Source organism: Limnohabitans sp. Rim28, assembly GCF_000293865.2.
In the GTDB taxonomy this organism is placed as follows: domain Bacteria; phylum Pseudomonadota; class Gammaproteobacteria; order Burkholderiales; family Burkholderiaceae_C; genus Limnohabitans_A.
Window position 1 is genome coordinate 1 of sequence record NZ_ALKN02000005.1, and the last position, 56,200, is coordinate 56,200.

The following is a 56,200-nucleotide window of genomic DNA, read 5'->3' on the forward strand; positions in this document are numbered from 1 at the left end:
GTCGGCGGGTTCCTCATACGGCGGGGGTACGCCCAAATCGTCACCCGCCGACACCGCAGCCTCGCTGGCGAAGGTTCGAGGCGGGGAAGGTGCCACCTCACTGGCTCCGGTCGCTCGGCGCGCCCCTGTGCTCAACAACAACATCCAGATCGTCAACGCCAAAGAGCACAACCTCAAAAATCTGAGCGTCAACATCCCGCGCGGCAAGTTCAACGTGGTCACAGGCGTCAGCGGCTCCGGTAAATCCACCTTGGCGTTTGACATCCTGTTCAACGAAGGCCAGCGTCGTTATCTGGAAAGCCTGAACGCTTATGCCCGAAGCATCGTTCAGCCCGCAGGTCGCCCCGAGGTCGATGCGGTCTATGGCATCCCGCCCACCGTGGCGATTGAGCAGCGCTTGTCGCGCGGCGGTCGCAAATCTACGGTGGGCACCACCACCGAGGTTTGGCATTTCTTGCGCTTGCTGTACGTCAAGCTGGGCATTCAGCATTGCGTGCACGACGGCACACCCGTGCAGCCGCAAACGCCAGACAGCATCATCGCCCAGCTGATGACCCAGTTTCGTGGCCAGCACATTGGCCTGTTGGCGCCGCTGGTCACCAACCGCAAAGGCGTCTACACCGAGCTGGCCGATTGGGCGCGGCCGCGTGGCTACACCCACCTGCGCGTCGATGGTGAATTTTTGCCCACTCAAGGCTTTCCGCGCATTGACCGCTTCAAGGAACACAACATCGAGTTGCCTGTGACCAGTTTGGATGTGCTGCCCACTCAGGAGGCAGCGCTGCGCCAGGCCCTGGCCAAAACCTTGGAGCATGGCAAAGGCGTGGTGCATGTGTTGAGCGATCTGGACGGCTTGCGCGAAGCCATGTTCAGTGGTGACTCCACCGCCCGCATTGGTCAGCACCGGGTGTTTTCGACCTTGCGGGCTTGCCCGGCCTGCGCCACTTCTTATGCCGAACTCGACCCGCGCTTGTTCTCTTACAACAGCAAACACGGCTGGTGCCCCGATTGCGTGGGCACGGGTGTTCAACTCAGCAAAGACGAACGCTCGGTGTTTGACGATTCGGTGCAGGACGACAAAAACAAGGGCCGCGAGCAAACCTTTGCCGAGCCCGAAATCGAAGACTTGGCCAACGTGGCCTGCCCCAGTTGCGAAGGCACCCGCTTGAATGCCACGGCCCGTGCCGTGCGCTTGGGCTCGGCCCCTGGCCAAGGCTGGCGCATCACCGACATCGCGAGTTTGTCCGTCACCGATGTGCGGCATTGGGTGGACAAGCTGCAGCTGACTGGCCGCGACGCCGACATCGCCCGCGATCTGGTGCCTGAAATCAAGAGCCGCCTGGAGTTTCTGGAAGAAGTGGGTTTGGGCTACCTCACGCTGGACCGGGGCGCCCCCACGCTGTCCGGCGGCGAGGCGCAACGCATCCGATTGGCCGCGCAACTGGGCAGCAACTTGCAGGGGGTTTGTTACGTGCTGGACGAGCCCACCATCGGTCTGCACGCCCGCGACAACCAGATTTTGCTGAACGCCCTGCACAAGTTGGGCGACAAAGGCAACACGCTGGTGGTGGTGGAGCACGACGAAGACACCATCCGCCGTGCTGACCACATCATCGACATCGGCCCGAGTGCGGGCAAGCGTGGTGGCCGCTTGGTGGCCGAAGGTTCGGTGGCGGACATCACGGCGTCTGCCGATTCGCAGACTGGGCGGTATTTGTTGCATGCGATGAAGCATCCGATGCAGTTGCGTAGATCGGTGTCGGTCTCGTCACGGGGCGATGGGCTGGACTCCTCATATGGCGGGGGTACGCCGAAATCGTCGCCCAGCCCATCACCCCATGCCGAGACATTGGCGTCGCCGATGCAATGGCTCACGCTCACAGGAGCCAACCTGCACAACCTGCGCCAGGTCGATGTGCAGGTCCCACTCAAACGCTTGGTAGCCGTCACGGGCGTCAGCGGTTCGGGCAAATCCACCCTGGCCCGCGATGTGTTGCTGGCCAATGTGCAGGCGCTGGTCAGCCAGCGATCCACCTTTGCTGGGCGCACCGCACAAGACGCTGGCCAGCGCGTGGCTTTGACGGCGTGCAGCGACGTGCAAGGCTTTGAAACGATTGACCGCGTGCTGGAAGTGGACCAAACGCCAATTGGCAAAACACCGCGTTCGTGCCCGGCCACTTACATCGGCTTTTGGGACACGATCCGCAAACTGTTTGCCGAAACGCTGGAGGCCAAAGCGCGGGGTTATGCCGCCGGGCGCTTCAGCTTCAACACCGGCGAAGGCCGTTGCCCCAGTTGCGAAGGCCAGGGCATGCGCACCATCGAGATGAGCTTTTTGCCCGACGTGAAAGTGCCTTGCGAAACCTGCCGAGGCGCGCGTTTCAACCCAGAAACTTTGGCGGTGACCTGGCGGGGCAAGAGCATTGGCGATGTGCTGCAGATGGAAGTGGACGAGGCGGTGGATTTTTTCGCCAGCATGCCCAGCATCGCGCACCCTTTGCAACTGCTCAAGGATGTGGGGCTGGGTTATCTCACGCTCGGCCAACCTTCGCCCACATTGAGTGGTGGCGAGGCCCAACGCATCAAGCTGGTGACCGAGCTGACCAAGGTGCGCGACGAGGTGGGCAAACGGGGCAACAAGGCACCGCACACCCTCTATGTGCTGGATGAGCCCACGGTGGGCCTGCACATGGCCGATGTGGACAAGCTCATCAGCGTGCTGCACCGATTGGTGAATGCGGGCCACAGCGTGATCGTGATCGAGCACGATCTGGATGTGATCGCCGAGGCCGACTGGGTGATTGACCTGGGGCCGGAAGGTGGCAACGCCGGTGGCCGGATTGTGGCGGCCATGACGCCCGAGGCGCTGGTGATCTTGGGTACCCACACCGGTGTGGCGCTGGGACCGGTGTTGGCGCGGGTGTGACCGGGGCTGGATGGCGCTTTCAATAGAATCAAGCCATGCCCCATCGCACCGAAACCCTTATCGTCCTGGAACCTGAATACATCGAGGGTTTTCGTCAGATCTACGAAGAAAAAATCGTCTTCAACAAAACGCTTGGATTGAAGCTCGTCAAGGTCACCCCCGAGGGTGTTGAGGCCCGCATCAACATGCGGCCCGAATTGGTGGGGCACTTTGCCTACAACCGCATCCACGGCGGCGTCATCAGCGCGGTACTCGACGCCATCGGCAGCGCGGCCGTGATGGCGGCGTTGGCCGCCAAGCACATGGACGAGCTGCCCGCCAAACGCCTGGAGCGCTTTGCCAAGTTGGGCACGATCGATTTGCGGGTGGACTACCTGCGACCCGGCATTGGCGAGCACTTCACCATCACGGCCAACGCTTTGCGCGTGGGCTCGCGTGTGGGGTCTTCGCGCATGGAGTTTTGTGGCCCGGATGGGACCTTGATGTCGACAGGCGCTGCGGCTTACATCGTCTCTTGAGCGCCTAACCGCCAAAACATCTGCCCCATCACTCGGCAGGCACGGGCCTGGGTTTGCCTTGGTCGTCCACCGCCACATAGGTCAGGTTCGCTTCGGTCACCTTGATGTACTGGCCCTGCAATTGAAAGCGTTCGGCAAACACCTCGACCTTGACGGTGACCGAGGTGCGCCCCACGCGCACGATGCGCGAGAAAAACGACAAGATGTCGCCCACCTTGACGGCCTGTTTGAAGATGAACTCGTTCACCGCCACCGTCACCATGCGTCCGCGCACACGGCGTGCGGGTAAGACGGCGCCGGCCAAGTCGACTTGGGCCATGACCCAGCCACCAAAAATGTCGCCACTGGCATTGCAGTCCGCAGGCATGGGGATGACTTTGAGCACCAACTCTTGGTCAGTGGGCAAAGACACAGTGTCGGGGCGTTGAGGTTCAGACATGGGCACAATCGGTGTTCGTTAATGGTTGACGTTGAACTGGATTGTGTCTTATGCGCCCACACGGCGAAACCTCTGCCCCTGCTGTCTCCTCTGGCCCTCACCCCAATTCGCCATCGGGCACCCAGTCCCCAACGGTGGCCACGAGCGATTGGAAAACGCTGTCGCGTCTGTGGCCCTATTTGTGGCAGTACAAATGGCGCGTCGTGGTGGCGCTTGGCCTCATGGTGTGCGCCAAGTTGGCCAACGTGAGCGTGCCCCTGTTGCTCAAGGAATTGGTCGACGCCATGAGCATCAAGCCCAGCGATCCGGGCGCGGTGCTGGTGGTGCCGATGGCACTCTTGTTGGGTTACGGCGCTTTGCGTTTGCTGACATCGGCTTTCACCGAGTTGCGCGAGTTGGTCTTTGCCAAAGCCACGCAAGGGGCTTCGCGCAGCATTGCGTTGCAAACCTTCGAGCACCTGCATGCCTTGAGTTTGCGCTTTCATCTGGCGCGGCAGACGGGCGGCATGACCAGGGACATTGAGCGCGGTGTGCGTGGCATTGAGTCGCTGATTTCCTATTCGCTGTACAGCGTCATCCCCACCTTGTTGGAGGTGGCTTTGGTGTTGACGATTTTGGCGGTGAAGTTCGACGCTTGGTTTGCAGGCATCACTTTTGCAGCTTTGGTTTTCTACATCGTCTTCACGGTTTATGTCACCGAATGGCGCACACAGTTTCGTAAGCAAGCCAATGAATTTGATTCGGCTGCCCACACCCGTGCCATCGACTCGCTGTTGAACTATGAGACCGTCAAGTACTTTGGCAACGAGCGCTTTGAGGCTGGCCGTTATGACGAAAGTCTGGAGCGTTTGCGTGTGGCACGGCTCAAGTCGCAGACCACCTTGTCGTTGCTCAACACGGGTCAGCAGCTCATCATTGCCGCTGCTTTGGTGACCATGCTGTGGCGGGCTACCGAGGGCGTGGTGGCTGGGCGCATGACCTTGGGTGATTTGGTCATGGTGAACGCATTCATGATCCAACTCTACATTCCGCTTAACTTTTTGGGTGTGCTGTACCGCGAAATCAAGCAAAGCCTGACCGATCTGGACAAAATGTTTGTGCTGATGGACCGCGAGCGCGAAGTGGCCGATGCGCCGGGTGCCTCAGCGCTGTCTTTGCACGGTGCGCCCGATGTGGTGTTTGACCGCGTGTCTTTTGCTTACGAGAGCGACCGCCCGATTCTCAAAGACATCAGCTTCACGATTCCTGCGGGTAAAACGGTGGCGGTGGTCGGGCCTTCGGGGTCGGGCAAGTCAACGCTGGCGCGTTTGATGTTCCGTTTTTATGACGTGCAGCAGGGCTTTATTCGGATTGCAGGGCAAGATATCCGACAAGTCACGCAGTCCAGTGTGCGTGGCGCTTTGGGCATCGTGCCGCAGGACACGGTGCTGTTCAATGACAGCGTGGCCTACAACATCGCCTATGGTCGTCCTGGCGCCAGTCAGGACGAGATCGAGGGCGCTGCGCGTTCTGCCCGCATCCACGACTTCATCGCCTCCACGCCCAAGGGCTACCAGACCTCGGTGGGTGAGCGTGGCTTGAAGCTTTCAGGCGGTGAAAAGCAGCGCGTGGCCATTGCCCGCACCTTGCTCAAAGACCCACCCATTTTGGTGTTCGACGAAGCCACCTCGGCGCTGGATTCGGCCAACGAACGCGCGATTCAATCTGAATTGGCCAATGTGGCGCAAAACAAAACCACCTTGGTGATTGCACACCGTCTGTCTACGGTGGTCGATGCGCATGAAATTTTGGTGATGGAGGCCGGGCAGATCATCGAGCGCGGCAGCCATGCCGAGCTGTTGGCCGTTCAAGGCCGATACGCCAGCATGTGGGCGATGCAGCAGTCTGGCGAGTGAACAGGCGTTTTTTCAGCGCTCGTCGAAACTGATGACCACGCGCTCGCTGGTGGGGCGGGCTTGGCAGGACAGGATGAAGCCTTGTTCGACTTCGGGCTTCTCGAGGGTGAAGTTTTTCTCCATCTCGGTCGTGCCTTCCATGACCTTGCAACGGCAGGTGCAGCACACCCCGGCTTTGCACGAATACGGCAAATCCAGACCCAGCGACAAAGCGATGTCCAGGATCTTCTCGTTGCGGTTCATGGGCATGTTGTAAGGCTTGCCGTCCAGCACCACGGTGAGCTGCACTTCGCCTTGTGCGCGCGTGGCCGGGTGGCCCAGCACGGCTTTGGCGCGAACTTCGGGCGCCAGTGCGTCCAGCGTGGGCGAACTGAAACGCTCGGTGCGGATGCGTTCGGCTTTCACGCCAGCCGTCAGCAGGGCTTGCTCGGTGGCTTCGATCATGGCTTCGGGCCCGCACACAAACACTTCGTCCATGCTGCCCACGGGCAAGAAGGCGTCGATGATGGCCTGCACCTTGGCGCCGTCGATGCGGCCTTCGAGCAGGGGCACTTCTTGCGCTTGTCGAGAGAGTACGTGGATCAGCGTCAGGCGCGAGGGGTAGCGGTCTTTCAGGTCTTGCAGCGCTTCGTTGAACATCACGCTGTCCATGCGGCGGTTGCCATAGACCAGCGTGAATTTGCTGTCGGGTTGTTCTTCAAGGGTGCTCGACAAGATGGACAAAATGGGGGTGATGCCAGAGCCTGCTGCAAAGCCCACACGGTGGATGGCACGGGGGCGTTGCACCACAAAACGGCCATCCGGTGGCATCACGCGCAGGCTGTCGCCAGATTTGAGTTCGGTGGCGGCCCAGTTGGAAAACACACCGCCTTCTACAGGGCGAATACCCACTTCGAGCACGCCTTGCTTGTGCAGCTGGCTGCGGGCTGAACTGATGGAATAGCTGCGGCGCACATCCGAGCCGCCAATCACGGCGCGCAGCGTCAAAAACTGACCGGGCTGGAAGTCGAAGTTGCTGCGCAGGTCGTGGGGCACGCTCAGCGTGATGGCCACGGCGCCTGCCGCTTCGGGGTTGATGCGGGCAATCTGGAGGTCATGAAATCGGGCTGCGGACATGGCTTGGCGCTGAGGGGCTTGTGGCGGCTCAGTAGGGTTTGAAGTAGTCGAAGGGCTCCATGCAGGCGAGGCACCGGTAAAGGGCCTTGCAGGCGGTCGAGCCGAAATGGGAGGTTTCAGTGGTGTTGGCCGAGCCGCATTGCGGGCAGTTGACCACTTCGAGCTTGGCGCTGCGAGAGGCAAACTGCACCACGTTGACCGCGCCCGAGGGTGTGTTGACGCAGGCGTGCGGCGGCGCAATGCCATAGGCGCGCAGTTTGTCTTTGGCCGTGTCGGTCATCCAGTCGGTGGTCCAGGCGGGGGCCAATTGCGTGACCACCTGGCCTTGCAAGCCGTGGGCCTGCAGCAAGGCTTTCACGTCGTCCTCGATCTGGCCCATGGCCGGGCAGCCGCTGTAGGTGGGTGTGATGACCACTTCCAAACCCTGGGTCCCTTGACGCACCTCGCGCAAGATGCCCAGCTCACGCAATGACACGACCGGAATTTCCGGGTCGGTCAGTTGCTCCAGCAGAGCCCAGGCGCGGTCTTCATCGACAGTGCGGGTCATGGGTGTTGGTTACCAAGTGGCTTGCGGATGCGCGCGGGCCAGACTTTGCATTTCGGCCAATACAAATCCGAGATGCTCAGAGTGCAGGCCTTGTTTGCCCGTGGAGACAAAACCGCCATCGGTGGGGCGCTTCAGGGTGGCTTCTTGGAGCGCGGTGTCCACGATCGCGTTCCAGTCGGACTGCAAGGCGGCCATGTCGGTGCCGGTGCCGTTGGTCAGCGCCGCAGATTCGTGCTCGCTGGCGGTCCAGAACTCCTGGGTGTAGGACATCAATTGGTCCAGCGCGGCTTGTGCTTTGGTGTGTGACCCGTCGGTGCCATCACCCAAACGCACCAGCCAGTCGCGCGAGTGGCGCAGGTGGTAACGCACCTCTTTGAGCGACTTGGCGGCAATCGCTGCCAGCTGCGTGTCTTGCGAGCTTTGCAGCTGGTCCCACACCAGCACCATCAGGCTGCTGTACAAAAAGTTGCGCACGATGGTGGTGGCAAAGTCGCGGTCGCCCGCAGACGTGGCCGCCATCAAAGGCGTGTGTGGCAATTCGCACAGGGTGTAGTTTTTGAAGTCGGGCACATCGCGGAAATACGCCAGCGTGTCTTCGGTGGTGCCTTCGCCATGCAAGGCTGCCGCATGCTGGTAGAGCATGCGGGCTTGGCCGATCAGGTCGAGGCTGTTGTTGGACAGCGCGATGTCTTCTTCCAATATCGGGCCATGGCCACACCATTCGGCATTGCGCTGACCGAGGATCAGCGCGTTGTCGGCCAGGTGCAGGAGGTATTCAATGGGCGCATTCATCTGCACGTTCACATGTGTCCGACTTCGTCGGGGATTTGGTAAAAAGTGGGGTGTCGGTACACCTTGTCACTGGCCGGATCGAAGAACTCGGACTTGTCGTTGGGCTCGCTGGCCGAAATGCTGGCCGAAGGCACCACCCAGATGCTCACGCCTTCTTGGCGGCGGGTGTAGACGTCGCGTGCCATTTGCAAGGCGTGCTCTGAATCAGACGCATGCAAGCTGCCGCAGTGCTTGTGCTCCAAGCCTTGTTTGCTGCGCACAAAAACTTCCCACAGGGGCCATTCTTTCAATGTAGCGGTGCTCATGCGGCCTCCTTGAGTTGGCGAGCTTGCTGTTTACGGGCATGGGCGAGTGCGGCTTCGCGCACCCAGGCGCCGTCGTTCCAGGCCTTGACGCGGGCGCCCAGGCGCTCTTTGTTACAAGGGCCGTTGCCGTTCACGGTGTCCCAGAACTCGTCCCAGTCGATGGCACCAAAATCGTGGGCTTGGCGTGCATCGTTCCACTTCAAATCGGGGTCAGGCAGGGTCACGCCCAGTACCTTGGCTTGTGGCACGGTGGCGTCCACAAACTTTTGACGCAGGTCGTCGTTGCTGATGCGCTTGATGCCCCAGCGCATGCCCTGCGCGCTGTTGGGGCTGTCGGCGTCGGGGGGGCCAAACATGGCCAAGCATTTCCACCACCAGCGGTTCACGGCGTCTTGCACCATGGCTTTTTGCTCGGCGGTGCCTTGCATCATGACCAGCAAGGCTTCGTAGCCTTGGCGTTGGTGGAAAGACTCTTCCTTGCACACACGCACCATGGCACGGGCATAGGGACCGTAAGAGCAACGGCACAGGGGCACCTGGTTCATGATGGCCGCGCCATCGACCAGCCAGCCGACCACGCCCACATCGGCCCAGTTGAGCGTGGGGTAATTGAAGATGGAGCTGTATTTGGCTTTGCCGGTGTGCAGGGCGTCCAGCATTTGGTCGCGGCTGGTGCCCAAGGTTTCGGCGGCGCTGTACAGGTACAGGCCGTGACCGCCTTCGTCTTGCACTTTGGCGATCAGGATGGTTTTGCGCTTCAGGCTGGGCGCGCGGCTGATCCAGTTGGCCTCAGGCAACATGCCCACGATTTCGCTGTTGGCGTGTTGGCTGATTTGGCGAACCAAGGTTTTGCGGTAGGCCTCAGGCATCCACTCGCGGGGTTCGATGCGGCCGTCGGCGTCGATGCGGGCGTCAAAGGCTGCTTGAAGTTCGGCGTCTTGCGTGCTCAGGGCTTTGGGCACGGCTTTCAGGCCGGCCGATTTGACGTCCTCGGACGAGTCCGGAACGCTGAAAGATTGGGTGTACATGGCGTATCTCCTGCGCCAAACAGGATGGGATGATCACGGCGCGGGTGCCAGTATACCCATTAACCGACCGATCGGTCGGTTAATTTGATTTCACCGTGGTCAGGTATTTCCCTGATTCTGCGTTTTCAGGCTCAAGCCCCATGCAAGCTGGCATAGCAGCGGGCTGGATGTCGCTCAAGACGACTCAACAGCCCAGTGTTTGCCAGACCCACGCGCCAAGGCAGGGCCCACCATGTCCAGCGCTTTGCGGATCTGGTCTTTGAGCGTGAAGGGAGGGTTGATGACAAACATGCCACTGGCCACCAAGCCGCCTTCGTCGCCAGGACCTCGGCCAATGGCGAGCGTGGCATTGAGCCAAGGCTTTTGCGCTTGGTTGGACAAGGTGCGCAGGCGTTTGGGCAGGTCGTGCGCCTCGGGGCGCGGGATGATCGGGTACCAGACCAAATAGGTGCCCGTCGAAAAGCGCTTGAGGTATTCCTGGATGACGCTGGCGACCTTGCTGTAATCGGACTTGATCTCGTAGCTGGGGTCGATCAACACCATGGCACGCTTGGAGCCCGTGGCCGATGGCGGTGGTGGCAAGAGCTTTTTGAGTGCCTCAAAGCCATCTTCGCGGCTGACGCTGATGGTGCGACCTGCCTCGAGTTGCGCGACGTTGGAGGTCAGGGACTTGCTGTCGGTGGGGTGCAACTCAAACAAACGAAGGCGGTCACGCGAGGCGTGGCGCATCAATTTGTGCATCAAGAACGGCGAGCCGGGGTAGATCTTGGCTTGTCCGTTGGGGTTGAAGCTGGCGATTTGTTCCAAATAATCTTGCACAGGTTCGGGCAAGGCATCGATTTTTTCGGCAGCGGCCAATAATTTGAACAAGCCATCTTCGGCTTCGCCCCCTTTTTGGGCGTAATCACCATCCAAACGGTACAAGCCCGCCCCAGCATGGGTGTCAATCAAGGTGATGCCGGCCTCTTTTTGCATGAGGTGGCGCAGGGTGGCGAGCAAGGTGATGTGTTTGAGCACATCGGCATGGTTGCCCGCGTGGAAAGCGTGTCGATAACTGAACATCGCTTGATGGTAACCAAAAACTTCCGCAAGGCCTTGATTATTCGTATAATGGCGGGCTTCGCAGCGATTTTGTGGCCCCGCGGCGAAGGCGCTAAGACCCTCAGGGTTTCAGCAATCTCCCACCTAAGAGGTTCCCAGCAGAGGAACACCGACCGTGGAAAAGGGCCCGACAAACCTTTCCTCAAAGAGAAAACTCATGACAACTACTTTCAGCGCCAAACCCGCTGAGGTCGTGCACGAGTGGTTTGTGATTGACGCGACCGACAAGGTCCTCGGACGAGTAGCCAGCGAAGTTGCTCTCCGTTTGCGCGGCAAACACAAGGCCATTTACACGCCTCACGTTGACACCGGTGACTACATCGTCATCATCAATGCTGCCCAGCTCAAAGTGACTGGCACCAAGACGATCGACAAGATCTATTACCGCCATTCCGGCTACCCAGGCGGCATCACTGCCACCAACTTCCGCGACATGCAAGCCAAGCACCCTGGCCGCGCACTCGAGAAGGCTGTCAAGGGCATGTTGCCCAAAGGCCCACTCGGTTACGCCATGATCAAGAAACTCAAGGTGTATGGCGGCGCAGAGCACCCACACACCGCCCAACAGCCTAAAGTGCTGGACATCTAAGGAGCCTTGAGATGATTGGTGAATGGAACAATGGCACAGGCCGTCGCAAATCCAGCGTCGCCCGCGTGTTTCTGAAAAAAGGCACTGGTAAGATCACAGTCAATGGCAAGGACATCCAAGCCTACTTTGGCCGTGAGACTTCGATCATGATCGCCAAGCAACCCCTCATGTTGACCAACCATGCCGAAACTTTCGACATCATGATCAACGTGCACGGCGGTGGCGAATCCGGTCAAGCCGGCGCATCGCGCCACGGCATCACCCGCGCCCTGATTGACTACGATGCTTCGCTCAAGCCTGTGCTGAGCCAAGCTGGTTTCGTCACCCGCGACGCCCGTGAAGTCGAACGTAAAAAGGTGGGCTTGCACTCCGCTCGCCGCCGCAAGCAGTTCTCCAAGCGTTAATTCGCTTTTTCTGCTTCATCAAAAAGCCGCACCGGTTCGCCGTGGCGGCTTTTTGTTTGGGCGCGTGTTGGGTGAAAAGCCCATGAGGCCAGTAGCGTTACTGCTTGGCACACTCGGTAATTCCCGACCAGCGCGCTATACTATTTGCACTGAACCGGAGAAACACCATGAGCGCTGTTGCTGAAAATATCCAAACTGTCATGCCCGATCCGATTGTCTTCACCGACAGCGCTGCCGCCAAAGTGGCCGACCTGATCGCCGAAGAAGGCAACCCAGATTTGAAATTGCGCGTCTTTGTGCAAGGCGGCGGTTGTTCGGGTTTTTCGTATGGTTTCACTTTCGATGAAATCACCAACGAAGACGACACCACCATGAGCAAAAACGGTGTGTCCCTGTTGATCGATGCGATGAGCTACCAGTACCTGACCGGTGCCGAGATCGACTACAAAGAAGACCTGCAAGGTGCACAGTTCGTGATCAAAAACCCGAACGCCACATCGACCTGCGGCTGCGGCTCGTCTTTCTCAGCTTGATCCTTCCAGCCTGCGAGCCTGGCTCGCTGCCATTCAACGGGGGTAAATAGCCCCCAAGACACGGGCGCCTCGGGCGCCCGTGACGCTTTGGAGGCTGGCCGTTTCGCGGTGGAGGTTTTTAAAGGCCAACCAAGCAAAAGCCGCTGCTTCGACTTGCAGCGGCGGTAAGCCCCGATCAGCGCTGCTGACGACCGCAAGCCCGGGCACATGATGCGCCAGTCGCGCCATCAAATGGTCGTTCAGGGCGCCCCCACCACACACCACCAGCGACGTGGCATCAGCGGCATGGCGTTTGACATCCGCAGCGCAAGTGAGCGCAGTGAACTCCGTCAAAGTGGCTTGAACGTCTTGAGGCGCCCATTCATGGGAAGCCGAAAGCGCACCCATGTGCTGCTCAAGCCAAGCGGGGTTGAATAAATCTCGCCCTGTGCTTTTGGGGGGCAAACGCTGTAAAAATTCTTCGGTCATCAATTGCTGCAGCAAAGCCTGGTTGACCAGGCCTTGTGCCGCCCAAGCCCCTGCACGGTCAAAAGCCTGGCCGGTGTGCCGTGCACACCAAAAATCCATGAGTGCATTGCCGGGGCCGCAGTCCCAACCCTGAACCTGACCATCGGCGTGGAGCACGCTGAGGTTGGAGATGCCGCCCATGTTCAGCACGGCGACACAGGCGGCGGATTGGCCAAACACGCCTTGGTGAAAGGCCGGCACCAGGGGCGCGCCTTGGCCGCCTGCAGCCAGATCGCGGCTGCGAAAGTCAGCCACCACGTCGATGCCCGTCAACTCGGCCAGCAGCGCAGGGTTGATCAGTTGCAGCGTGTAGCCCACGGCGGCCTGATGGCGAGCAGCATCGCCATCGAACTCCAGGGGGCGGTGACGCACGGTTTGGCCATGCGCGCCAATGGCCATCACCTCTTCAGGCTTCATGCCAGCGGCATGCAGAAGATTTTGGACCACCTGTGCGTAATGCCGGGCAATCGCATTGCCCGCCAAAGCGCTGCGGTGCAGTTCGTCCGGCCCGCTCTGGTTGAGTTGCAGCAACTCGGTGCGGAATGGCGCTTCAAAAGGAACGAAGGCGTGGTGGGTGACCTGCAATCGACCTGACGGGTCGATCTGAGTCATGACGCCATCGACGCCATCCAGAGAAGTGCCAGACATCAGGCCAATGAAAAGAGCTGGAGCCATGAAAAACCAGTGCCGGGATCGTGAGCAGAGGGGTCGCCGTGCATTAAAAAAGGGCCTTGCGGCCCTTGTTCATCACTGACTGCTGCTTTCTCGCATTTGCGCAGCCGCCAAAAGTTGGGTTTTGGCCTGCGCTACTTGCGCATTGAAACGGGGCATGGCGCCGGGTGCAATGGGCAAAGCTTGGGCTTGCTGAATGACCTTTTGGGGATCTGTGTGTACCCCGTTGACGCGAAATTCAAAGTGCAAATGGGGTCCGGTGGACCAGCCTGTGGAGCCGACTGCGCCAATGGTTTGGCCTTTTTGGACAGTCTGTCCTTTGCGCACGTTGATTTTGCTCAGGTGCGCATACAAAGTGGAATGACCGGTGCCGTGGCGGACTTCAACCACGTTGCCGTAACCTCCCTGAACACCTGCAAAAGTGACCACGCCATCACCCACAGATTGGGCAGGCGTGCCCGTAGGCGCTGCATAGTCCACGCCTCGGTGGGCTTGCTGGGTTTTGAAGATGGGATGCAGGCGCATGGCAAAACCACTGGTCTTGCGAGAGAAAGGAACGGGGGATGCCAAATAAGCGCGGCTCAGGCTTTTGCCTTCCAGGCTGTAGTAATTGCCTTTTTGGCCCGGCTCTTGGAACCAGACGGCTGCATAGGTGTTGCTGCCGTTGTCGATCTCAGCGGTCAAAACGCGGCCTGTGCGGACGGGTTCACCGTCGGCCTCGAGGACTTCATAAACCACCGAAAAGCGGGCACCTTTGCGCAAAGTGCGGTGGAAGTCGATTTGGTTGGAAAAAATCTGGGTGATCTGGTTGATCACCGTGTCGGGCAAGCGGGCCTCGTCGGCCGCATCGTAGAGAGACCGTGTGACCGTGCCACCCGTCATGCGGATGCTGGTATTCATCGGCGAGGTCTCTAGCGCGGCTTGCCATCCTTTGTCGCTGCGCTGGATGGCCAAACGCTGGAAGAACGTGTCGGACTCTTTGTTGAGCCAGCGCACATGCAAAGCCACCAGACGCTGCTGGCTGTCTGCTTCGGCAGTGACGGCTCGGCCTGCCTGACGCAAAGCCTGTTTGGCCAATGGGTTGTTGCGCAAGAAAACGGCAGCTTCTGCATCTGCCAATCCCAAGCGGCGGAGCAGGCTCTCGGGGGTGTCAGCAGAACGTGTGGTGTCGCTGCGCGTCAAATTGAGGTTGACCAGGTCGAGCGATTGCACCTGTTCTTCAAGTTGGGCAATGGCCACAGGCACTGTGATGGTGACCACGGGTTGATCAGAAATGTCCGGCCCCAGATTGGCAATGGCGAAAGCACCGCCTCCGCCCGCCAGAAGCAAAGAGGCCAAGCTGGCGCTGATGGCTTTGGGGTGGCGCGACAACCAGCGGGCACATCGCTTGGTGCCGGCGGTGAGCACGGGATGTTGTCCATCCAGCCAGCCCAACAAGCGCTGCACGCCGACCAGCATGGCGCCGAGCAATGCGGTGCTCAGGAACAAAATACCGATCAACAGGGAGGCCAGTCGAGACTGGAGGACAGCAAAAAAAGACATTTATTCAGTGGTTGTCGTGGACCGTTTTGGCAAAGCCAAACCGGTGCGCGAGGGTCAAAATCTGGTCGTCCTAAAATGGAGCAACACAAGACAACGGGCTATTGTACCGGTCTAAACCCATTTGACTTCAGAAAAAACCCTTATGAATCAAGCGCTTGTTACAAAATTTCCGGTCACTGACAAGACGCAAAATGCGCTGGAAGTCACCTTGCGTGGTTGTGAAGAACTGATTCCCAAGGAGGATTGGCTCCAAAAGCTGGCCAAATCTGAGGCCACAGGCGTGCCTTTGCGCATCAAATTGGGTTTGGATCCGACCGCACCCGACATCCACATTGGCCACACCGTGGTGCTGAACAAAATGCGCCAACTGCAGGACTTGGGCCACCAAGTCATCTTTTTGATTGGCGATTTCACCAGCCTGATCGGCGACCCGTCCGGGCGCAACAGCACCCGCCCGCCGCTCACGCCAGAGCAAATCAAGCTCAATGCCGAGACCTATTACAAACAGGCCAGCTTGGTGCTGGACCCCAGTAAAACTGAGATTCGCTACAACAGTGAGTGGTCGCTACCATTGGGCTCCATGGGCATGATCCAGCTGGCCGCCAAGTACACCGTGGCGCGCATGATGGAGCGCAACGACTTCCATGACCGATTCAAGGCGGGTACCCCCATCAGCGTGCACGAGTTCCTCTACCCGCTCATGCAGGGCTACGACTCGGTGGCGCTCAAGAGCGATTTGGAGCTGGGCGGTACAGACCAGAAGTTCAACCTGCTGATGGGCCGCCACCTGCAGGCCGAGTACAGCCAAGAGCCGCAGTGCATCTTGACTATGCCTTTGCTGGAGGGCCTGGATGGCGTGGACAAGATGTCCAAGTCCAAAAACAACTACATTGGCATCGCCGAAGCGCCCAATGACATGTTTGCCAAGGTGTTGAGCATCTCAGACACCCTGATGTGGCGCTGGTACACCTTGCTGTCGTTCCAATCGATGGCCGAGATCGAGGTGCTCAAAAAAGAGGTGGAAGGCGGGCGTAACCCCAAAGACGCCAAGGTCATGCTGGCCAAAGAGATCACCGCCCGTTTTCACAGCGCCGCAGCGGCCGATGCGGCCGAGCAAGACTTCATCAACCGCAGCAAAGGTGGCGTGCCTGACGACATCGCCGAGGTCAGTCTGTCGGGCGCACCCCTGGGGATTGGGGCTTTGCTCAAGTCGGCGGGCTTGGCCCCGTCCACGACCGAAGCGGGCCGCCTGATCGATGGGGGCGGTGTGCGGGTCGACTCCAGCGTGGTGAGCGACAAGGGGCTCAAGCTCGAAGCGGGCACTTACGTGGTGCAAGTGGGCAAGCGCAAGTTTGCCAAGGTGACGTTGTCCTGATGGCGGTCTGGCGCACGGCAAACGGGTGGTGCCGCGTTATCCTCGTCGCATGAAAAAAATCGACAGTTGGATGACCCCCACGCGCATGCTGTGGGCATCGGTGGTGGTGGCTTTGATCACCATCGCCCTCAAAACCGGCGCTTGGTGGCTCACCGACTCGGTGGGCTTGCTGTCGGACGCCATGGAGTCACTGGTCAATCTGGCCAGTGCGGTGTTCGGCTTGATGATGGTCACGGTTGCGGCCCGCCCCGCGGACGACGATCACCCCTATGGCCACCACAAAGCCGAGTACTTTTCTTCTGGCTTCGAGGGCATCCTCATCATCGTGGCCGCCCTGGGCATCATCTGGGTGGCGGTTCATCGCTTGTTTGATCCTCAACCCATCGCGCAAGTCGGCTGGGGCCTGGCCTTGTCGGTGGGCAGCTCGGCCTTGAACGGCTTGCTGGCTTGGTTGATGTTTCGGGCCGCCCGCCAACACCGCTCAATGGCGCTGGAGGCGGACGCCCGGCATCTGGTGACCGATGTTTGGACTTCCGCCGGTGTGGTGTTGGGCATTGCCCTGGTCACCGTCAGTGGCTGGCTGTGGCTGGATGCGGTGGTGGCCATTGGCGTGGCCCTGAACATCTTGAAAGAAGGCTGGTACCTGATTTGGCGATCGTCGCAAGGCCTCATGGACGAGGCGCTGGAGCCCGAAGTTTTGACCCAAGTCAACACGGTGCTGGGCAGCTTTGCGCACCAGCGCGGCGAGACCGAGATCATCCGCTTTGACCACCTGAACACCCGCAAAGCGGGCCAGCGGCGATTTGTGGACGTGCACATGCACATGCCCTCGGCTTGGACCTTGGGCCGCGCTGCCGCTTTGCGCGGCAGCGTTGAGCAGGCTTTGATGAGCGCCGTGCCTGGTTTGCGGGCCACCATCCAGCTGTTGCCCAGCGATGTGGAGGCGCATTTTGACGATGCGAGGGACTTGAAATGATGGCCTTGTTGCAAAGGGTGAGCGAAGCCAGTGTGCGCGTAGATGGCGAGGTGATCGGACAGATCGGCCATGGTTTGTTGGTGTTGTTGTGCGCCGAAAAGGGCGACACCGAAGCCGTGGCCGACAAGCTGCTGAGCAAACTCTTGAAGCTGCGCATCTTCGGTGACGAGTCCGGAAAAATGAACCGCAGCGTGCAAGATGTGGCTGGCGGTTTGCTGCTGGTGAGCCAGTTCACCTTGGCCGCAGACGTGGCCGGCGGCAACCGGCCCAGCTTCACCCAAGCGGCCGCGCCTGAGGATGGCCGGCGCCTGTATGAACACTTTGTGGCGCAAGCGCAAAAGGACCACCCAGTGGTACAAACCGGCCGCTTTGCAGCCGACATGAAAGTGGCGCTGGTCAACGATGGGCCGGTGACCATTCCGATGCGCATGACGGCGTAACCCAAGCGACCCCCACTGCAGACTTGCGGGCCTAAGATGTGGGCGTGATGCACACCTTCCCCTGGGTTTGGGCTTGAAACGGCGCAAACCCACTTACCCCAGACGCCAGTGGACCTTGGCCCACCGACGCGGTTTGCGCACATTTGCCAATTGGCCTGTGGCGGTGCGTGGCATGGTCTGGATGGTGCTGGGCGGCTTCTTGTTTTCCTTGCTCAACACCATTGCCCGCGACCTGACGCTGCATTTGGACGTTTACCAATCGCAGTTCTTGCGTTACCTGTTTGGCTTGCTGGTGATCCTGCCCTGGGTTTGGCGCGAGGGTTGGCGGGCTTACATGCCCGTGAACCTGGCGGGGCAGTTTTGGCGTGGTGGCGTGCACACACTGGGCTTGGTTTTGTGGTTCACAGCCTTGCCCAAAATATCCTTGGCCGACATGACCGCGATTGGTTTCACCGGGCCGATTTTCATCATGCTGGGTGCCGCTTGGTTTTTGGGTGAACCCATGCGCAAAGACCGTTGGATTGCAGCCATCATCGGTTTCAGCGGGGTGCTGGTGGTGGTGTTGCCCAAAATGTCGGGCGATGGCGGTTGGTACAACCTGGTCATGCTGGCTTCGGCGCCGGTGTTTGCCGCGTCTTTTCTCATCACCAAAGCGCTGACCCGCTATGAAAAACCCGGTGTCATCGTGCTCTGGCAAGCCCTCACGGTGACGGTGCTCAGTTTGCCCATGGCGATCCCCAACTGGCAAATGCCGACCCCCATGCAGTGGTTGGCTTTTGCAGCCACAGGCGTGCTGGGCACGCTGGCCCACTACTGCCTGACCCGGGCCTTTGCGCTGGCCGACATTTCAGCCACCCAGTCGCTGCGCTTTTTAGATTTGGTGTGGGCTTCGGTGCTGGGCTGGTTGGTGTTTGGTGACATACCCAGTCAATCGACATGGCTGGGCGCTTTTGTCATTTTGTGGGCCACGGTGTGGATTGCCCGCAGGGAAGGTCGGAGAAAAACCGCCTGAAATCCCTGAGCGGGTATATTGGCCCGGACTCAACAAAAGGGGAGTTTCGTGATCGACATCGAACCCATGCGCTTTGCCTGGACACGTGGGGGGCCTGACACTTTGGTGCTGGGCCGTTTGCACTTGGCGCAGGGCCAGACTGTGTTTTTGCATGGCCCCAGTGGTTGCGGCAAGAGCAGCTTGTTGGGTTTGCTGGCGGGTGTTTTGTTGCCGCAGCAGGGCCGCGTGTCATTGCTCGGGCAAGACTGGGCGACTTTGCCTTCTGGCCGGCGCGACGCTTTTCGCGCCGACCATGTGGGCGTGATGTTTCAGCAATTCAACCTCTTGCCCTATTTGAGTGTGCTCGACAACGTGACCTTGCCCTGCCGCTTTTCTCAGCGCCGACACGCGCGTTGCCTCTGCGCAGGGGGCCCTGAGGTCTCGGCCCAAAACTGGTTGGAGCGCATGGGCTTGCCTGCCGAGCTGTGGACGCGCCGTGCCGATGCCTTGTCGGTGGGCCAGCAGCAACGCGTGGCTGCGGCCCGCGCCCTGATGGGTCAACCTGAATTGATCTTGGCCGACGAACCGACCTCGGCACTCGATGCCGCCTTGCGCCAGGATTTCATGGACGTGATCATGCAAGCCGCGCGGGACGCGGGCAGCACCTTGGTCTGCGTCAGCCATGACCCGCAACAAGCGGCGCGTTTTGACCTGCAGTGGTCCTTGCCCGACTTGAAAACAGCGGGGGCCAAGGCATGAACAGTTTGCTGAGCATCGCCCGGCACAGTGCCTGGAACCGCCGAAGCACCTTGGTCTGGGTGGTGGTGTCGCTGGCGCTGGCCACGGCCTTGCTCTGGACCTTGGAGCGTTTGCGGCACGACATTCGCAGCAGTTTTTCGCAATCCGTCAGCGGGGTTGACCTGATCGTGGGCGCCCGCAGCAGCCCTGTGCAGCTGATGCTGTTTTCGGTGTTTCACATCGGCAGCGTGCCACAAAGCATGTCCATGGACAGTGTTCGGGCGTTGACGCAGCACCGCTCGGTCTCGTGGGTCGTGCCCTTGAGTTTGGGCGACTCGCACCGGGGCTATCCGGTGCTGGGCACCACGCCTGCGTACTTCCAGCACTTTGCTTATGGCGACAAACAACCCCTGAACTTGCAGCAAGGCGCGGTGTTTGCGGGCACGCTCGATGGTTTGTACGAGGCGGTGATCGGGTCCGAGGTGGCGCGCAAAATGGGCTATGCCTTGGGTCAAAGCATCACGCTCGGTCACGGCATGGACGACCATGGTCATTCACATGGCCACAGCCATGCGCCCGCCAGCCCTGCATCCCCCAGCCATGACGACAAGCCCTTCAAGGTGGTCGGCATCTTGGCGCCGACGGGTACGCCGGTCGACCGCACAGTCCATGTCAGCCTGCAGGCGCTCGAGGCCTTGCACCTCGAATGGGTGGCGGGCGCACCCCTGCCCGGCGGTCAGATTCCCGCTGACCAAGCGCGCAAATTCAACTTGGAACCCCAAGCTGTGACGGCCGCTTTGGTGGGCCTCAAAACCCGAGCGGCCGTGTTCAACGTGCAGCGCTTTGTGAATGCTTACGAAGTCGAAGCCCTGATGGGCGTGATGCCCGGCGTGGCGCTGGGTGAGTTGTGGGCTGTGCTGGGCATGGGGGAGAACGCCTTGTTGGCCGTGTCTGCCTTGGTGGCCTTGGTCAGCGTGGTCTCGCTGATGGCGGTGGTGCTGGCGGGCCTGAATGAGCGACGCCGAGAACTCGCGGTGCTGCGTGCCGTGGGTGCGGGGCCGCGCCATGTGCTGGGCTTGCTCACCCTGGAAGGGGCTTGGGTCACCTGTGCGGGGGTCTTGCTGGGCGTTTTATTGGCACAAGTGGGCATGGCGCTGGCCACGCCCTGGATGCAGCAAGAGCTGGGCATTCGCTTGCAAATGTCGGCGCCCTTGCACACGCAGTGGGCTTTGCTGGTGGCGGTGTTTTTGGCGGGCTTGTTGGCCAGTTTGGGGCCGGCTTGGCGGGCCTACCGATTGTCCTTGGCCGATGGTTTGTCACCGCATGTTTGAGATGAAAGCAAATTTCAGCATGAACGACCGCCGCACAGCTGCCAAGATCTTGGGCGCAGGTCTTTTGAGCTTGCTGCCCGGCTGGGTTCAAGCCCAAAGCGTGCGCGAAACCGCCCGTGAATTGGTGCCGCAAATACAACCTGCCTTGTCGGCCGAAGCCCCGCCCACGGGCGCCAGCCTGCCAGGTCAGGCGCGCACCATTGGCTGGGAGCAGCTGATACCGCCCGGTTGGGACCCTTTCAAAGACCTCAAGGCCTTGAACCTGGATGCGCTCAAAGACAACGACCCCAAGGCCGAAGAGGCGCTGCAAAAAATGCGCAAGATGTGGGACAACGCGCCCATCAACCCGCTGGTGCTGGGCCAAAACCTGCGCTTGCCGGGTTATGTGGTGCCCTTGGAAGACCTGCCCGAGGGGATGAAAGAGTTTTTGCTGGTGCCTTACTTTGGGGCCTGCATCCATTCACCCCCGCCCCCGGCCAACCAGATCGTGCATGTGGTGCTCAACAAACCCGCCAAGCGGCTGCGCCTGATGGATGTGGTGTGGGTCACCGGCCCTATGAGTGCCACCAAAACCGACTCCCACATGGGGGTGGCCGGTTACCGAATTGAAGCCCGGCAAGTGTCACCTTACACCGAGAAAAAACGCTGATCAGTCGGGGTTGGAAACCCCCGACACGACGTGCCCCGAAGGCACGTGCCGGGCCGCCGATTCGATGTGCCCCGTCTGGTCGTCAAAGAAAAAGTCAGGCTCGAATTCGCGTAAAAATTCGCCCTTGGCCAAGCCACCCAAAAACATGGCCTCGTCCACTTCAATGTTCCAGTCCATCAGCGTGCGGATGGCGCGTTCGTGCGCCGGGGCACTGCGGGCGGTGACCAGGGCGGTGCGCACACGCATGGCCGGTGTGCCCTCTTGCTGCAAACGGTGCAAGGCGGCCAGCAATGGCTTGAAAGGCCCCGCCAAAAGGGGTTGCCCTGCCTTGTCCCGCTCATGGGCCTGAAAAGCCGACAGCCCTTGGGCCTGAAACACCCGCTCGGCCTCGTCAGAGAACAGCACCGCATCACCGTCAAAGGCGATGCGCACCTCGTTCGGATGCGCCTCAGACGCCAAGGCCGAGTGCGGGTACACCTGCGCAGCCGGCACGCCTGCGCCCAAAGCCGCGCGCACGTCCGACAAATGGGTGGACAAAAACAAGTTGGCATTGAGTGGCTTGAGGTACCGCCACGGCGGCTGCCCGCGGGTGAAGCTGCCGCGCTGAATGGGCAGACCGTAATGCTGCGCCGAGCGAAATACCCGCATGCCGGAGACCGGGTCGTTGCGTGACAGGATCACCACCTCGACCCGTTGCGCTTCGGCATCGTTGAAGGCCAGCAGTTTGCGCACCAATGAAAAGGCCACGCCGGGTTTGGCGGGTGCCTCTAGGCGATCCAGTTGCAGCTTCATGTAAGCCCGGTCGTCGCCTTGTTCAAACAGCCTGTTCTCTTCTTCAAAGTCAAACAAGGCGCGGGAAGAAATGGCGACGACGAGTTGGCCTTCAAGGCTTGCGGGCATGGTTCACTCCGGGATCAGACAGGTCGACATCATCGCTCACTTGACCCACTGGTTCAGCTGCATGATGGGCATGAGCACCGCCAGCACGATCAGCATGACCATGCCGCCCATGGCCACGATCAACAGGGGCTCGAGCACGGTGGCCAGCGCCATGGCGCGGCGCTGCACTTCGCTGGACAGTTGCTGTGCGGCCCGCTGCAGCATCACGGGCAGTTGTCCGGTTTGCTCGCCCAAGCGTGCAAACATCGACAGCAAGCCTGGAAAGCGTGCGTTTTGCGCCAGCGCTGTGCCCAGAGGCGCGCCTTCGCGCACCCGCACCAGCGCTTCCAGGGCATCTGCCCGCAGGGCTTGGTTGGACAGCGTGTCGGCCGCCGACTGCAAGGCCTTGAGGATGGGCACGCCTGCAGCCGTCAGCATGGCCAGCGTCGAGGCGAACCGGGCGCTGTTGTAACCCCGGGCCAAGCGGCCAATCACCGGCAAGCGCAGCCAGGCCGCGTCAAAACGCAAACGCAGGGCTTGCTGGCGCAGGGCCACGCGACATGCAAACACACCCGCTGCCAGCAACAACAGCATGAGCCAACCCCAAGTGCGCACCAAGTCGCTGATGGCCAGCATGGCCACCGTCAGGCCAGGCAGTTGGCGTTTGGTGCCGGCAAACACCCCGGCCACTTGCGGCACCACCGAGGTGACCAAAAAAATCACAATCGCCAGTGCCACCAAGCTCACGATGGCCGGGTAGAGCGAGGCCGATAACAGCTTGGAGCGCAGCAGTTGCTGGTCTTCCAGGTCGTTGGCCAGTTGGTTGAGTACATCGCCCAAATGACCGCTTTGCTCCCCGGCGGCGATCACGGCGCGGTCAATTGCAGGAAATTCTTGCGGGTATTGCGCCAAAGCACGGCCCAAAGTGCTGCCTGCATTGACTTCGGCGCGGATGGCCGCCATCAGGTGGCGCTGTTTGTCGTCTTCACCCTCTTCGGTCAGGGCGGCCAAAGCGCGTTCAACGGGCAGGCCACTGCTCACCAGGCCGGCCAGTTGGCGTGTCCACACCGCGCGTTGGCTGGTGCTGAAGGCGCGGCCACCGCCAATGGGGCGTTGCCACCAGGGCAGGGCATGGCTGGCCTCGGTTGCAGCGCCCGATGCAATCGCCTCGACCAACAGCGGCACCAGCGACTGTGCGCGCAATTGGCTGCGCGCGGTTTTCAGGCTGTCGGCCTCCAGCGTGCCTTTGCGCAGGGCACCATCGGCTTGCAGGGCTTCAAAACGGTAGGCGGGCATGGGACAAATCTCAACGGCTGAAGTAAAGCAAGCCCATCTGGCCCTGCCAGTTGAGATTGTGGGGGTTGATGGTTTGCACCTGCCCCAATGGGCGGGATGTGCCCAGCGTACCAAACCAAGCCCATTGGGGTGTCAGGGCGTAGCGGTAACTCATGCCGACGCCCAGCGAGCCGAGTCCGGCTTGCCACGGCTCTGTGGGTGTGGGGGCATTGCGCCACTGGGTGGCCCAATGGTCAGCGGTGGCCCAATTCAAGCCCGCACTCAGGCTGAGCGTGCTGCGATCGTTCAAAGGCAAGCCATAAGAAGCGCCCACCGACACGGTGGTGCCATCGCCTCGGTTCATCAGGTCTTGCGTGAGGTCGCTGCCCAGCGACCAGCGCGGGTTCAGCCTGTAGTTCACGCTCAGACGACCGCGCAAAGTATTTTGGCCCGATGAAAACCCATCAAAAGAGCTGTTGTCCTGGAGGTTCTGCACCCGCAAAGACAACCCGACCTTCAGCCGGTCATCGTCGCGCAGTTGGTAGGCCAGATTGGACTCTTTGCGGTAGCCGCTGAAATTCAGCCATTCGGTGCCCGTGGGGTGACCGAGGCGCCAACGCCCGTAACGCAAACCCAGTATGGGTCGCAAAACCGCGGAGGTGCCGGTACCCGCCACATCATGGCTTTGAACTTTGACGCCCAGGGTGTACAGCCAAGGGGATGTTGGCGTGTCTGTGGGCGCAGATTCGACCGCATTGGGTTTGGCGCCCACGCGGGTGGGGACCATCCCAACCAGCAGGCATCCAACACCCAAAATCCACAAAAATGGGGGCATTCGAAAAGCGCGAACACCAGGCATGGCGCGTCAGTCGCGCGTGACGCGCAACAGTTCTTCTGCGCTGGTCACGCCTGCATCGACCAGGCGTTGACCGTCTTCACGCATCAACACCATGCCTTGCGATAGCGCTGTGGTGCGCAACTCGGCTTCGGCCGACCGGTTGTGAATTTGCGCGCGGATTTCTTCGCTGGCCACCAGCAACTCGAACACGCCTGTGCGGCCGGCATAGCCGGTTTGACCGCACGCATCGCAGCCAGCGCCCTCGCAAGCTTGACAGCGTTTTCGCACCAAGCGCTGGGCCAGCACGCCCAAGAGCGATGAGCTGAGCAAAAACGGCTCCACGCCCATGTCGATCAAGCGGTTCACCGCGCTGGCGGCATCGTTGGTGTGCAGTGTGGCCAGCACCAGGTGACCCGTGAGCGAAGCCTGGATCGCGATTTGCGCGGTCTCGTGGTCGCGGATCTCACCGATCATGATCACATCCGGGTCTTGCCGCAAGATGGCCCGCAGCGCTTTGGCAAAGCTCAGGTCGATTTTGTTGTTGACCTGCGTTTGACCCACACCGGGCAGCTCATACTCGATCGGGTCTTCCACGGTCATGATGTTGTTGCGCGTGGCGTCCAGCCGCTGCAGTGCCGCATACAGGCTGGTGGTTTTGCCCGAACCGGTGGGGCCCGTGACCAGCAAGATGCCGTGCGGCTGGGCAATCAGTTGGTCAATTTGCGCCAGCACACGCCCTTGCATGCCCACCGCCTCCAGGGTCAAACGCGCCTCGCTCTTGTCCAGCAAGCGCAGGACCGCGCGTTCGCCGTGGGCGCTGGGCAGGGTTGAGACGCGCACATCCACCGCCCTTGAACCCAGGCGAAGGCTGATGCGACCGTCTTGCGGTAAACGTTTTTCTGCGATGTCGAGTTCGGCCATGATTTTCAGGCGCGAAATCAATGCGGCATGCAGCGCCCTGTTCGGTTGTACAACTTCACGCAACGTGCCGTCTATGCGAAAGCGCACACTCGAGTGGCGTTCGTAGGGTTCGATGTGGATGTCGCTGGCGCCATCGCGGGCCGCTTGGGTCAACAAGGCGTTGAGCATGCGGACGATGGGCGCGTCGTCGCTGGCCTCCAGCAGGTCCTCTACGGCCGGCAACTCTTGCATCATGCGCGACAGGTCGGCCTCGGCTTCGACTTCATTGACCACGGCTGCCGCCATGGACGCCCCGTGGGCTTGCCCCCCCGAATAGGCTTGGTGAATGCGCTGTGTCAATTCGGCAGGCGTGCAAGCTTGCACTTTCAAGCCTTGGCCCGCAAACTTGCGCGTCACTTCCGACAAGGCCGAGCGGTCACTGGCGTCGGACAGGCTCAGGCACAGCCTTTGGCCGTCATCCTCCAGCAGGAGCTGGTGGGTTCGCGCAAACGAATAGGGCAAAGGGTAAGTCATGGCGCAGTTGGGCACTCAAGGCCGTGAAGCGGACGGGGCCGATGGCGGCGTCGCTGGCTGTGATTCAGGGTTCAGGGCGGGCAGCACCGCAGAGCCGCTGATGGGCAGCGTGCTGGTGGCCTCAGGTTGAAAGCCTTGTTGGTTGATGCGCATTTGCTCGTAACGCCCTCTGGACAAAGCCTCTGTGGCTGCGCCATCGCGCACCACCACCGGTCGCAAAAACACCATCAGGTTGGTTTTATTGCGGCGCCTGGCTTCGGATTTGAAGAGGTTGCCAAAAAACGGCATGTTGCCCAGCCCGGGCACTCGTTCTTGGTTGTTGCTGGTGTCGTCTTGCAGCAAGCCACCCAGCACCACGATGGCGCCATCTTCGACTAGCACATGCGACTCGATGGACCGTTTGTTGGTGATCAAGCCCGTTGGCGAGTTGGTGGAGTTTTGATCGACACTGCTGACCTCTTGGTAGATCTGCATTTTCACGGTGCCGTTTTCGCTGATTTGAGGTTTCACCCGCAGCGTCAGACCGACATCTCTGCGCTCCACGGTCGTGAACGGGTTGGTTGAGCCGGGTGCGGCACTGGCAAAAGAACCGGTGATGAAAGGCACGTTTTGGCCGATCACAATTTTGGCCTCTTCGTTGTCCAAGGTCAGCAAATTGGGTGTCGATAACACATTGCTGTTGCCGTCGGTCTGCAAGAAACGCGCGACAGCGCCCAGGGCCAAGACGCCATTGCGTTGTTGACCGACCGCCAAATTAAGTCCAGTGGGTGCAACCAGCGTTCCTGCGGCTGCACCTGCGGCGATGTTCAGCAGGTTCGTGTTGCCTGTTCCAAAGTTGGTGCCCAAAAGACCGACGGTGTTGCTGCCGGTTCCCGTGCCACTCATCCATTGCACCCCAAATTGGGCCGCTTTGTCAGCGCTGACCTCGGCAATCAAACTCTCGACAAACACCTGCGCACGGCGCTGGTCCAGCATGTCAATCACGGCACGCAATTGGCGGTACTGTGGCTCTGGTGCGGTGATGATCAGCGAGTTGGTGGCCGGGTCGGCCTGGATCTGGCCACCGGTTGAAGCCTGCGGGGTTGCGTTGCTTTGGCCCAGCGTGCTGCTTGAAGGCGCAGGCGAGGTGATCGGCAAGCTGCTGTTGGTGTTACCGGGCAAAGCCGTGTTGCCTTGTGCGGTGACGGCTGCCCTCAATGTCGCTGCCAGTTTGGTGGCATCGGCGTTCTTGAGGTACACCACATGGATGTTGCCACTGGCTGCACGCGCGCCGGTGGCGCTCGGTTGATCCAGTTGCACCACCAAGCTGCGCACCAGCGACAAGCGGGCAGGGTTGGCGGCGCGGATGATCAGCGAGTTGGTGCGCACCTCGGGCAACACCGTGGTTCTGAAAGCCGTGTCGGTTTGGCCTTGGGCTGCAGGTGCCCCTGCACCGGCGGCGGCGCCCGAATCGATCAGGCGCTGCACCATGGGCGCCAACTCAGCTGCGATGCCGTGCTGAAGGCGGATCACCTCGACCCCTGTCGCGTTGGCCACGTCGAGCGCCGCGATGATGCGGCCCAGTCTTTGCAAGTTGTCGCCGTAATCGGTGATCACCAAGGCGTTGGTGCCTGGGTTCACGTTGATGGTGTTGTTGGGGCTGATCAGGGGGCGCAGCACAGGCACCAGGTTGTTGGCGTTTTCGTGGTTAAGCTGAAAAATTTGCGTCACGACCTGCCCGCTTTTGACAGGTACAGCCCCAGCAGTCACGGTGCTGCTTTGCAGCTTGGCTTCGGCTTCGGGCAGCACGGTGTAAAGCCCTGCGGATTCAACCAGTGCAAAACCCTGAGTGCGCAGTTGCGCCGCAAACAAACGCAAAGCTTGGGCGGGTGGCACCGGCACGGTGCTGGACAGCGACATCGTGCCTTTGACCCGCGGGTCCACCACCACATTGGCACCCGACAAGGTCGCCAGCGTGCGGGCCACCGCCTCGATTTCTGCGTTGACAAAGTTGAGGGTCACAGGCTCTTTGCGAGAGACTTGTGCCAGGACCGTTGGTGCGCTCAAAGCCATGGCCGTCATGCAGGCCAAGACCACCACCGAGTGCCTCCAGTGCACCAGCTTTGACAAAAATAGAGGGCATTGAATGGAAGGCATGGGAGGATGGGGGGTCGTGGTGTGCATGGCTTGGCGCATGGTTTTTGGATGAAACTGTTTCATCCCAAAGAAAGCAGGCTGCGCACGCCTTGACGGCGGCCCAGAATGTTCAACAGGTTATCGAAAGCGGACTCATGGCCCTCTTGTGCGCTGGCTTCGCCGGTAAAGCGCAGGCGTTGGCCCACCCATTGGCCTTGGCCCGACAGCATCAAGGGCCCTTGCAAGGTACTCAGCTGCACGCTGGGGGTGGCCGTGCCCTCGGGTGTGCCCGACAGTTGGATGCGGTAACTGCCCATGGGTTTGATGGGGCTCAGGCGCGAAGACATGTTTTGCAGGTTCAATTCCAATTGACCTTGCATTTGCATGCGGCCTTGCGCCCAAAGCAGCTGCACTGAGCGGGTGTTCAGCTGCAACTGGCCTTCGGTTTGCAGGGTGTTCCAAGGCGCGCCCAATCCGGTCAGCAAGGCCGCAGGCCACACCGAGGCGTGGTCGCTGACGCGCAACTGTTGCGTGCCCCAACCCAGGCTCAATTGCACGTTGGCCGCTTGGGCCATGCAGCAATCGGCTTGCCAGCCCCAACGCACACCATTCAGGGTGGGGGCCAGCGTCCAATGGAAACGGCCTGTCAAGGCCTGTGGGTCACGGCTACCCTCGCCCCCACTCAGGCGCAATTGGGCCGAGCCTTGCCAGACCGTGCCATGGGGATTGAGCCATTGCACTTGACCTTGACTGATCTCGTACACCCCCCAGGCCAACCAGCGTGCAGGCGCCCAAACCACCATGGCCATGCTTGTGCCCAGCAGCGCTCCCCATACCGCATGGCGCCAAGCAGGTCGCACACCCATGGCCGCGGGGTGGCTTGAGCCGCGTGGGGGCGAAGGGCGCAGGTGGCTGGGCATCGTGCTCACGGCAATCTCAGCACCAAAGTGCCTTGCCACAGCACTTCGCTGGGGGAAGGGTTGGTGACTTGTTGCATGTGTGCCTGTAGAGGCAATGTTTGGGCGTGGTCACGCGCCAGGCTCAACCAGCGGGCCATGGCCAGGGCTGGAGCCGCTTCAACGCGCAGGGTGACGTTGTCACCCGATAGGCTGAGTTTGGCATGGGGCCCCAGCTCGGACAGGTTTTTCTCTAACCATTGGGTGGCTTCCGTGCGCGAGACCGCCGAAGGTTTTTGCAAACCTTGCACCTGCGCTTGCCACTGCAGCATGCGTTGGGTCTGGCTGTCGAGTGCGGCTTGGCGGGCAGGTGCTTCTTGCCAAGTGCGCCAAGCGGGCGCCAAAGCCCATTGCCACAAAACGGCCAGTGCCAGCACCAGAAAACATGTGCGAAGCAGTGTTTGTTCGCGCGGACTGCGAGCGTCCCAAGCTTGGCGCCAAGCATTTGAGGCACTTTCCTGTGCCGCTTGCCATGGTTTGAGCGCGCTCACGGTTTGACCTCCGCTGCCGTGTTCACACGCATCAGCCAGTCATCGCCATCGGCACGCCACAGGTAGCCTTGAGCGCTCAGGTTTTGAACCAGGCCTTGCTGCTGGGCTGCTGAAGGTTTGAAGTCTTGCAAGCGCAATTGACCCGTTTGGTAAGTCCATTGCCGAGGCGCTGCCAGGTCGGTGGGCAATGCGCCGCCTAAGGCATTCAGCATGGATTCCAAGTCTGCCGCACCCAGTTGGCCTACGCCTTGACGCAGACGTTCGACTTGCTGGGCCATTTGCAAAGGCGCATCGACCACCACTTGGGTGTCTGGAAACGTTTCGCGCAAGATTTGGCCCCAGCGCTGTTGTTGGTCTTGCCAGTCGGCACGTGTTTTCCAGGCCCAAGCATTGAGCCCAATCAACTGGGCGCTCAGAAGACAGACCAAACCCCAACGTACCGGACGCCAAGAGGGGCTGCGCCACAGGTTGTCCAGACTGCGTTGCAGCTTTTTGAATCGCCGGGTCTGCGCGTTGGCGCGCAGTTCAAACTGGGCCAAATCCCAATCCGAGCCGATGGCATCCAGCCAATGTTGACCCGGGGCCATGAGTCGAGCAGAGGTTTTCGTCCATTCGCTGGCCACCTGCACCACGCCAGGTTCGGCCTGAACAAAGGCCAGTTGACACGCTTCGTCGCTCAGACCCAGAGCCGGCAGATGGGCCGTGCCTGCATTGAAAGCTTGCCCCCAGACGCCGCGTTCGGCATGGCTCACCCAAAGCCATCCACTGTCGGCATCGCCCAAAGCGGTGATGCGTGCAGGCGCTGTTTCTGCAGGAGGGTTCAATTCGGGCACGATGCGATGCACCTGAATACCCGCTTGTTCCAGCGCTTGTAAGTGGGCGCTCAGCCATGTGCGATCGCACACCGCCACCCAAGGGCGTGCGGTGTTGTGCCAATCGGGTTGCAAGGCCAAGTGCAAATGGCTGGGGTCATCCAGCAAGCGTTCTTCCAGCACGCCCTGGAGGGCAGCTTGCCAGCGTGCGGGCTGTTTGTGCAAACCCGTGGGCAACTCAACCCGATGCCAAGACAGTGCTGTTGCCGGCACCATGGCCACGGTTTCTGCGGGTGCAGCGGGTTGGGGCAACAAGGCGCAGGCGGCCCATTGCAGTGTCAGCGGCTGCACCATGGGCTCGGCCCCCACCATGGCATAGGGGTAAGCCAATGCAGGGTGCGGCAAGTCGGTGGGCAGTTGGACGATCAGGGTGCGCATGTCCGAATCATTGTAGAGGGGCGCTGTGACGCTTCATGGGACTTTGGATGCGCCAGAGCATTCGCACTTGGTTGCCCTCGCGCCGCACCAAGGCGAGTTCTTGGTGCACCACGTTGTCAATGCGCATGCGGCCGTGCACCTCAAAATAGCGGCTGCGCACGCTGTGCTGCTGTTCGTCCAGCAGGCGAGCGGATGGCCCCAGGGCCTGCTGAACGGCCGTCAGGCTCGTCCAGTGAGCGCGCTGGCGTTGTTGCACCATTTGGCGCGCCGATGCCAAATCGAGCCCGGCTATGGCAGCCGACAGTACTTCGGCCGAAGCTGTATTCAGGTTCACGGGTGTGGCCTCGGGCAGCACCGTGATATGGGGCTGCAAGGCCGCTAGGCTGGTGGGGCTCAAGCCCAGCCAAACCAGTTGGGCGGTTTGCTGCGGCATCAATGGCCCTGCCCAAGTGACGGGAGCGGAGACAGTTGCTGAAACAGAAACGCCGGTCGCTGCATTGCCTGCTGAATTGGACGAGATGCTTTGTTGGCTGCGTTGAAGTTGTTGCGCCAAGGTTTGCAGCTCGGCCAAGGGCAGGTTCAAGCGCTCAAACAGTGCGGCAAATCGTGCAAATGCCTTGGGTGAGACGTGGCCGTTGTCCAGCAGGTTCATCACATTCATGCGCGATTGGGCGTCGGTGATCTGCCCCGATAAAAACACTTCGGCATCGCCGTCGCGCCATTGTTGGTCTTGCGACAAAAAGCTTGAAAGCTTGGACTCCTGTACGGGCAATGCCCAGGGTTCACCCAAATGGTCGGCTTGCGCGCCTTGGGCCGATACCGCGTCTTCGCGCAAAATCAGTCGGGTCCAATCCAAGGCCCCGGTCATCATCAGGCTGGTTTGACTGCGCCCGCGCTCGGCGGTCTCGATCTCAACTTGCCGCCACTGTTGCCACAAGGCCGCACTGGCCAAAGTGGTCACCAGTGCCACGGCCAGCATGGCGGTCAACAAGGCTGCGCCGCCTTGCGCTGCAGGGCGGCTCATGAAGCCGCTCCAGACAGGGTGGGTCGTACCCAGTCCATGCTGAGCGTGCCCGTGCCAGCCGGGCCTGGTGGCAAGCTGAGCACCAGCCTCACCCCGTCAGGTGTGTTGGGGTCCGGTATCTTGCCTGCAAGCGGAGCGCCAGCTTGTGTGGGGTTGGTGCTGACCACATCGCTGGACAAAGGGTTGGCCCAGCTGCCACCGCGGTGCACAAAGAGCTGCCATCCCGACAAGGGGTGAATCTGCACCTGACCTGCCCGCATGTCGTCATTGGGCGTCTGGCCCCATTGCTGGGCCAGGTTCCAGGCGCTTTGCCAGTCTTGCCGTTGGCTCAAGGGGTCGGATTGCCAGCGCAGCCAATCGCCGCCGCCCGGACGACCCGGGTCGGTGCGCCAAGTCCAGGCCACCACCCGAATGCTGGCCCCGGGCGCGTTGATGTGGTTGGTCGCGGGTTGTTCGGCACTGCGACGCGTCAGGCGCAACACACGGCCATCCCAGTCCCAGCTGGGGGTGCCGGGCAACTCAGCCAATTGGTCATGATCGGTTTGCCACTGGGCCAGGCCAGCCTGCAATGTGCGCACTTCGTCGGCTCTGGTTTGCAGGCTGCTTTGTGTGCGCAGCATGCCGTCCAGGCCGCGCCACACCATCAGGCTCATCAAAGCCATCACGCTGATCGCCACCAAGACCTCAATCAGGGTGAAACCTTGAACCATGTGCTTGGCGCTGTTTTTGATCATTGCCGCCCCATCACGGTGGACAGTTGCAACACATAGCTGCCTTGCTCCAATACACGCGCATCGACCCGCCTGAAATTCGGATTGGGGGTGGGTCGAACCGATACTTCAACCTGCAACAAACGCCCGGCTTGGTTGCAGTCCACGCTTTGGTTGCCCGTGTCGGGCAATTGGCGGCGCAAGCGCAGGGCAATCAATTCATTCTCAGCGCAAATCTGCCCCAGCATGCTCACAATTTGCCGTTCCGCGTTCCGGCTGAGTGAACCCGTTGCCTGTAAGCCGGCCATCAGCGCCACCGCCGTGATGCCCAAAGCAACCAGCACCTCGATCAAGGTGAAGCCACGCAAGGATGGGGCCGATCGAGGCGCTCTCATGGCCTGGAGCCCGTCCCATCGGGTGAACTTTGCACCCTGAACGGCCGCAAGCCATCGGTCACCACCCACAGGTTTTTACCCGGTGCGTTGGTGCTTGATAAGGCCAAAGCCTGCGGCTCGATCAAGGGTTCTGGCCCCAAAATGACCCGCATACCGGACACGGCGCGTGTGGTGGTGTTCAACCATGTGCGGGGCAAGCCCGGTGGCGGCAAGCCAGCAAATTCGAAATCGATGCCCGCATTGGAGGTGAGCCAAACCACGGGAACGCCTTGGGCGCGGGCTTGGGCGCGGCCAGTTTCCAGCAAGGCGGCCAACCTTTCTGCATCTCGCTCTAAACCACTTTCGGCGCTGTCGCGCAGCGACAGGCTGACCCCTGCCGTGGCCACCGCGATCAAGGCCACCACCACCAACAGCTCCATCAGGGTGAAGCCCCGGGCTGGGGCGGGGTGGTGTTTACTGCCAGCTGCCAATGTCCGCATTGTTGCCTTCGCCGCCGGCCTGACCGTCAGCGCCAAAGGACAAGATCTCGACCTCGCTGCGGATGCCAGGGTTCATGTATTGGTAAGGCCGGCCCCAAGGGTCGTTGGGCAGTTTGTCCAAATAGGGTTTCCAGTTGGTGGGCACGGGCGCTGTGGTGGGCCGCAAGACCAAGGCCCGCAAGCCTTGTTCGGGCGTCGGAAAGCGTTGGTTGTCTAATTTGTAGAGTTTGAGCGCTTGCATCAAATTGCCCACATCGGTGCGGGCGGCGGTGATGCGTGCATCGTCGGCGCGCCCCAATACGTTGGGCACGATCAGCGCGGCCAGCACGCCAATGATGGCCAAAACGACCATCAACTCGATCAAGGTGAAGCCGCGTTGGCGGTGGTGAGCGGGGCGTTGGTTTGAGGGGGCAGGGGTTTGCATGTCGTGAATCATAATCTGCCTATGTTTCAAATCAATAACATGCCCGCCCGTGTGCTGAGAACGAACACCATGACCGCGCTGATCTGGTGCCTTGCTGCGGCCGGACTCGTTTTCTGGGTGTTGAAATTCCCCCTGGATTCAGCGCCTCTTCACAGCTTGGCCGCGTCAGTCCCAAAGGACGGCTCGGGTTCGATGGCCGAGGCCGATGTCAAGACCGCTCGGGCATGGGGCGTTCAGTCGGCCCAGCCTGAAGTGAGTGTGGCTTTGTCCTCGCGCTTTCAACTGTTGGGCGTCATCGCGAGCGCATCAGGCCAAGGCAGTGCCTTGATCTCGGTGGATGGGCAGCCACCCAAAGCGTTTCGCGTGGGGCAAACATTGACCGAGGGGCTGACATTGATCAGCCTGAGCGCCAAGCAAGCCAATGTGGGGCCCACTGGCTCTGGCGTTGGCGGTTTCTCGTTGGCGCTGCAGGGTCAAGGCAAGGCGCCTTGACACTCTTGCAGGTGCATCAAGCGCGCAAAAACAGCCGATAAACCGGGTTGTCCGTTTCTTCTGCATACGGATAACCCAGGGTTTGCAAGAACTTGTCAAAGGCTTTGTCGTCTTTGGCGGGCACTTGCAGGCCCACCAAAATGCGGCCGTAGTCGGCACCTTGGTTGCGGTAATGAAACAGGCTGATGTTCCAGCCCGGCCGCATCAGGCTCAAGAACTTGAACAGTGCGCCGGGCCGCTCGGGGAACTCAAAGCGCAACAGACGCTCATCTTGTGACAAGGCTGAATGCCCACCCACCATGTGGCGTATGTGCTCCTTGGCCAACTCGTCGTGCGTCAGGTCAATCGCTTTGAAAAGTTGTTTGTTGAATTTGGCCGTGATCTTGGTGCTCTCGCCCTTGCCGTGGGTACTCAGGCCCAAAAACACATGGGCTTTGTCCGAGTCGCTCATGCGGTAGTTGAACTCGGTCACATTGCGCGGTCCGCCCGGCAAGCTGCCGATCAGCTCTAAAAAGCGCTTGAAGCTGCCACGCTCTTCAGGAATGGTCACGGCAAACAAGGCCTCTTTTTCTTCACCCACGTCGGCGCGTTCGGCCACGAAGCGCAGACGGTCAAAGTTCATGTTCGCGCCGCACAAAATGGCCGCAAAGGTCTGGCCCTTGCATTTATGTGCCGCCACATACTGTTTGATGGCGGCCACGGCCAGTGCGCCCGCCGGCTCCACGATCGAGCGGGTGTCCACAAACACATCCTTGATGGCCGCGCACACCGCATCGGTGTCCACCGTCATGTACTCGTCCACCAAATTGCTGGCCACGCGGAAGGTCTCTTCGCCCACCAGTTTCACGGCCGTGCCGTCCGAGAACAGGCCCACATCGGGCAGCGTCACGCGTTTTTGGGCCGCCACCGATTGCATCATCGCGTCAGAGTCGTTCATCTGCACGCCAATCACCTTGACCCCCGGGCGCACCGCCTTGATGTAGTTGGCCACGCCAGCAACCAATCCGCCACCGCCTATGGCCACAAACACCGCATCCAGTGGCCCTTGGTGCTGGCGCAGCATTTCCATGGCAATCGTGCCTTGGCCCGCGATCACGTCCGGGTCGTCAAAGGGGTGCACAAAGGTCAGGCCCTGCTTTTTTTGCAAGGCCAGCGAATGGTTGTAGGCGTCGGAGTAACTGTCCCCAAACAAAACAACCTCACCGCCCAAGCCTTTGACCGCATCGATCTTGACCTGCGGTGTGGTGGTGGGCATGACGATGATGGCGCGGGTGCCCAGCTTGCTGGCACTCAAGGCTACGCCTTGTGCATGGTTGCCTGCCGAGGCGCAGATCACCCCCTTTTTGAGCTGCTCAGGGCTCAGGTGGGCCATCTTGTTGTAAGCCCCGCGCAGCTTGAAGCTGAACACCGGCTGCTGGTCTTCGCGCTTCAAAAGCACCTGGTTACCCAAGCGCTTGGACAGGTTTTTGGCCGTTTCCAAGGCGGACTCGGTCGCCACGTCATACACCTTGGCGTTGAGGATCTTGATCAGGTAGTCGGCGGGTTGGAGTTTGGGGGTCATCATGTTCGGTGCGATGTCGGGCATACTGCATCGCTCAAAAGAATGGTTTGATGATAACGGCCAAAAAAATGCCCCAAGTCTTGCGACTTGGGGCAAATCCACCTTTTCAGAGGGTGGAGGAGACAACCGGTGCGGGCTAAAAAAGCACGCTTGTTCGCAATTGTAGGCGTGAATTGTTGCAATGCAGCAGAAATAGCCCTCAGAAGATAAAAAATGTGGGTTTTTTGAGCCGCGGTTTGCGCAAGATCACATGCCACGCTGGGCTTTGACCGGTTTGGGTAACATCCTGACCAGCCTTCGGCAAGACTCGCCGCAATCATTGGAGGAAAAATTCATGGAATGCACAGTCACCTGGACCGGCGCTGCCGGCACGCGCTCGGGGATGGGCTTTTTGGCCGAAACTGGCTCAGGCCACATGGTCGCCATGGACGGTGCACCAGACGCGGCCAAGCCTGAAAACGGTGGCCAAAATCTTGCCCCCCGTCCCATGGAAATGCTTTTGGCTGGCACGGGCGGTTGCACCGCCTATGACGTGGTGCTGATCTTGAAGCGCGGACGCCACGATGTGCGCGGCTGCAGCGTCAAGCTCAGCAGCGAACGCGCCGAGGTCGACCCCAAAGTATTCACCCGCATCAACATGCATTTCACAGTCACGGCCAAAGGCGTGCCTGCCAGTGCCGTCGAGCGCGCCATCGCCATGAGCCACGACAAATACTGCTCGGCCAGCATCATGATCGGCAAAACTGCCGAGATCACCACCAGTTTTGAGGTGGTGGAGGCCGCTTAAAAACCTTTTAAATCCGGTGCGCCACCGTGGTCATCACCTTGGCCGCGGCTTGCATGAGTGATTTGACCGGGGCAGGCAGCTCCACGGCACCCGCTTGTTGCGCCATTTGGGCGTGGGCAAGCTCGTCGGCTTTCATGGCCGACACAATGGCGCGAGATGCCAAATCGGACGCTGGCAGCAAATCCATGTGGCTTTGCAAATGCGCTTCGACCTGCCGCTCGGTTTCGACCACAAAGCCCAAACTCACTTGGTCGCCCCCCAGCTTGCCAGCGGCAAACCCAATGGCAAAAGCCCCCGCATACCAAATCGGATTGAGCCAAGAAGGGCGGTCATGCAGGTCCTTCAGGCGCTGTTGGGTCCAAGCCAAGTGGTCTGTCTCTTCGCGGCTGGCTTCGGCCAATTGGGCCCGCAGCGCCGGGCTCTTGCAAGCCAGGGCTTGACCGGTGTAAAGCGCTTGGGCGCACACCTCACCCACGTGGTTGATGCGCATCAGTGCGCCTGACTGGCGGCGTTCAGCGTCGCTCAGTTCCAAATCGGCCACTCGGGCGGCAGGATTGGGGCGACTGGCACGAGGCTCGGCAAAAAGGGTGCGCAAGGCGCTGTCTGTGGCCAGTATCAAAGCATTCATCATGCTCAAAGTTTACTCACCTGGCCGTCAGGCCGTCAGCTGCAGGGTCCATGATCGCTGTGCGAACTGGTGAATTGCTTTTGTCCGTTTTGAGACTTTCAATTCAAAAATAGATGGAAGTTATTGAATTTATTGGGGAAAATTGCTTTTCACAGGGGTGGTTCGAGGGTTAGTACCATGGTATGTTGCATGCCAACAACAAAAACAGCTAATCTTTCGCATATGTCTTGGCGAAGTCATTTACGTCTGGTGGAATACACACAACTTCCTGAATTGGAGGTTGGCTCAGGGTCTCGAAGGGTGATAGTCACCCATCTGATCTAGGCCCTTTATTAACCTTGGAGAAATTTGCAATGAAAAAAACTCTGATTGCTCTGGCTGTTCTGGCAGTTTCCGGCGCTGCTTTCGCACAATCTTCGGTCACCATTTCCGGCACGATCAACGTCGGTGTCTTGGACAGCGGCGCTGCTGGTGCTCAGCCAACTGTCTCCCGTATGGGTGGCGGTGCTAACGCCATCAACATCGTGACCTTGGAAGACTTGGGCGGTGGCATGCGCGCTGGTTTTGACAGCCAAATGCGTTTCAACCCAGCAACTGGTGACCGCGCCTCTGCTGGTACAGGTGCAGCACTGTTCCACGGTGCCAACGTGTATGTCGGCGGTGGCTTCGGTACCGTTCGCATGGGTAAGATCATTGAGGCTTCTAACTGCGCCTACGATCCATGGGCCTGTACAGGTGGCGCTGGCTTGAGCGCTGGCAACACAACGGGTGGCTTGATCGCTGCTCAAACAATCGCTAACGCCGTTAGCTACCAATCTCCTACCATCAGCGGCTTCAGCGTCGGCTACAACACATCCGTGTCTGCTCGTGCCAATGAGCGCAATGTTTTGAACGTGACATACGCTGCAGGCCCCATGACTGCTCAGTTCCTGCAAAGCAAGGGCAGCGTCAACATCGGTGCAACTGATGCCACCGCAATCACCGACGCAAAAGCTCAAGGCACTTCCATCGGCGCCAGCTACAACTTCGGTGTGGCCAACGTTTCTGTGTTCAACGCCAAGACTGAAGACGCTGCTGGCGCGACAACCGCTGACATCACAGGTCTCGGCTTGACCGTTCCAATGGGTGCCTACACCATCTTGGCCGGTATGACTCAAGACAAGAAAAAAGCTTCTAACCTCGACGGCCGTACAGCTGTTGGCGTGAACTATTCCTTGAGCAAGCGCACCACCTTGGGCGCTGACGTGTTCAAGCAAGACCAAGTCGGTGGCAGCAACGGCTTCGTCGTTCGCGCACGCCACACTTTCTAATCTGACGCTGGCGCAAGCCAGCTGAGGTTTAGACAACAAAAAACCCACCGTGGGAACACGGTGGGTTTTTTTGTGGCCAATCCGGCCAGTTGCGGTCTAAAGGTCCGTCAGGGCGTTAAACCACCGCGTGACAAGCGATCTTGATGCCTTTGAAGTCGCGCAGCGCAGGCCGCTCCGCACGGCAGATGTCGGTGGCCTGGGGGCAGCGGGGGTGGAAGGTGCAGCCTGTCGGCGGGTTGAGGGGGTTGGGCACTTCGCCTTGCACCGGGGTGCGGGCCCGGCCGGTGTCGTGCATCTTCGGGATCGCGTCCAGCAGCATGCGGGTGTAGGGGTGCTGTGGGTTGCCAAACAAGGTGTGTTTGTCGGCCAGCTCCACCAGTCGGCCCAAATACATCACACCCACCTGGTCGCTCACATGGCGCACCACGGCCAGGTTGTGGCTGATGAACAAATACGTCAGGCCGCGCTCGCGCTGCAGGTCTTTCATGATGTTGAGCACCTGCGCCTGCACGCTCACATCGAGCGCCGAGGTGGGTTCGTCGCACACCAAAAACTCAGGCGCCGTGGCCAATGCGCGGGCAATGGAAATGCGCTGGCGCTGCCCACCCGAAAACTGGTGGGGGTACTTGACCATGTCGAGCGGCGACAGCCCCACCGATTGGAGCAATTCGGCCACGCGGGCCTTGAGTTCTTCGGCATCGCTGATCAGGCCGTGCTCCTTGAGCGGCTCGCCAATGATGTTGTCCACCGTCCAGCGGGGGTTCAGGCTGGCATAGGGGTCTTGGAAGATCATCTGGATGCGCTGCCGCATGGCTTTGGCGTCCGATGATTTGAAGGCCGCGTGGGCGTCTTGCCCGTCAAAGGTCAGGCCGCCGCGAGTCGGCTCGTACAGGCCCACCAGCAAACGGGCCACCGTGCTTTTGCCGCAGCCGGATTCGCCCACCAGGGCCAGCGTCTTGCCGCGTTCGATCTCAAAGCTCACGCCATCGACCGCGTTGAGCAATTGGCGCGGCTTGCGCTCGATGACGCGGTTGAGCCACGGGGCCGACACGTCAAAGGTTTTGGCCAGATCGTGTGCCACGACCAAAGGCTGCGTCTTGTGCGCGTTCATGCCGCACTCCCGTTGTGCAGCCAGCAGGCCGCTTGGGTCGAACCGGCATGGACCAAGTCAGGGCGGTCTTGGCGGCAACGGTCAAACACCTGCGGGCAGCGCGGGTTGAAGGCGCAGCCTTGTGGAATGGCGTTCAGGCGCGGCATGGCGCCGTCAATTTGGTTCAGGCGTTCGCAGTCACTGTCCATGTCAGGGATCGAGGCCATCAGGCCAGCGGTGTAAGGGTGGGCCGGTTGGTTGATGACCTGGTGCACTGGGCCGATTTCGGCCACGCGCCCGGCATACAGAACAGCCACGCGGTCGCAGGTCTCGGCGATCACGCCCATGTCATGGGTGATCAGCATGACGGCTGCGCCCCGGTCTTTGCAGACCTTTTTTAGCAAGCTGATGATCTGCGCCTGGATCGACACATCGAGCGCGGTGGTCGGCTCGTCGGCCACAATCAGCCGAGGCTCGGCAGCCAGGGCCAGCGCAATCACCACGCGCTGGCGCATGCCGCCCGAAAACTGGTGCGGGTAGTGGTCGATGCGCTCTTCGGCGGCCGAAATGCCGGTGTCTTTGAGCAAGTCAATGGCGCGTTGCCGGGCCTCTTGCGGCGTCACGGGCAGGTGGGCCAAGATGGTTTCGGTCAGTTGCTTGCCAATCGAGTACAGCGGGTTGAGCGAGGTCAGTGGGTCCTGAAAAATCGCCCCAATTTTGCGGCCCCGGATGTGGCGCATCTCGTCGTTGTTCAGGTTGTCGATGCGCTGGCCTTCGAGCACAATTTGCCCCCCGGCCACACGGCCCGGTGGCTCCAGCAAGCCAATGATGGCAGCGCCCGTGAGCGATTTGCCCGCGCCGGACTCGCCCACCACGCCCAAAATTTCGCCTGGGGCAATGTCGAACGAAATGTCGTCCAGCGCACGCAGCGTGCCGTGGCGGCTGGGGAATTCCACCACCAGATTTTTGACTTGTAAAAGGCTCATCGCAATCTCGGATTCAGCGCGTCGCGCAACCAGTCACCCAACAGGTTGACCGACAAGGCGATCAGCACCAGCATCAGCCCCGGAAAAATCGTGATCCACCATTCGCCCGAGAACAAATAGTCGTTGCCAATGCGGATCAAGGTGCCAAGGGATGGCGATGTGGGCGGTGCGCCCACGCCCAAAAATGACAAAGTGGCTTCGGTCAGGATGGCCGTGGCCACCTGGATGGTGGCCAGCACCATGACCGGCCCCATCACGTTGGGCAGCACATGCTTGAACATGATGCGCAAGGGCGCCACACCCGTGACACGCGCGGCTTGCACGTATTCCTTGTTGCGCTCGACCAAGGTGGTGCCGCGCACGGTGCGGGCGTATTGCACCCAACCCGTCAGGGTGATCGACAAAATCAAGACACCAAACGCCAAGGACTCATGGGCATCGGGAAAAAGCGCACGCCCCACACCCGCGATCAAGAGCGCCACCAAAATGGCTGGAAACGACAGCATCACGTCGCACAAGCGCATCAAGAATGCGTCGATCCAGCCGCCGCGAAAGCCCGCCAACAGACCGAATCCCACGCCCACCACCACCGACAAGACCACCGACGCGAGGCCGACCACCAAAGAAATGCGCGAGCCATAAATGATGGCCGACAAAATGTCACGGCCCTGGTCATCGGTGCCCAGCAAAAACTTCGTGCTGCCGCCCTCCATCCAGGCGGGCGGTATTCGGGCATCGCTCAGCTCCAGCGTGGCCAGGTCAAACGGGTTGGTCGGCGACACCCAGCCCGCAAAGGCCGCACAAAAAAGGAACAGCGCGGCGATGGCTGCTGCCACCATCGCCGTGGGCGATTGGCGGAAGCTGTAACCCACATCGCTGTTCAGCCAGCGCTTCAAAACATTCATGGCTTACTTGACGGAGATGGATTTGAAAGGCATGTAGTTGTCACCACGTTGGGTCAAAGTGACCTTTTTGTTGATGCCCCAAGCCAGCGCTTGCTGATGCAAAGGCAAGTGGCCGATGTCGGCACTGTGCAGTTCAAAGGTTTCGCGGATCATGGCGCTGCGCTTGGCCGGGTCGGTTTCGCTTTGCACCTTGATCATCAACTCATCGACCTTGGGGTTGCAGTAAGCGCCCAGGTTGAACTGGCCAGCGCCCTTGTCGTCAGGGCAACGCATCAAGGCGTTCAGCGCGTTGTGCGCGTCATAGGTGCTGGGGGTCCAGCCCAACAGATAGAAGCTGGTGTCGCGGCGCAAGATTTTGGGGAAGTAAGTGCCCTTGGTCTCGGCCTTGAGGTTGACCTTGATGTTCGCCCGGGCCAAGTTGGCGGCCACGGCTTCGCAGATCTGACCGTCGTTCACATAGCGGTCGTTCGGGCAGTTCATGTCGATGGTGAAGCCAGTGGGGTAGCCCGCATCGGCCAACAGCTTTTTAGAGGCTTCGATGTCAAAGTGCAATCGCTTGTTCAAATCGGGGTTGAAGCCATTGATGCCGGGGCCGACCATCAGGGCGGTCGGGTTAGAGGCACCGCGCATCACGGTGCGCTTGATGCCTTCGATGTCAATCGCTTGGTAAAAAGCCTGGCGCACACGCTTGTCTTTGAAGGGGTTCTTGCCCTTCACGCTCGAGTACAGCAACTCGTCGCGCCGCTGGTCCATGCCCAAAAAGATGGTGCGCAACTCAGGCGCCACCATGGCGCGGGTGTTGGGGCTGGTGTTGATGCGCGGTACGTCTTGCACCGGCACGGGCTCCATGATGTCGATCTCGCCGGACAGCAAAGCCGCCACACGGGTGGGGTCGTTGGCAATGACCGAGAAGATGACTTCGTCCACGTTGCCTTCGATCTTGCCCCAGTAGTTGCCGTTGCGCACAAAGGTGGTGCGGATGTTGGGCTGGCGCTCACGCAGGCGGTAAGGGCCTGTGCCATTGGCGCGGAAAGACGCGGCGTTTTCAATGCCCCGGCGACGGTCCACCGGGCGTGTGGCCTGGTTGTCTTCGCACCACTTCTTGCTCATGATGAACACGGTGGACAGCACGTTGGGCAAGATCGGGAAAGGGGACTTGGTTTCGATCTCGATGGTGTGGCTGTTGATTTTGCGCACTTCCTTGATGTCGTTGGTGTTGCTGCGCATGTCGGAGCCTTCACCGGCAGCACGGGCCAAAGAGAACACCACGTCGTCGGCCGTAAAGGGCGTGTCGTCGTGAAAGCGCACGTTCTTGCGCAACTCAAAGCGCCACACGGTGGGCGATGTCTGCTTCCACGAGGTGGCCAGACCGGGTTCAAATTTCAGGTCTTTGCTCACGCCCACCAGCGACTCGTACACGTTGTTGGTCACGCTCAGTTGCAGCGATTCGTTGAGTGAGTGCGGGTCCATCGACAAAGCATCCCCCTGGTTGGCAATGCGCACGGTGGCCGCATGCGCAGCACCCAGCGACAAAGCCGAGACGAGGGTGGCGGCCAACAAGCCACGGGACAGTTTGGAAATGCGCATGGGATTCTCCTGGGGTTGAATGTGAATGCCGATCAGGCGGCTGCCTGGGGCTGAAGGGGCAAGGCTTGCTCCACCAAACTGGCGTGCAAGGCCGCACCCAGTGGCAAGATTTCGTCGTTGAAGTCGTAGCGGCTGTTGTGCAGCGGGTGCGGGCCGGGGCCGTGCGGCAGACCTTGCCCGATGCGGATGTAAGCACCGGGTTTGGCCTGCAGCATGAAAGAGAAATCTTCACCGCCCATGCTGGGCAGCATGTTCCGCCAAACTTTGTCTTCGCCCACCAAGCTGGCGGCGACATCGCAGGCGAACTGCGCCTCGGGCACGGTGTTGACGGTGGCGGGGTAGACGCGTTCGTAGGTCAATTCGGCCGATGCGCCAAAACCTTGGGCAATGCCCGAGCACAAAGACCGCAAGCGATCTTCAACCAGGTCTTGCACGCTCTCGCTGTAGGTGCGCACCGTGCCGACCAAGGTGACTTCGCCGGGGATCACGCTCATGGCGCCGGGGTGGCCGCCTTGCATCGAGCAAATGCTGACCACGGCCTGGTCAAAGGCCGACAGGTTGCGGGCCACCACGCTTTGCGCGGCAGTGATGATGTGGCCTGCCACCAGCACCGGGTCGATGCCTTGGTGCGGACGGGCGCCGTGACCGCCTTTGCCGCGGATGTGGATCTCGATGCGGTCCACCGCCGCCTGCATCGGGCCGGGGGTGATGCCGATCACGCCCAAGGGCGTCTCAGGGGAGTTGTGTTGGGCGTAGACCTGCTCACACGGAAAGCGCTCGAACAAGCCGTCTTGCATCATGGCGCGGGCACCTGCATAGCCTTCTTCGCCCGGCTGAAAGATCAGCACCGCGGTGCCATCAAAACGCCGGGTTTCGGCCAGATAACGGGCCGCACCCATGAGCATGGTGGTGTGGCCGTCGTGGCCGCAGCCATGCATCAGGCCGGGCTTGGACGACTTCCAGTTGCACTCGTTGAGTTCGGTCAGTGGCAGCGCGTCCATGTCGGCCCGCAGACCGATCATGCGGCCGGGGTGGCTGGCCGAGCGCCCCAGGCCATGCACCAAAGCCACCACGCCGGTTTTGCCGATGCCGGTGTGGATGCTGTCCACGCCGCACACCTGCAGCATCTCGGCCACGCGGCGCGCGGTGTAGACCTCTTCAAAGCCCAACTCGGGGTGGGCATGCAGGTCGCGCCTGAAGGCCGTGAGCTCGGGGTGGAACTGGGCAATGCGGGCAAACGCCGCGCCGTGCCCCAACACCGATTGCAAAGAAGCGCCCATGCTCAGTGACCTCCGGGCTTGCCCACCCGCAGGCGCGGGTCGACCACAAAGTACAACAAATCAACGATCAGGTTGATGACCACAAAGATGAGCGCGATCAGGCACAAATAAGCCGCCATGACCGGGATGTCTGCAAACGTGACCGCTTGGATGAACAGCAAACCCATACCGGGCCACTGGAACACCGTCTCGGTGATGATGGCAAACGCGATCAAGCCGCCCAACTGCAAGCCGGTGATGGTGAGCACCGGCACCAAGGTGTTTTTGAGCGCATGGCCAAAGTGGATGGTGCGGTTGGACAAACCCCGCGCACGGGCGAACTTGATGTAATCAGTGCGCAGCACCTCCAGCATCTCGGCCCGTACCAAACGCATGATGAGCGTGAGCTGAAAGATGGCCAGCGTGACGGCCGGCAACACGATGTGGTGCCAGCCCTTGGCGGTCACCAAGCCGCTGGACCACCAGCCCATTTGCACCACCTCGCCCCGGCCAAAGCTGGGAAACCAGCCGAGCATCACAGCAAACACCAAGATCAGCAAAATGCCAATCAAAAAGGTGGGCAAGGACACACCCAAGAGCGACACGGTCATGAGGAGTTGGCTGGTCCAAGTGCCCCGGCGCAAGGCGGCGTAAACCCCCATGGGGATGCCAATGAGCAGCGCCAATGAGGCGGCCACCAAGGCCAGCTCCAGGGTGGCGGGCAGGCGCTCGGCGATCAGGCGCGAGACCTTGGCGCCTTGGCGCAGGCTGAGGCCAAACTCGCCTTGCACCGCGTTGACCAAGAAGTGGCCAAACTGCACAAAGAACGGTTGGTCCAGGCCCAACGCGTTGCGCATCTCGTCGATTTGCTCTTTGGTGGCGTCTTGACCCAGCAAGAACACCACCGGATCGCCCACATACTGGAACAACAAGAACGCGATGAAAGCCACCGTGACCATGACGATCACGGCCTGGATCAGCCGCTGCAAGATGAAAGCGAGCATCAGTTGACCTTGATCAGCGTCCAATCCAGACGGTTGTCAGGGCGGTGCACCACTTCCACGTTTTTCTTCATGGCCCAAGGAATCACTTGGTTGTGCAGCGGAATGTGCGACACCGTGTCGTTGGACAACTGCAGACCTTCGGTGAGCAAACGGTTGCGCACTGGCAGATCGGTCTCGGTTTTGGCGCGGTCTACCACATAGTCCATGCGCGTGTTGCTGTAGCGCCCCACGTTGTAGTTGCCGTCACCGCCCGTGCCCACGCTGCGTGTGAGCGACTGCAGGCTGTACAAGGCATCAAAGGTGGGCACGCCCCAGCCCAGCATGTAGATGCTGGCTTCGTAGCGCTGGATCATGGGGAAGTAAGTCACCAGGGGCAAGGTGCGCAGCTTGGCGCGCACGCCCACTTTGGCCCACATGGCGGTGATGGCCTGGCAGATCTCTTCGTCGTTGATGTAGCGGTTGTTGGGGCAGGCAAAGTCCACCTCGAAGCCGTTGGGGTAGCCGGCTTCGGTCAACAGCTTTTTGGAGGCGTCGAGTGAATAAGGGAAGCGGGTGTTCACGCCTTGCGTCCAGCCGTTGACTTGGGGCGCCACCAAGGCCCCTGTGTTTTGCGACAGGCCGCGCATGGTGACGCGGTGGATGGTGTCGATGTCGATGGCCTGGTAAAGCGCCTTGCGCACCTTGACGTACTTGAGGGGGTTTTTGCCCTTGACGTTGGAGCCCGGCAATTCTTCACGGTGCTGGTCCATGCCTAAGAAGATGGTGCGGTTTTCGATGCCGTCCACCACCTTCAGGTTGGCGTTGTTGCGCATGCGGCCCAAGTCTTGCGGGCTGGGGTCCAGGATGAAGTCAATCTCACCTGACAGCAAAGCGGCGGCGCGGGTGGCTTCGTTCTTGATGGGGGTGTAGATGATTTCGGTCACGTTGGTCGGCGAACTGGCCCAACCCCACCAGAGCGGGTTTTTCACCATCACCAACTTTTGGTCAGGCTGCCATTCCTTGACCATGTAGGGGCCGCTGCCCATGGCGTTGCGGTGGGCAAAGTTTTCTTCTTTGGAGCGGATGTCCTTGGGCTCCATGGATTTGTTCTTCTCGGCCCAAGCGCGGCTCATGATGCGCAGTTCGGTCAATTGGTTGATCAGCACCGGGTTGGGGCCGCTCAGCATGACGTCGACCGTGTGGGCGTCCACCTTGACAACGCGGCTGATGCCTTGGGCGTAAATGTTGAAGTTGGAGGTTTTGGCGCGTGCGCGATCCAAAGAAAAGACCACGTCATCGGCCGTCAGATCGGAGCCGTCACTGAACTTGACGCCTTTGCGCAGATTGAAGCGGTGCTGTGTAGGCGTGACTTCGCGCCATGAAGTGGCCAAACGCGGCTCGATCTTGAAGGTTTTGCTGTTGTAGTACAGCAGCGAGTCAAAAATGGCGGCATGCACCCCGTTGCCCAAGGCGTTGTTTTGAGAATGGATGTCCAGCGTGGGGATGTCACTGGCGCTGGTCCATTTGAAAGGCTTGGCCTGGGCCTGGCCTGCAGAAGCCAAACCGGCCAAAACCAAAGAAGTGGTGAGGACACCGGACAGCCATTGGGGCGCTAATTTCTTCATTCAATCACCTCGTTCGTTGCAGTTGTATGACCCATCAGTTTGCAACATTTGTGCCTGTTGCAGACAGAGGGAATTCCCCCAAAGTGCCTGTCGCGCACCGGACTGGTGCGTTCAGTCGAGGTGCACCTTGCCGTACCAAGCCCGTGTGGTGCTTCGGGTGTTGTCGGTGTCGGTCATCAGGCCCACGCCCAACAGGGCGCCGGGGGCTTCGCCAAAGGCTTTTTCGAAATCAGCCCGAATGTTCCGCGTGTAGCTCAACCAGGTGCCCACACGGCCGGGGCCAGACTCCACAGCCAGTTTGCGGATGCGGTCGGTGCGGGGGTTGACGATCACCGACTCTGGCGGGCACTGGTTGCACCAGACATACATCAAGGTGGCATAGGGCATGGGCTCGCCGGTCAGGCTGTGGGTGAGTTCGCTCAACATGGCATTTTTGGGGCTGAACAGCTGGCGGTCGCCCTCGAACACCAAAATCAGTCGCACCGGCGAGTCTTCGGTGTCGCGTTGCTGCATGTCAGCCCCGGGAATCAGCCGCTCCACCTGCCAGTCAAACGTCAAGCGGCCCAATTGCTCGGGCGCAATGCGCAAAGGCTGGCGCAACATGCTGGCCGATGACTCGGCCTGTGCTTGCAGGGCATAGCCTTGGGGTTGGCGCTCAAGTTTGTAGGCGGTGCGCAGCTTGCCCGGCAAGACCATCTTGTCCCATTGCGCGGTGTCTTTGGCGCTGAAATGCAAGGGCAGCTGCTGCAATGGTGCGGGTCTAGGAGGGCTATCGGCCTGCGGACTTGGGGGCACCACTGAACAAGCGACCAGACCCCAACACCCAGCCACAACCCATAAGCACCTGGCGAAGGTGGACGAAGGCATTGCCGAGGGTTTCAGCGAATGGTGAGCCGCTGTGAGGCCATTTATCATGAGCTTATTAAATCTGACGAAAGTGACAAGATGTTAAATCGCCGCCGCCTCGTACAAGCCGCCCTTTTGTCCGCAGGGACATTGAACACGGCTTGGGCCCAAAGCAGTTTCCCCAGCAAACCGCTGCGCATTGTGGTGCCCTTTGGGGCGGGTGGCGTGGCCGATTTGACGGTGCGGGCCGTGGCCCAACAGCTTTCGGTCAATCTGGGTCAACCCGTGGTGATCGACAACCGACCCGGCGCGGGCGGCATCGTGGCGGCCGAGCAAGTGGCCCGGGCCGAGCCCGATGGCCACACCCTGCTGCTCATGTCCAATGGCACGGCCGTGAGTGCGGGCTTGTTCAAGGCCTTGCCCTTCAACCCCCGTTCTGACTTTGCGCCCGTGTCATTGCTTGGCCTGTTTGACATCGCCATCGTGGTGCCCGAGACTTCGCCGCACAAGACCTTGGCCGACTTGGTCAACTTTGGCCGCGCCAACCCGGGCAAGCTCAACATGGGCACCATCAACATTGGCAGTACCCAGCACCTGGCGGGTGAACTGTTTCGCACCCAAGCCAACCTCATTGCCCAGATCATTCCGTACAACGGCACACCCGCCGTGATCAACGCCCTGCGGGGTGGTCAAGTCGATGTGGCGGTCGAAATCTTGGGCCCACTCAAACCCCAGATCAACGCCAAAGCCGTGCGTTTGTTGGGCGTGATGGGCGCCAAGCGCCCCAAAGATCTGCCCCAAACCCCGGTAGTGCGCGAGTTGCCGGGCCTGAGCGACTTCAATGTGTCTTCTTGGAACGCTTTGGCTGCTCCCGGCAAGACGCCTTTGGCCGTGGTCAACCGCTTGAACGCCGAACTGGTGAAAGTGCTGACCGCGCCCGACATGGTGCAGCGCTTGGCGGGCTTCAACGTGCAAGCCCAGTCCAGCACGCCCACCCAACTGGCCCAGTTGCTCGATGCCGACATCAAACGTTGGACCGATGTGATCCAAAAGGCGGGCATACCGCAGCAGTGATGCCTTGATGCGCCTGCTGCATGGGCTTGAAAGCCCCTGCAGCAGGATTGACGCATTTTCAGCGCGGTGCGATGCGGCTGGACAGAGGGCGAGGCGTGTAGCCCGTGTCAAACCGGCACTCAGCCGCTTGCGCTGGCCGCAAGGCCGTGCACCGCGTGGCAATACCGGCAGGTGTGGGTTTGGTGCCCTGGTTGACCCAGTTCAACAACGCTTCAAAGAGCGGCGGGTAAATCGCATCGCCCAGATAGCTGTGCTCTGAGGAGTTCACATAGGTTTGCACCAGACGCGCGCCGTTGCCAGACGCTTCCATGCGTTGGCGCAGCGTGTCGCTGCCCTCTACAAAGACGGTGGAGTCGCCGATGCCGTGGGTGGTCAAGACTGGCACTTTGAAACGGCCTTGGTGGTTCACATCGGCTTCAAACCTGGCGCTTGCCTTGGCATCGGCCTTGAAGCGAAGCACTTCGGCATTCAAGGCCGCATCGTTGGCGGAGCCACTGTATTTGACGGTGTCATTGCCGAAGGGACTGGCCCCGCCGCTTTTTTCAACCACATCGCGCAAGGTAAAGGTGCCCCAATTGATGTGGCCCACGATCGAGTTTTCGGGGATTTTCAAGACATCCACGATGGTTTTGATTTTTTGGACTTCCTCGGCCGTGCGTTGTGCTGCTGGTTTGCGCAAGCCCAGACAAGCGTTGACCCGCGTGGCCAAATCGGCCGGGGTCATTTTGCTGTCAGCAGGCAAACCCAAGGCCAATGGGTATTGCGGCTCATCTGCTCGCGGGTGGTTTTGGCACAGGTGCTGGTAGATGGCGCGCAAGTCCAAGCGGAAATCGTAAGTGGTGGGGCCTGCCACCACGCCGCTGGTCAACAAAATGCCTTCCCAGGATTTGGGGTAAAGCTCCGCCGCACGGGTGGCCACCATGGCGCCCCAAGATTGCCCGTGCAGCAAAGTGCGTTGGGGCTTGGCCACGTGGTCCACAAAGATGCGGCGAACACGCTCGGTGTCTTCGGCCGCCGTGGTGACCGCAAAACCACCTTGTCTGAACACCGAGCCCGCCCAAGCATGGCCTTCGGTCAAGGTGATGGCCCAGCGCTTGATGTCTTCATCCGCCCGTGACGCTTTGGGTTCACCCAGTGCAGGGCCGCCATGGGCGTGCACCACCAGCACACCGCTCCATTTGGCGGGCGTGGCGATCAAATAGTGTGAGCCCGACGAGTCTTGCCCACGCAAACACTGGGTGCCTGCAGGAACGCCCGCAGGACAGGCCACTTTGGCTGGAGGGGCTTCTTTTGGCAAGCTGACGCAGCCCGCCAAGAACATCAGGCCTGCGATGGACAATCCAAATTGGATGGCGGTGTGTAGGGGGCGATCAGCGAGACTGTTTTTGTGCATGATGAAATCCTGAGAAAGGTTCAATTTATCAGCCGTCACTTGAGGCAACACCCGTGTTATCCCTTGTCAATGGCTTGCTGAAGTCGCTGCAGAGACAGCTTTCAAGCGTAAAAAAACCCACCGCGTTGCCACAGTGGGTTTTTGATTTTCTAAACCTCAACTGGCTTGCGCCAGCGTGGGATTAGAAGTTGTGGCGTGCGCGAACCACAAAGCCGGTGCTGCCACCGACTTGTTCTTGCTTGAACAGGTCAGCGCCCAATGTGGTGCGCTTGCTCAAAGCGTAGTTAGCGCCAATGGCCAACTTGGTATCAGCAGTAGCTGCTCTTTTCTTGTCTTTGGCATAACCAGCCAACAGGGTGTATGCGCCCATGGGCATGGAAGCTGTCACAGCCGTGATGTCAGCTGTTGTAGCGCCAGCAGCGTTTTCTGTCTTGGCATTGACTGCGGACAAACGAGCCACGCCGAAGTTGTAGCTGGCACCAACGGAAGTACCTTGACCAGCAACATCAGTGATGCTGGCAGCACCTGCGACGTCGCCTGCAATGTTCACGCTGTTCTTAGACTGCAGGTATTGAGCAGACAGAGGGCCTTTGCCGTAGTTCAAGCTCATGACCGAACGCTCGTTGGTACGAGCAGAAACGGATGTGTGGTAAGAGCCGCTGAAGCCGTTAACAGTAGGTGTTGCGTAGCTCACAGAGTTGGCGATGGTTTGAGCAGCAATCAGTGTAGAGATGGTGCCAGGTGCACCAGCGGCGAAACCAGCACCGCCTGTACATGCCCATGGGTCAAATGCGCAGTTGTTGGCTTCAATGATCTTGCCCATGCGAACGGTACCAAAACCACCGCTCAGGTAGACGTTGGCGCCGTGCAACAGCGCTGCGCCAGTACCAGAGGAGTTGCGGTCACCCGTAGCTGCGTTGAAACGCATCTGGCTGTCAAAACCGCCGCGCAAACCGCCGCCGAGGTCTTCAACAGTCACGATGTTGATGGCGTTGGCACCGCCACCCAGGGTTGATACAGCAGCAGTTGCACCAGCAGCGCCAGTGTCCATGACACCGACAGAGATCGAGCCAGAGATGGTGGCTGTGGATTGAGCGAAGGCGGTGCCAGCGGCTGCCAATGTAGCCAGAGCAGTTACATTGTTAATGAATTTGTCGAATAAAGAGTTAACTTCGAATTTGTCACTCTATGGTTTTGCAGCTTTTCCAAATCGTTTTCGAATGACCGCATCTCGCCCCCAATTTCAGTGTTTTGACACGGTCATTTCGAATGTACAAAACTCGTGTCTAAGCAGTCATTTTGGGCTGTTGAATGAGTGCTTTATGAATGTCTTATGTTGAAAATCTCTGATTATTTTGTTTACACCATGTGGTGGAAAACTTGGCATTTTCAGCCAAGTTTTGTAAGGGCATTGGCCTTTGCTTATGGCAATTTTCAGAGCGACAGAGCGGTCATTCTTTGTTCAAGATAAACGCATGACCGTCCGTCCTCTCTTCGGTTTTTTGTGCGCAAGCCTTGACGACTTCATGGTAAAGCCCTTGAATATCGTAGGGGAATCTGGGGCGTCTGCCGTGGCCATTTTGGATGCCAATCAGCCGGTGTTTTATGTGGTCAGTCCGGATGCATGGCGGGCCATGTCGAGGGGCGAAAGGGCGCCAACTCAAAACGTTAAAAACGATAAATTTCAGCGCGAGGATGAGGACGAGGACGGGCCGGATGGTTTGGCAGAAGCCCCTTCAAGGCCCCGTCGGCCAAAGAGCCCTCCGCGCAAGCGATCGGACATGACCGATTCGGTCATGACGCAAGGGGCGATGCGTTCGAATAATTTCGATGTGTTGGCCGACCAGTTGATTGCGCAAGAAAGCCAGCGCGTCCAACGCGGCGAGTTGAGTGCGGCCTCCGTGGGCATTTTGAAAAACCGGCTGGACGCCCATGTGTTGCCGTATTTCAAATACATTCCGCCCTCGCAGGTCACGCCGGTGATGATGGACGCGTTTGTCAAGCGTTTAACCGACGCCCATTTGAGTTCAACCACGGTGTCGCAATACTTGGTGGTGGTGCGCAAACTGCTGAAACTGGCCATTCGCCACGGATTTTTGCGCGAAGTGCCCGAGTTGCCCACGATCAAGGTGGCCAATCGGCCGCGCTCGATGCTGAGTCTGAAGGAGTATGCGGCTGTGGTGCGAACGGCGCACCGTTTGGTCCGCAAAGGCGACAAGGCCCCCGAGGTCAAGGCCTCGACCGGCCATCGAGAGCGTTTTTGGGTTCAGCCGCGCAACCTGAGTCTGCCGCCCGACATGGCGTGGGCCATTCGCTTCATGGTCAACAGTTTTGTGCGGCCCGGTGACTTGCGACAACTCAAGCACAAACACGTGCAGGTGGTGCGCGGCAGCAGCGTGTATTTGCGCATGACCTTGCCGCAGACCAAGCGGCACGACGCGCCCATGGTGACCTTGCGACCGGCGGTGCAGGTCTACGAGGCAGCGCTGGCGCAAGCGCGCCGAGATGGCCACGGAGAACCCGACGACTATGTGTTTTTGCCTGCCGAGACAGACCGCAATTACGCCTTGGCCGTGTTGGGCTTTTGGTTCAAGTGGGTGATGCGCGAGGCCGGTGTGGCCCCCGAAGATGCGATGGGCCGCTTGCGCACGCTGTATTGCTTGCGGCACACGTCCATCATGTTTCGCTTGCTCTATGGCCAGGGCATCGACATGCTGACATTGGCCCGCAACGCCAGAACATCGGTGCAAATGATCGAGCGTTTTTATGCGTCAGCGCTGGACGGCGAGATGAACGTGGCCATGTTGCAAAGCCGGCGCACGTCCAAAAATTGAGGTGTGCGGCCGCACCATCAAAAAACCCCTGCCAGTGGCCCGGCAGGGGTTGATGGGGGGCGAGGGCCGCTGTCTGTCGAAACAAGACCCAGCAGCGCAGGCTTCAGCCGGGTCGGATCTGGCCTTTGATGACCACGTCTTTCCAGCGGGCTTGTTCGCGTGCCACGTAGGCGCCGTACTCGGCAGGCGTGCCGCCACCGGCAATGGCGCTTTCGGCGGCGTTTTGCGCAATGACCTCGGGCGACTTGACGGCCTTGGCGCACTCTTGTTGCAGCCGGTTGATGATCTCTGGCGGCGTGCCGGCGCGGGCGTGGATGCCGTACCACTGCACGGTTTCAAAGTCTTTGTAGCCACCTTCCATGACGGTGGGGACGTCGGGCAGCACCGGAATGCGTTCGGTGGTGCCTGTGGCAATGCAGCGCAAAACACCGCTCTTGATGTGCGGCAAAAGAGCCGGTGTGCCTGCAGACATCAGTTGAATGCGACCCGCCAGCACGTCGTTCAGCGCGGGGCCTGTGCCGCGGTAGGGGATGTGCGTGATGAACATGCCGGTGGCCAGTTTGAGCGCTTCCATGGCCAGGTGACCTGCGCTGGCGTTGCCGGCCGATGCGTAGTTGAGCTGACCGGGGCGCGCGCGGACGTAGGCGACCAAGGACTTCATGTCGGTCACGGGCACGTCTTTGTGCACCACAAACAGGCTGGGCACGCGTGACAGCAAAGTCACGGGCACAAAGTCTTTGTTCACGTCGTAGCCGCTGTCGGGGTAGATCAGGGGGTTGACCGCCATCAGGCCGATGTGGCTCATGACGATGGTGTAGCCGTCGGCTGGTGCGCGGAGCATCTCTTGCATGGCGGGTACACCACCGCCGCCGCCCTTGTTGTCAATGACAAAAGACACCCCCATTTGCTTGGTCAACTGGGCCGCAATGCCACGGGCCACGATGCTGGAAGTGCCGCCGGGGGCGAACGGAATGATCCAACGGATAGGCTTACTGGGCCAGGCAGATTGGGCGTGGCCCGAAACGCCGGTTGCGGCCAGACCGGCTGCGCCCATCCATTTGAGGTAGTCGCGTCTTTGGATGGGGGAGGAGTCGTTGGAATGCATAGCGGTTGTCTTGGAATTGATTGAAATAACGAAGTTATCGATGAAACCAAAAAAAAAATGGTTTTGATAGAGGGATATTACGTATCAAAAGGCCTACTGTAAGTCGGTTTTTCTAATGCGAACTTGTCGCCACAGTGTTGGCGCCACCAAGAGCAACAAAGACACCGCCATCAGACTGCCCGATAAAGGCCGCGTGAAGAAGGTGGACCATTCACCTTGGCTGATGGTCAGTGCCTGGCGCATGGACTGCTCGGCCATGGGGGCCAGGATCAGACCGACGATGAGCGGTGCAGCCGGAAAGTCGAAGCGCCGCATCAAGTAACCCAGCAGGCCAAAGACAAACAGCATGCCGACATTGAAGACCGAGTTGCCAGCGCCATAAACGCCAGCCGTCGAGATGACGATGATGCCCGCGTACAACCAGGGCGGGGGGATCTTGAGCAGCTTGACCCACAGGCTGACCAAGGGCAAATTCAAGACCAACAAGATCACGTTGCCAATGTAAAGACTGGCGATCAGAGTCCACACCAATCCGCCTTGCTGGCTGAAAAGTTGAGGTCCGGTCTGGATGCCATAGCCTTCAAAGGCCGACAGCATGATGGCGGCGGTGGCCGATGTGGGGATGCCCAGAGTGAGCAAAGGCATGAGCACACCCGCGGCTGCAGCGTTGTTGGCGGCCTCAGGCCCTGCCACCCCTTCGATGGCGCCGTGGCCAAATTCTTCAGGGTGTTTGGAGAGTTTTTTCTCGGTGTAATAAGACAGCAGCGTGGGCAGCTCGGCCCCGCCTGCGGGCATGGCACCGATCGGAAAGCCGAAAAACGCGCCCCGGAACCAGGCCTTCCAGGAGCGGCCCCAGTCTTTTTTGCTCATCCACAAGCTGCCCGAAAGCCGCATGACTTCGCCACCTTTGGACTCGCGCCCTTGCCAGGCCAGGTACAGCGCTTCGCCCACAGCAAACAAGCCTACCGCGGCCACGGTGACTTCGATGCCGTCGAGCAGTTCGGGTCTGCCAAAGGTGAAGCGCGGCTGGCCGGTTTGCAGGTCGACGCCGATCATGCCCAGCAGCAAGCCCAGGCTGAGGGCCACCAGACCGCGCAGCATCGAGTTGCCCAGCACGGCGGACACGGCCACCAGCGACAGCACCATGAGGCTGAAATATTCGGCGGGGCCAAAGGCCAGGGCGGCATCGACCACCAGGGGTGCAAAAAAGGTGAGTGCCAGTGTGCCGATGGTGCCGGCCACAAAGCTGCCGATGGCGGCGGTGGCCAGGGCTTGGCCGGCGCGCCCACTGCGGGCCATTTTGTTGCCTTCCAAAGCGGTGACCACCGCTGCCGATTCACCCGGGGTGTTGAGCAAGATGGAGGTGGTAGAGCCACCATAGGCTGCGCCATAGTAGATGCCGGCAAACATGACGAACATGCTGGTGGCGGGCACATGGTAGGTCAGGGGCAGCAGCAAGGCGATGGTCAGTGCCGGGCCAATGCCCGGCAACACGCCCACCAGCGTGCCGACAAAGCAGCCAATGAAACCCCACATCAGGGTGGTGGGTTGCAAGGCAATGGCAAAGCCACCCATCAGGGCGTCAAAAGCTTCCATGGGGTATCCGATTCAAATGAGCCAGGGCAGGGCAGGGCCCAGGCCGACACCGAGCAAGCGGGCAAACACAAACCAGAACACGCTGGCAATCAGGCCGCACACGAGCAGTGACTTGCCATTGAAAGGGGCGTCAAAAGCACGGGCAATGCACATGCCGCACAAGGTGCCCGGCAACACAAAACCCATGGGGATGACCAACACGATGAAGGCCACCCCACCGCCCAACAAGCTGAGCAGGCGGGTGCTGGCGCCGGGCAAGGCTTCTTGCCCGGCTTCCTGGCTCAAGTCCACCTGATGGCCGCGCCAGGCGCTCAAGCCGTACAGAAACGCGACCAGGGTCAGCCCCGCCACGATGGCGGCCGGGGCCAGCACCGGGCCCACGGTCATCTGCATCAGCGATTGCGGAATGACCGTGAGCTGCCATGCGGCGACACCGCAGACGGCCAACAGCAACA

55 protein-coding genes (1 of these 55 cut by a window edge) are annotated in these 56,200 nt (G+C 60.3%); 18 read left to right on the top strand and 37 right to left on the bottom strand.

The genetic code is table 11. The features are described from left to right. The coding region (locus B472_RS06830; protein ID WP_019426461.1) for a hypothetical protein at positions 1 to 2,926 on the top strand (2,926 nt) is incomplete at its 5' end. 35 nt (positions 2,927 to 2,961) lie between these two features. Further along, positions 2,962 to 3,444: a thioesterase family protein gene (locus B472_RS06835; protein ID WP_019426462.1), complete on the top strand. Its 483-nt coding sequence runs from the start codon at positions 2,962 to 2,964 to the stop codon at positions 3,442 to 3,444. A 28-nt stretch (positions 3,445 to 3,472) separates the two neighbouring features. Here the strand turns inward: B472_RS06835 and B472_RS06840 are convergent, their stop codons facing one another. After that, a complete protein-coding gene (locus B472_RS06840) occupies positions 3,473 to 3,883 on the bottom strand; it encodes an acyl-CoA thioesterase (RefSeq protein ID WP_019426463.1) in 411 nt (136 codons plus the stop codon). A gap of 50 nt (positions 3,884 to 3,933) precedes the next feature. Here B472_RS06840 and B472_RS06845 point away from each other — a divergent pair, with 50 nt between their 5' ends. Continuing rightward, the gene (locus tag B472_RS06845; RefSeq protein WP_019426464.1) at positions 3,934 to 5,778 is read left to right on the top strand and encodes an ABC transporter ATP-binding protein/permease; all 1,845 of its coding nucleotides are present in this window, start codon (positions 3,934 to 3,936) and stop codon (positions 5,776 to 5,778) included. Positions 5,779 to 5,790: 12 nt separating this feature from the next. Here the strand turns inward: B472_RS06845 and B472_RS06850 are convergent, their stop codons facing one another. From B472_RS06850 to B472_RS06875, 6 genes are all read right to left on the bottom strand, one after another. Continuing rightward, positions 5,791 to 6,894: a 2Fe-2S iron-sulfur cluster-binding protein gene (locus B472_RS06850; protein WP_019426465.1), complete on the bottom strand. Its 1,104-nt coding sequence runs from the start codon at positions 6,892 to 6,894 to the stop codon at positions 5,791 to 5,793. A 28-nt stretch (positions 6,895 to 6,922) separates the two neighbouring features. Beyond that, on the bottom strand, positions 6,923 to 7,441 hold the full coding sequence (paaD, locus tag B472_RS06855; RefSeq protein ID WP_019426466.1) for a 1,2-phenylacetyl-CoA epoxidase subunit PaaD: 519 nt from the start codon (positions 7,439 to 7,441) through the stop codon (positions 6,923 to 6,925). A 9-nt stretch (positions 7,442 to 7,450) separates the two neighbouring features. Beyond that, on the bottom strand, positions 7,451 to 8,233 hold the full coding sequence (gene paaC / locus B472_RS06860; protein ID WP_026039449.1) for a 1,2-phenylacetyl-CoA epoxidase subunit PaaC: 783 nt from the start codon (positions 8,231 to 8,233) through the stop codon (positions 7,451 to 7,453). A gap of 8 nt (positions 8,234 to 8,241) precedes the next feature. Further along, positions 8,242 to 8,538 carry a 1,2-phenylacetyl-CoA epoxidase subunit PaaB gene (gene paaB / locus B472_RS06865; protein WP_019426468.1) on the bottom strand — a complete coding sequence of 99 codons (297 nt, stop codon included), beginning with the start codon at positions 8,536 to 8,538 and terminating at the stop codon, positions 8,242 to 8,244. After that, entirely contained in the window at positions 8,535 to 9,566 is a 1,032-nt protein-coding gene (gene paaA, locus B472_RS06870; protein WP_019426469.1) for a 1,2-phenylacetyl-CoA epoxidase subunit PaaA, read from the bottom strand. Before paaA ends, paaB begins: the two co-directional genes overlap by 4 nt. Before the next feature lie 174 nt (positions 9,567 to 9,740). Next, complete coding sequence (locus tag B472_RS06875; protein ID WP_019426470.1) at positions 9,741 to 10,628, bottom strand: 23S rRNA (adenine(2030)-N(6))-methyltransferase RlmJ; 888 nt, start codon at positions 10,626 to 10,628, stop codon at positions 9,741 to 9,743. A 196-nt stretch (positions 10,629 to 10,824) separates the two neighbouring features. Between B472_RS06875 and rplM the strand changes: the two genes are divergently transcribed. The 3 genes from rplM to erpA all read left to right on the top strand — a co-directional run bounded on the left by rplM (position 10,825) and on the right by erpA (position 12,193). Beyond that, complete coding sequence (rplM, locus tag B472_RS06880) at positions 10,825 to 11,256, top strand: 50S ribosomal protein L13 (protein WP_019426471.1); 432 nt, start codon at positions 10,825 to 10,827, stop codon at positions 11,254 to 11,256. An 11-nt stretch (positions 11,257 to 11,267) separates the two neighbouring features. Beyond that, entirely contained in the window at positions 11,268 to 11,660 is a 393-nt protein-coding gene (gene rpsI / locus B472_RS06885; RefSeq protein ID WP_019426472.1) for a 30S ribosomal protein S9, read from the top strand. A 167-nt stretch (positions 11,661 to 11,827) separates the two neighbouring features. Beyond that, positions 11,828 to 12,193 carry an iron-sulfur cluster insertion protein ErpA gene (gene erpA, locus B472_RS06890; protein WP_019426473.1) on the top strand — a complete coding sequence of 122 codons (366 nt, stop codon included), beginning with the start codon at positions 11,828 to 11,830 and terminating at the stop codon, positions 12,191 to 12,193. A 33-nt stretch (positions 12,194 to 12,226) separates the two neighbouring features. Here the strand turns inward: erpA and B472_RS06895 are convergent, their stop codons facing one another. Further along, positions 12,227 to 13,375, bottom strand: a complete 1,149-nt coding sequence (locus tag B472_RS06895) for an anhydro-N-acetylmuramic acid kinase (RefSeq protein WP_019426474.1) — start codon at positions 13,373 to 13,375, stop codon at positions 12,227 to 12,229. Between the two features lie 72 nt (positions 13,376 to 13,447). Next, the gene (locus B472_RS06900; protein WP_019426475.1) at positions 13,448 to 14,914 is read right to left on the bottom strand and encodes a M23 family metallopeptidase; all 1,467 of its coding nucleotides are present in this window, start codon (positions 14,912 to 14,914) and stop codon (positions 13,448 to 13,450) included. A 142-nt stretch (positions 14,915 to 15,056) separates the two neighbouring features. Between B472_RS06900 and tyrS the strand changes: the two genes are divergently transcribed. The 7 genes from tyrS to B472_RS06935 all read left to right on the top strand — a co-directional run bounded on the left by tyrS (position 15,057) and on the right by B472_RS06935 (position 21,414). Beyond that, positions 15,057 to 16,289, top strand: a complete 1,233-nt coding sequence (tyrS, locus tag B472_RS06905) for a tyrosine--tRNA ligase (protein WP_019426476.1) — start codon at positions 15,057 to 15,059, stop codon at positions 16,287 to 16,289. Positions 16,290 to 16,338: 49 nt separating this feature from the next. Beyond that, complete coding sequence (locus B472_RS06910; protein ID WP_019426477.1) at positions 16,339 to 17,265, top strand: cation diffusion facilitator family transporter; 927 nt, start codon at positions 16,339 to 16,341, stop codon at positions 17,263 to 17,265. After that, entirely contained in the window at positions 17,262 to 17,705 is a 444-nt protein-coding gene (gene dtd / locus B472_RS06915) for a D-aminoacyl-tRNA deacylase (RefSeq protein WP_019426478.1), read from the top strand. Before B472_RS06910 ends, dtd begins: the two co-directional genes overlap by 4 nt. A gap of 73 nt (positions 17,706 to 17,778) precedes the next feature. Continuing rightward, on the top strand, positions 17,779 to 18,717 hold the full coding sequence (locus B472_RS06920) for a DMT family transporter (RefSeq protein ID WP_019426479.1): 939 nt from the start codon (positions 17,779 to 17,781) through the stop codon (positions 18,715 to 18,717). A 48-nt stretch (positions 18,718 to 18,765) separates the two neighbouring features. Further along, positions 18,766 to 19,455, top strand: a complete 690-nt coding sequence (locus B472_RS06925; protein ID WP_019426480.1) for an ATP-binding cassette domain-containing protein — start codon at positions 18,766 to 18,768, stop codon at positions 19,453 to 19,455. After that, the gene (locus B472_RS06930; protein ID WP_019426481.1) at positions 19,452 to 20,765 is read left to right on the top strand and encodes an ABC transporter permease; all 1,314 of its coding nucleotides are present in this window, start codon (positions 19,452 to 19,454) and stop codon (positions 20,763 to 20,765) included. The genes B472_RS06925 and B472_RS06930 overlap by 4 nt, the downstream gene beginning before the upstream one ends. Before the next feature lie 19 nt (positions 20,766 to 20,784). Further along, positions 20,785 to 21,414, top strand: coding sequence for a DUF3299 domain-containing protein (locus B472_RS06935; protein ID WP_157951962.1), 630 nt, complete (start codon positions 20,785 to 20,787; stop codon positions 21,412 to 21,414). Here B472_RS06935 and B472_RS06940 read toward each other — a convergent pair whose 3' ends face one another. From B472_RS06940 to gspG, 13 genes are read right to left on the bottom strand one after another with little or no spacing between them, the layout of a single operon-like run. Next, positions 21,415 to 22,314: a 5'-nucleotidase gene (locus B472_RS06940; RefSeq protein WP_019426483.1), complete on the bottom strand. Its 900-nt coding sequence runs from the start codon at positions 22,312 to 22,314 to the stop codon at positions 21,415 to 21,417. A 36-nt stretch (positions 22,315 to 22,350) separates the two neighbouring features. Next, positions 22,351 to 23,589, bottom strand: a complete 1,239-nt coding sequence (gene gspF / locus B472_RS06945; protein ID WP_019426484.1) for a type II secretion system inner membrane protein GspF — start codon at positions 23,587 to 23,589, stop codon at positions 22,351 to 22,353. 10 nt (positions 23,590 to 23,599) lie between these two features. Then, entirely contained in the window at positions 23,600 to 24,427 is an 828-nt protein-coding gene (locus tag B472_RS06950; protein WP_081504941.1) for a MipA/OmpV family protein, read from the bottom strand. Between the two features lie 6 nt (positions 24,428 to 24,433). Next, positions 24,434 to 25,840 (bottom strand): GspE/PulE family protein, encoded by a 1,407-nt coding sequence (locus B472_RS06955; RefSeq protein WP_019426486.1) that lies wholly within the window; start codon positions 25,838 to 25,840, stop codon positions 24,434 to 24,436. A gap of 15 nt (positions 25,841 to 25,855) precedes the next feature. Then, complete coding sequence (gspD, locus tag B472_RS06960; protein WP_116798620.1) at positions 25,856 to 27,976, bottom strand: type II secretion system secretin GspD; 2,121 nt, start codon at positions 27,974 to 27,976, stop codon at positions 25,856 to 25,858. Positions 27,977 to 28,035: 59 nt separating this feature from the next. Then, on the bottom strand, positions 28,036 to 28,875 hold the full coding sequence (gspN, locus tag B472_RS06965) for a type II secretion system protein N (protein WP_019426488.1): 840 nt from the start codon (positions 28,873 to 28,875) through the stop codon (positions 28,036 to 28,038). A 5-nt stretch (positions 28,876 to 28,880) separates the two neighbouring features. Further along, on the bottom strand, positions 28,881 to 29,402 hold the full coding sequence (gene gspM / locus B472_RS06970; RefSeq protein ID WP_019426489.1) for a type II secretion system protein GspM: 522 nt from the start codon (positions 29,400 to 29,402) through the stop codon (positions 28,881 to 28,883). Further along, on the bottom strand, positions 29,399 to 30,652 hold the full coding sequence (gspL, locus tag B472_RS06975; RefSeq protein ID WP_019426490.1) for a type II secretion system protein GspL: 1,254 nt from the start codon (positions 30,650 to 30,652) through the stop codon (positions 29,399 to 29,401). Before gspL ends, gspM begins: the two co-directional genes overlap by 4 nt. A 7-nt stretch (positions 30,653 to 30,659) precedes the next feature. After that, a complete protein-coding gene (gspK, locus tag B472_RS06980) occupies positions 30,660 to 31,676 on the bottom strand; it encodes a type II secretion system minor pseudopilin GspK (protein WP_019426491.1) in 1,017 nt (338 codons plus the stop codon). Continuing rightward, the gene (locus tag B472_RS06985) at positions 31,673 to 32,410 is read right to left on the bottom strand and encodes a type II secretion system protein J (RefSeq protein ID WP_019426492.1); all 738 of its coding nucleotides are present in this window, start codon (positions 32,408 to 32,410) and stop codon (positions 31,673 to 31,675) included. The genes gspK and B472_RS06985 overlap by 4 nt, the downstream gene beginning before the upstream one ends. Continuing rightward, complete coding sequence (gene gspI / locus B472_RS06990) at positions 32,407 to 32,781, bottom strand: type II secretion system minor pseudopilin GspI (RefSeq protein ID WP_019426493.1); 375 nt, start codon at positions 32,779 to 32,781, stop codon at positions 32,407 to 32,409. The genes B472_RS06985 and gspI overlap by 4 nt, the downstream gene beginning before the upstream one ends. Then, positions 32,778 to 33,260 carry a Tfp pilus assembly protein FimT/FimU gene (locus B472_RS06995; RefSeq protein WP_019426494.1) on the bottom strand — a complete coding sequence of 161 codons (483 nt, stop codon included), beginning with the start codon at positions 33,258 to 33,260 and terminating at the stop codon, positions 32,778 to 32,780. Before B472_RS06995 ends, gspI begins: the two co-directional genes overlap by 4 nt. Beyond that, a complete protein-coding gene (gene gspG, locus B472_RS07000) occupies positions 33,235 to 33,684 on the bottom strand; it encodes a type II secretion system major pseudopilin GspG (protein ID WP_050995438.1) in 450 nt (149 codons plus the stop codon). Before gspG ends, B472_RS06995 begins: the two co-directional genes overlap by 26 nt. A 21-nt stretch (positions 33,685 to 33,705) precedes the next feature. On the opposite strand from gspG, the gene B472_RS07005 reads away from it, so the two are divergent. Continuing rightward, positions 33,706 to 34,176: a type II secretion system protein N gene (locus B472_RS07005; RefSeq protein ID WP_019426496.1), complete on the top strand. Its 471-nt coding sequence runs from the start codon at positions 33,706 to 33,708 to the stop codon at positions 34,174 to 34,176. A gap of 16 nt (positions 34,177 to 34,192) precedes the next feature. On the opposite strand, the gene ilvA is transcribed toward B472_RS07005, so the two are convergent. Further along, entirely contained in the window at positions 34,193 to 35,737 is a 1,545-nt protein-coding gene (ilvA, locus tag B472_RS07010; protein WP_026039452.1) for a threonine ammonia-lyase, biosynthetic, read from the bottom strand. Between the two features lie 334 nt (positions 35,738 to 36,071). Here ilvA and B472_RS07015 point away from each other — a divergent pair, with 334 nt between their 5' ends. Continuing rightward, positions 36,072 to 36,524 carry an OsmC family protein gene (locus B472_RS07015; protein ID WP_026039453.1) on the top strand — a complete coding sequence of 151 codons (453 nt, stop codon included), beginning with the start codon at positions 36,072 to 36,074 and terminating at the stop codon, positions 36,522 to 36,524. 7 nt (positions 36,525 to 36,531) lie between these two features. On the opposite strand, the gene coq7 is transcribed toward B472_RS07015, so the two are convergent. Beyond that, the gene (gene coq7, locus B472_RS07020) at positions 36,532 to 37,155 is read right to left on the bottom strand and encodes a 2-polyprenyl-3-methyl-6-methoxy-1,4-benzoquinone monooxygenase (RefSeq protein WP_019426499.1); all 624 of its coding nucleotides are present in this window, start codon (positions 37,153 to 37,155) and stop codon (positions 36,532 to 36,534) included. Positions 37,156 to 37,505: 350 nt separating this feature from the next. On the opposite strand from coq7, the gene B472_RS07025 reads away from it, so the two are divergent. Then, on the top strand, positions 37,506 to 38,462 hold the full coding sequence (locus tag B472_RS07025; RefSeq protein ID WP_019426500.1) for a porin: 957 nt from the start codon (positions 37,506 to 37,508) through the stop codon (positions 38,460 to 38,462). A gap of 115 nt (positions 38,463 to 38,577) precedes the next feature. On the opposite strand, the gene B472_RS07030 is transcribed toward B472_RS07025, so the two are convergent. From B472_RS07030 to B472_RS07065, 8 genes are all read right to left on the bottom strand, one after another. Next, the gene (locus B472_RS07030; RefSeq protein WP_019426501.1) at positions 38,578 to 39,573 is read right to left on the bottom strand and encodes an ABC transporter ATP-binding protein; all 996 of its coding nucleotides are present in this window, start codon (positions 39,571 to 39,573) and stop codon (positions 38,578 to 38,580) included. Next, positions 39,570 to 40,538: an ABC transporter ATP-binding protein gene (locus B472_RS07035; RefSeq protein ID WP_019426502.1), complete on the bottom strand. Its 969-nt coding sequence runs from the start codon at positions 40,536 to 40,538 to the stop codon at positions 39,570 to 39,572. The genes B472_RS07030 and B472_RS07035 overlap by 4 nt, the downstream gene beginning before the upstream one ends. Then, on the bottom strand, positions 40,535 to 41,443 hold the full coding sequence (locus tag B472_RS07040; protein ID WP_019426503.1) for an ABC transporter permease: 909 nt from the start codon (positions 41,441 to 41,443) through the stop codon (positions 40,535 to 40,537). Before B472_RS07040 ends, B472_RS07035 begins: the two co-directional genes overlap by 4 nt. A gap of 3 nt (positions 41,444 to 41,446) precedes the next feature. Next, complete coding sequence (locus B472_RS07045; RefSeq protein ID WP_019426504.1) at positions 41,447 to 43,030, bottom strand: ABC transporter substrate-binding protein; 1,584 nt, start codon at positions 43,028 to 43,030, stop codon at positions 41,447 to 41,449. A 32-nt stretch (positions 43,031 to 43,062) separates the two neighbouring features. Continuing rightward, positions 43,063 to 44,310: a M20 aminoacylase family protein gene (locus B472_RS07050; protein WP_019426505.1), complete on the bottom strand. Its 1,248-nt coding sequence runs from the start codon at positions 44,308 to 44,310 to the stop codon at positions 43,063 to 43,065. A 2-nt stretch (positions 44,311 to 44,312) separates the two neighbouring features. Next, complete coding sequence (locus tag B472_RS07055) at positions 44,313 to 45,293, bottom strand: ABC transporter permease (protein ID WP_019426506.1); 981 nt, start codon at positions 45,291 to 45,293, stop codon at positions 44,313 to 44,315. Further along, positions 45,293 to 46,897, bottom strand: a complete 1,605-nt coding sequence (locus B472_RS07060) for an ABC transporter substrate-binding protein (protein ID WP_019426507.1) — start codon at positions 46,895 to 46,897, stop codon at positions 45,293 to 45,295. Before B472_RS07060 ends, B472_RS07055 begins: the two co-directional genes overlap by 1 nt. A 111-nt stretch (positions 46,898 to 47,008) precedes the next feature. Then, a complete protein-coding gene (locus tag B472_RS07065) occupies positions 47,009 to 47,632 on the bottom strand; it encodes a DUF3047 domain-containing protein (RefSeq protein WP_238147402.1) in 624 nt (207 codons plus the stop codon). A 210-nt stretch (positions 47,633 to 47,842) separates the two neighbouring features. Between B472_RS07065 and B472_RS07070 the strand changes: the two genes are divergently transcribed. Continuing rightward, positions 47,843 to 48,817: a tripartite tricarboxylate transporter substrate binding protein gene (locus B472_RS07070; protein WP_026039455.1), complete on the top strand. Its 975-nt coding sequence runs from the start codon at positions 47,843 to 47,845 to the stop codon at positions 48,815 to 48,817. 58 nt (positions 48,818 to 48,875) lie between these two features. Here the strand turns inward: B472_RS07070 and B472_RS07075 are convergent, their stop codons facing one another. Together B472_RS07075 and B472_RS07080 are read right to left on the bottom strand one after the other, a co-directional pair. Beyond that, positions 48,876 to 50,210, bottom strand: coding sequence for an alpha/beta fold hydrolase (locus B472_RS07075; RefSeq protein ID WP_050995440.1), 1,335 nt, complete (start codon positions 50,208 to 50,210; stop codon positions 48,876 to 48,878). A 181-nt stretch (positions 50,211 to 50,391) separates the two neighbouring features. After that, positions 50,392 to 51,357, bottom strand: a complete 966-nt coding sequence (locus tag B472_RS07080; protein ID WP_116798614.1) for a porin — start codon at positions 51,355 to 51,357, stop codon at positions 50,392 to 50,394. 634 nt (positions 51,358 to 51,991) lie between these two features. Between B472_RS07080 and B472_RS07085 the strand changes: the two genes are divergently transcribed. Next, the gene (locus B472_RS07085; protein ID WP_019426512.1) at positions 51,992 to 53,044 is read left to right on the top strand and encodes a phage integrase SAM-like domain-containing protein; all 1,053 of its coding nucleotides are present in this window, start codon (positions 51,992 to 51,994) and stop codon (positions 53,042 to 53,044) included. A gap of 103 nt (positions 53,045 to 53,147) precedes the next feature. Here B472_RS07085 and B472_RS07090 read toward each other — a convergent pair whose 3' ends face one another. From B472_RS07090 to B472_RS07100, 3 genes are all read right to left on the bottom strand, one after another. Beyond that, positions 53,148 to 54,149, bottom strand: coding sequence for a tripartite tricarboxylate transporter substrate binding protein (locus B472_RS07090; protein WP_019426513.1), 1,002 nt, complete (start codon positions 54,147 to 54,149; stop codon positions 53,148 to 53,150). A 93-nt stretch (positions 54,150 to 54,242) separates the two neighbouring features. Next, complete coding sequence (locus B472_RS07095) at positions 54,243 to 55,745, bottom strand: tripartite tricarboxylate transporter permease (protein ID WP_019426514.1); 1,503 nt, start codon at positions 55,743 to 55,745, stop codon at positions 54,243 to 54,245. Positions 55,746 to 55,757: 12 nt separating this feature from the next. Further along, a protein-coding gene (locus tag B472_RS07100; protein WP_019426515.1) for a tripartite tricarboxylate transporter TctB family protein crosses the window boundary here: on the bottom strand, positions 55,758 to 56,200 show its 3' portion. 22 nt of this gene lie beyond the right edge of the window; only the last 443 of its 465 coding nucleotides appear in the window; its start codon lies beyond the right edge, outside the window — the gene reads right to left on this strand; it ends in the stop codon at positions 55,758 to 55,760.

Bases quoted from the DNA above. Each gene is read 5' to 3' on its own strand.
- B472_RS07085 (WP_019426512.1), top strand. From the start codon at position 51,992: ATGACCGATTCGGTCATGACGCAAGGGGCGATGCGTTCGAATAATTTC.
- B472_RS06955 (WP_019426486.1), bottom strand. From the start codon at position 25,840: ATGACTTACCCTTTGCCCTATTCGTTTGCGCGAACCCACCAGCTCCTG.
- B472_RS06935 (WP_157951962.1), top strand. From the start codon at position 20,785: ATGAACGACCGCCGCACAGCTGCCAAGATCTTGGGCGCAGGTCTTTTG.
- coq7 (WP_019426499.1), bottom strand. From the start codon at position 37,155: ATGATGAATGCTTTGATACTGGCCACAGACAGCGCCTTGCGCACCCTT.
- B472_RS07005 (WP_019426496.1), top strand. From the start codon at position 33,706: ATGTTTCAAATCAATAACATGCCCGCCCGTGTGCTGAGAACGAACACC.
- B472_RS07090 (WP_019426513.1), bottom strand. From the start codon at position 54,149: ATGCATTCCAACGACTCCTCCCCCATCCAAAGACGCGACTACCTCAAA.
- gspL (WP_019426490.1), bottom strand. From the start codon at position 30,652: ATGCGCACCCTGATCGTCCAACTGCCCACCGACTTGCCGCACCCTGCA.
- tyrS (WP_019426476.1), top strand. From the start codon at position 15,057: ATGAATCAAGCGCTTGTTACAAAATTTCCGGTCACTGACAAGACGCAA.
- B472_RS07045 (WP_019426504.1), bottom strand. From the start codon at position 43,030: ATGCGCATTTCCAAACTGTCCCGTGGCTTGTTGGCCGCCACCCTCGTC.
- B472_RS06985 (WP_019426492.1), bottom strand. From the start codon at position 32,410: ATGATCAAAAACAGCGCCAAGCACATGGTTCAAGGTTTCACCCTGATT.
- B472_RS06835 (WP_019426462.1), top strand. From the start codon at position 2,962: ATGCCCCATCGCACCGAAACCCTTATCGTCCTGGAACCTGAATACATC.
- rpsI (WP_019426472.1), top strand. From the start codon at position 11,268: ATGATTGGTGAATGGAACAATGGCACAGGCCGTCGCAAATCCAGCGTC.
- B472_RS07040 (WP_019426503.1), bottom strand. From the start codon at position 41,443: ATGAATGTTTTGAAGCGCTGGCTGAACAGCGATGTGGGTTACAGCTTC.
- ilvA (WP_026039452.1), bottom strand. From the start codon at position 35,737: ATGACCCCCAAACTCCAACCCGCCGACTACCTGATCAAGATCCTCAAC.
- B472_RS06895 (WP_019426474.1), bottom strand. From the start codon at position 13,375: ATGGCTCCAGCTCTTTTCATTGGCCTGATGTCTGGCACTTCTCTGGAT.
- B472_RS07055 (WP_019426506.1), bottom strand. From the start codon at position 45,293: ATGCTCGCTTTCATCTTGCAGCGGCTGATCCAGGCCGTGATCGTCATG.
- paaB (WP_019426468.1), bottom strand. From the start codon at position 8,538: ATGAGCACCGCTACATTGAAAGAATGGCCCCTGTGGGAAGTTTTTGTG.
- B472_RS06840 (WP_019426463.1), bottom strand. From the start codon at position 3,883: ATGTCTGAACCTCAACGCCCCGACACTGTGTCTTTGCCCACTGACCAA.
- gspK (WP_019426491.1), bottom strand. From the start codon at position 31,676: ATGAGCCGCCCTGCAGCGCAAGGCGGCGCAGCCTTGTTGACCGCCATG.
- gspG (WP_050995438.1), bottom strand. From the start codon at position 33,684: ATGCAAACCCCTGCCCCCTCAAACCAACGCCCCGCTCACCACCGCCAA.
- rplM (WP_019426471.1), top strand. From the start codon at position 10,825: ATGACAACTACTTTCAGCGCCAAACCCGCTGAGGTCGTGCACGAGTGG.
- dtd (WP_019426478.1), top strand. From the start codon at position 17,262: ATGATGGCCTTGTTGCAAAGGGTGAGCGAAGCCAGTGTGCGCGTAGAT.
- erpA (WP_019426473.1), top strand. From the start codon at position 11,828: ATGAGCGCTGTTGCTGAAAATATCCAAACTGTCATGCCCGATCCGATT.
- B472_RS06900 (WP_019426475.1), bottom strand. From the start codon at position 14,914: ATGTCTTTTTTTGCTGTCCTCCAGTCTCGACTGGCCTCCCTGTTGATC.
- B472_RS06930 (WP_019426481.1), top strand. From the start codon at position 19,452: ATGAACAGTTTGCTGAGCATCGCCCGGCACAGTGCCTGGAACCGCCGA.
- B472_RS06950 (WP_081504941.1), bottom strand. From the start codon at position 24,427: ATGCCTGGTGTTCGCGCTTTTCGAATGCCCCCATTTTTGTGGATTTTG.
- B472_RS06995 (WP_019426494.1), bottom strand. From the start codon at position 33,260: ATGCGGACATTGGCAGCTGGCAGTAAACACCACCCCGCCCCAGCCCGG.
- paaC (WP_026039449.1), bottom strand. From the start codon at position 8,233: ATGAATGCGCCCATTGAATACCTCCTGCACCTGGCCGACAACGCGCTG.
- B472_RS06850 (WP_019426465.1), bottom strand. From the start codon at position 6,894: ATGTCCGCAGCCCGATTTCATGACCTCCAGATTGCCCGCATCAACCCC.
- gspF (WP_019426484.1), bottom strand. From the start codon at position 23,589: ATGCCCGCCTACCGTTTTGAAGCCCTGCAAGCCGATGGTGCCCTGCGC.
- B472_RS06910 (WP_019426477.1), top strand. From the start codon at position 16,339: ATGAAAAAAATCGACAGTTGGATGACCCCCACGCGCATGCTGTGGGCA.
- gspN (WP_019426488.1), bottom strand. From the start codon at position 28,875: ATGCCCAGCCACCTGCGCCCTTCGCCCCCACGCGGCTCAAGCCACCCC.
- B472_RS07025 (WP_019426500.1), top strand. From the start codon at position 37,506: ATGAAAAAAACTCTGATTGCTCTGGCTGTTCTGGCAGTTTCCGGCGCT.
- gspD (WP_116798620.1), bottom strand. From the start codon at position 27,976: ATGCCTTCCATTCAATGCCCTCTATTTTTGTCAAAGCTGGTGCACTGG.
- B472_RS07015 (WP_026039453.1), top strand. From the start codon at position 36,072: ATGGAATGCACAGTCACCTGGACCGGCGCTGCCGGCACGCGCTCGGGG.
- paaD (WP_019426466.1), bottom strand. From the start codon at position 7,441: ATGACCCGCACTGTCGATGAAGACCGCGCCTGGGCTCTGCTGGAGCAA.
- B472_RS07030 (WP_019426501.1), bottom strand. From the start codon at position 39,573: ATGAACGCGCACAAGACGCAGCCTTTGGTCGTGGCACACGATCTGGCC.
- B472_RS07075 (WP_050995440.1), bottom strand. From the start codon at position 50,210: ATGCACAAAAACAGTCTCGCTGATCGCCCCCTACACACCGCCATCCAA.
- B472_RS07050 (WP_019426505.1), bottom strand. From the start codon at position 44,310: ATGGGCGCTTCTTTGCAATCGGTGTTGGGGCACGGCGCGGCGTTTGCC.
- B472_RS06845 (WP_019426464.1), top strand. From the start codon at position 3,934: ATGCGCCCACACGGCGAAACCTCTGCCCCTGCTGTCTCCTCTGGCCCT.
- B472_RS07060 (WP_019426507.1), bottom strand. From the start codon at position 46,897: ATGAAGAAATTAGCGCCCCAATGGCTGTCCGGTGTCCTCACCACTTCT.
- B472_RS06875 (WP_019426470.1), bottom strand. From the start codon at position 10,628: ATGTTCAGTTATCGACACGCTTTCCACGCGGGCAACCATGCCGATGTG.
- B472_RS07095 (WP_019426514.1), bottom strand. From the start codon at position 55,745: ATGGAAGCTTTTGACGCCCTGATGGGTGGCTTTGCCATTGCCTTGCAA.
- B472_RS07035 (WP_019426502.1), bottom strand. From the start codon at position 40,538: ATGAGCCTTTTACAAGTCAAAAATCTGGTGGTGGAATTCCCCAGCCGC.
- B472_RS07070 (WP_026039455.1), top strand. From the start codon at position 47,843: ATGTTAAATCGCCGCCGCCTCGTACAAGCCGCCCTTTTGTCCGCAGGG.
- B472_RS06940 (WP_019426483.1), bottom strand. From the start codon at position 22,314: ATGCCCGCAAGCCTTGAAGGCCAACTCGTCGTCGCCATTTCTTCCCGC.
- paaA (WP_019426469.1), bottom strand. From the start codon at position 9,566: ATGTACACCCAATCTTTCAGCGTTCCGGACTCGTCCGAGGACGTCAAA.
- gspI (WP_019426493.1), bottom strand. From the start codon at position 32,781: ATGAGAGCGCCTCGATCGGCCCCATCCTTGCGTGGCTTCACCTTGATC.